Here is a 57,671-nt window from a genome sequence, read left to right on the forward strand (position 1 = left end):
CTTATTGCCAAAGCAATCTGATCATTTAACCCTTCGGCTTTGGCGTAATAATATCCCATAATACCTTGCAGTTCAGGGAATTCTCCCACCATTTCAGTTATTAGGTCACTTTTACACAGTTTAGCTGCTACTTGCAAATCCTGATTTCCTGGCATTAGATAATTACAAATATCATCAATTCTCTCTGTTTTTTGTTTGATACTGCCAAGCTTTGCATGGAAAGTTATCTGCTCAAGCTTTGGCAATTTTGATTCTAAACTATTAGATAAATCCTGCTGATAAAAATATAACGCATCAGATAGTCTAGCAGCTAGTACTTTTTCGTTACCACTTATTATAACATTTTGATCATGTCGCATATTACTAACAAAAAGAAAATAAGAGGCAAAATTACCAGCTTGGTCAAAAGTACTAAAATACTTCTGATGGGTACGCATTGAGCTAACTAGTACTTCACTAGGTAACTGCAAAAATATCTCAGGTATTTTACCCGCCATAACAACTGGCAACTCTACTAGCCCTATTACTTCTTCTAATAATTTCTCATCCTCTTTTATCACTAAATTAAGTGAATTGGCTATTTTTGATAGCTGACTTTTTATTATCTCCTTACGTTCTGCTTGGTCAATAATGACATTACTCTCCCGCAGCTTATTCTGGTATTCAGAAAAACTGTCTATAGTAATCGGTTCAGGACTAAGAAATCTGTGCCCAAAGGTAATATTATTTGCCGTCAAATGTCCATATTTAATGGCTAGTATTTCTCCATCAAATATACATAAAATATTCCTAAGCGGTCTAATCCAACTTATATCATAATTCCCCCAATACATAGATTTTGACCAAATATACTTACTAATTGCTTTAGGAATTATCTCTTGCAATAATACTCGTATATCGGTTTCTATGGTACTCTTTACTATTATATAATATAATTGCCCTTGCACTAATAGCGTAGATAATTTATTTTGCTCAATATTATTTGATCGACAAAACCCTTCTACAGCCTGCTGCGTTGCCGAAACTTTTGGTCCTCTTATGGTAATCTCTTTTGGTAGTATAGATTTTGGTAAATTTGTAATATGTACAGCAATTCTCCTAGAGCCAACATATAGCTGAACATCAGCAACTAGCTCGCTTTCTTGCAAGATTGTCGTAAATATGGTTTTATAGCTTTCCGCTGCATTTTTCTGCATCAAAGCTGGTATCTCTTCGCTAAAAAGTTCTAATAATAACTCACTCATATTAACTCTTCTTTATCTTCTAGTTACACGAATTTGGGATAAGAATTAACTAATTCTTATCCCGAATTGAGGTTAATTCTAACCATTTATTACAGCACATTTTTGCCAAATTACGTATCCTGAGTATGTAAGATGCTCTCTCTGTTACACTAATTACCCCCCGGGCATTTAACAGATTAAAAAGATGACTAGCTTGAATACAATAATCATAAGCTGGCAAAGGTAAATCTGCAGCGATTAATTCATTACATTGTTTCTCACTATCAATAAAATGCTGAGATAATATGGCTATGTCAGCTAATTCTAAATTAAATTTCGAAAATTGTTTTTCAGCGGCAAAATCTACTTCGCCATAGGTTAAAGCCTTTTCTCCAACTTGACCATTCCAGTCAAGATTTTTTACCTCATTGATTCCTTGTATATAAAGTGCCAGACGTTCTAAACCATAGGTAATCTCACCAGCCACTGGACGACAATCAATACCACCAATTTGTTGCATATAAGTAAATTGTGATACTTCCATACCGTCACACCATATTTCCCAACCAAGCCCAGCAGCACCGAGACTAGGAGACTCCCAATCATCTTCAACAAACCTAATATCATGTTTTTGCAAATCTATACCAAGACATTCAAGACTCTTTAAATATAGCTCTTGTATATCATCAGGAGAGGGTTTTAGTATAACCTGAAATTGATAATAATGCTGCATTCTATTAGGATGCAAAGCGTATCTACTATCATGAGGACGCCGAGAAGGTTGAACATAAGCTACAAACCAAGGTTTTTTACCAAGAGTTCGTAGTACAGTAGCAGGGTGAAAAGTACCAGCTCCAACATGAGCGTCATATGGCTGCAAAATTGCACAGCCATAATCTTGCCAGTAATTTTGCAAGGTCAAAATAATTTGTTGAAATGATAATTTTTGCATATTGGTAAATTTGTTTATTTTTTAGACTCCGCTACCTTTGCAGGAATGACATCGTTTTTAGTTCTATAGGTATCATGACTTACGTTGGCTTTTTGATCCACGTTAGCAAAGTCTATACTGGAATAACACCGAGGTTGCTTAAGTTAACAAAACTTGTACAGTTGATAGAAATGGTTAAATCTTACTCCATGTTCCCATTGAATCCTGTTTATAACAATCAATTACCGGTGTTGCAATAGTTAGTTCATTTATTGCTTTAACTATTAGACTTAAATTATCCAAACCATCGTATATTATAATTATTCTTTGAAAATGTGCAACATAGTGTTTGTTATTAAGAATTTCTTGTATATCAAATGGGGCAATGATTATTAGAATGCTAGCTTGATTAGGATTCTCTAACTGATGAGTAATATAGACTGCTTGTTTTTCTGGTAATGGATCAAGCTTACTACCATGCGGAATAAACTGTTTTCTAGAATAAGTCCATATCATCTTATTCAGTGACTCTTGGACTTCAATATCTGGAGTTAAAACTACAATCCTTAAATTACTATGATAAGATTTTTCTACTAAAAGGCAGGTTGTCTTATATAGTAATCCTTCAGCAGTATGGTAAAGACTAAATTGTTGCATGATAATTCTCTTAATATTTAAAACTTGATTATCGAGTGTTACATCAAATTCAGGTTATTAGAAGCCCTCTATCTCTACCTTCCAAATCCTTATAAACTTGCTTAACCGTATAACCATAACTAACAAAAATTTCTGTAACAGCTGCCAATTGATTAAAACCAATCTCTAAGAATAATTTACCATTTTGTTTTAAAAATCCCTTGGCTTCTTTAGCGATTATGTAATATGAAGCTAATCCATTATCTTCAGCAAATAATGCTAAGTGGGGTTCATATTTTAGGGTCTCAGAAGACATATAAACAGTATCATCAAAAGAAATATATGGTGGATTACTTACGATAATATCAAATTTTTGCTTTTCTAGATTATCAAACCAGTTGCTATTAATTATTTTCAATCTATCAATAACTTTATGTTTTATGGCATTTTGACGAGCAATAATAATAGCTTCGTTACTTATATCAGTCGCAGTTACATTGATATTATCATTTAGCATTTCCAATAATAAGCTTACAGCAATACAGCCACTACCAGTACCAAGCTCCAATATTGTTAGCTCGGCATTTGTTTCAATACCCTTTAATTTAACATTTTTTAAAATTGCATCTACAATAATCTCAGTATCTTGCCGAGGAATAAGTACTTTATCATTTATAATAAACTGGTAACTATAAAATTCTTTATATCCTACAATATAGGCTATTGGCTCTAGTAATATACGCCTATTAACCAAATCCTCAAAAATAATTTGCTCTTGTTGCGTCAATTCTTCTTCTGACCTTGCTAATAAATATTCAATAGATTTACCAGTTACATGCTGCATCAATATGCGTGATTCTAGGTTTGCTGATTTAATACCTACTGTTTGTAATTTGCTAGTAGCATAAATTAAGGATTCTTTTATATTCATGCAATTATTTCCATAATATCCGGCGGTAGGGGTGATTCAAATTCTAATAATTTATCACTTACCGGGTGGGAAAAACTTATATACCAAGAATGTAATGCTTGCCTCTTGAAATCCATTAATTTTTTTGGTACTATGCTAAGATTAGAGCTAATTTTCCTGCTATTTTTGCCATAAGTCTGATCCCCTACTACCGAATGTTTTAAATGACTCAACTGCACTCTGATTTGATGAGTTCGCCCAGTAGTAAGTCGACATTCTACCATACTTATAATACCATCAAAAAATATTTCCTCTGTTTTATAATGAGTAACCGCCTCTTTGCCACCAAATTTTAAAACAGTCATTTTTTGCCGTGTCAAACGGCTTCTTCCGATATTATTTCTAATAATTCCTTGTTGTGGATTTATAATACCCCAAACTAATGCTTTATATTTGCGTATAAGATTACGGCTTTCTATCTGACTGGCAAGATGTTGATGGGCAAAATTATTTTTGGCAACAACCATCAAGCCTGATGTATCTTTATCTAAACGATGAACTATACCAGGTCTTTCTAACCCTCCTATGCTAGATAAAGATTTTGCATGGTGTAACAAAGCATTTACCAAAGTATCATGATGGTTTCCACTACCAGGATGTACTGTCATACCAGCTGCTTTATTGATAACCATTAAATCTTCATCTTCATAGAAAATATCAAGTTTAATATCAGCTTCCTGCATTGTTAAAGGCTCAGTATCTTTAAAAATTACTGAAATAAGATCATTCTCCTTGACCTTAAAATCGGAATCAGAAATAATCAAACCATTAACTTGTACTTGCAAGCCATTTATGAGCTTCTGAATTTGGCTTCTAGATGTTTTACTGATAAGGCTTACCAAAGCCTTATCAAGTCTAAACCCATCTAGATTGTTAGGTACGTTATATTCTTCCATCTACTACGAAATATTTTTTAAAATAATAAAATGACTCATTTAACAAAAAAAATCAATCAACTAAAATGGTTGCAAACAATTGGTATAGATTATTATTTTTCAGAATCAACTATTAATCAGCAAAAAATACAGATTAATTCTAATATTAAAGCTAAGCCGATTAGTATTCCACCAGCTCTACCTAGCTCCAACAGTCCTGGTCATTCCCACGTAGGTAAGAAGCCAGAGCTTGTACAAAAACAGGATGACATCATTTCGTTGTCTAGAACTTTAGCTGACTCAGCTCGCAATTTAGAAGAATTAAAAAAACTACTAATGGATTTTGATGGTTGTGGTTTAAAGAAATTAGCTAATAAAACCGTATTTGCTGATGGCAATCCACAAAGTTCTATAATGTTTATTGGGGAAGCACCGGGTAGTAGCGAAGATGCACAAGGGATACCATTTTGCGGGGAAAGTGGTAAGTTACTTGATAATGTATTAGCCTCTATCAATATTTCAAGAGAACATAACGCTTATATTACTAACACTGTATTTTGGCGGCCACCAGCCAACCGCCAACCAACGCAAGAAGAAATAGATATTTGCCGACCTTTCGTTGAGAAGCATATCGCTTTAATAAACCCAAAACTAATTGTTTTAGTGGGAAACGTTGCAGCAACCAGCTTACTTGGCAAAAATGCTGGTATAAGTAAAATTAGACAAGAATATTATTTATATACCAATCAGTATCTTACCAAGCCAATTCAAACCACTTCTATCTTCCATCCTGCCTATTTGCTTAGACAACCAATGCAGAAAAAAACCACTTGGTATGATTTACTAAAAATCCATGAATATATCAATACAAGTGGGATATAGGGTGTTGTCAAACTACCATAGTACCCTACATTTTTATTTCACTACTGTTAAGGGGTCTTCCGAGCGTCATTGCGAGAAGCCGCTGAAAGCGGCGACGCGGCAATCCAAGATACGCGAAGCGTTACTCTAAAAAAACAGCTTCGCTGTTTACCTGGATCGCCACGGCATCTAAAGATGCCTTGCTATGACGATTATAGAAAAATGTAGGGTAATATGTCAAATTAAACGCCCCTAGTTGCTTGTTTCACTCCTTTTCCTACAATGCTATTTTTTATTGCTACACCTAGATTAACAACACTTTTGGCAAGTTCTCCAGTAGCTATCGCATTGTTTAAAGTACCTTTAGCTATAGTACCAACCCCCGCATGACATGCAGATTTTATCACATTCCCTACTGCATTTAAAATTGGATTATTTTTAACTGCATTAGCTGATCCTTCAAATATTTTTTCAACTTTCATTAATTGATCTTTGGCGAAATCTTTTAAGCGACCGGTAAGAGTTAATGAATTATTCAAGCTGTCTAGGGGTTTTTTATGATCTACACTATCAGCAAATGTCCTCAGTTTTTCAAATGAACTCATAAATTTCTCAAAAGCCTCTCCAGCTTTTTCAAATTCTAATTTCTCTACCCCAGAAAGAGCCTTACTAGTAGTACCAGCAAAAAGCCCACGGGCTTGTTCAAGATTCTTTTGTACATCCTCTAGTTGTTTCAAAGCTAGAAAAGTGTTAGGCATTTCTCCTGTATGACTCTTTAGCTCTTCTGCAGACAAACGTTCTTGGGCTTCTTTTGGTTTTTGAGTTACATCTTCCTTATAAGACGGTAGAGAATCCACTTTTGGATTATTATAGTCACTTTTACTCATAATATCCTCTATTTTAATTATACTATTCACCTAGAAGCTATCATAAAAGTAACTGCACCGCAACCACTAAAAATCTAAATCAGCATAACAAGGTGGTGGGGTGAAACCTGGTATTTGGTCATGTAATAAGGAGCGGAAGCTAGGTCTAGATTTTATGATTGCATACCAATGACGAATAGACAGCCATTTGTCCCAATTAATTTCGCCAAAATAATCTAGAACTGATATATGACAGGCAGCAGCTATATCTGCACAACTTAAAGAATTTGAGGCAATAAAGCTACGTAGCTCTAATAAACTGGACATATAGGTTAAATGATGTGACAAATTAGTCTTTGCTGCTCTAAGAAAATCGGTTCTAGGACCAGCTAATTGGCAGAAGGACCTTACTATTTTTTCATCGATAATAATTTTTGTTACTTCACGGTAAAATTTTTCATTAAACCAACTGAGTAATCGACGGATTTCGCATCTAATATCAAATTCTTCGTCCATAAAATTAAAATTTGGATATTTTTCATGAAAATACTCAGTGATCGGATAGATTCCTGCTATAATTAAATTGGATGCCTCTTGTAAGACCGGTATCGTCCCCGCCGGATTTAAAGACAAGAATTCCTGATTTCTCTGCCAGTAATCCTCTTTAACCATAGTAAATTGAACATCTAGCTCTTTTAATAACACCCGAACCTGACGTGACAATGGACAAATAGGATAATGGTATAATTTTCTCATATCCCTTATTTAAACATTAAATCTAAAATGCACCACATCCCCATCCTGCATTTTATATTCCTTGCCCTCTAAACGCATTTTACCCATTTCTTTGGCTTTCACTTCCCCATTAAACTTTATATAATCCTGATAGCTAATAACCTCAGCCCGGATAAAACCTTTCTCAAAATCAGTATGAATAATACCGGCTGCTTGAGGAGCTAGCGTACCATTGCGAAAAGTCCAACCATGTGTTTCTTTTGGACCTACAGTAAAAAAGCTTTTTAGATCTAATAAATTATACATTTCTTTTATAATTTTGCTCAGACCTGTCTCCACAAGCCCTATACTATTTAAGAACTCAATTTTTTCTTCTTTACTTTCCAAAACCGCAATATCTGCTTCAATTTTTGATGAGATGAGAACATGTTTTGCCCCTTCTTCTTCAGCTTTTTTTGCTACAAGATCAGTAAATTTATTGCCAGTAATTGCATCATTTTCCAAAACATTACAAGCATATAAAACCGGCTTAGAAGTCAATAATTGTAATTGATCCAAAGCCTCTTTACTATAAGTCTTGAGCATGCTACGGACTGGTTTACCTATTGCGAGAGTTGCTTGAATCTCTTTTAATAATTCTACTCGCTCTTTTAAAACTTTATCGCCTGTTTTCAAACGTTTCTCAGAATTTGTTAAGCGTTTTTCTACCGATTCAAGATCTGCTAAAATTAATTCTGTTTCTATTATCTCAGCATCATATATTGGATCGATCTTATTATGCACATGAGTAATATCTATATCTTCAAAACAACGTAGTACGTGCAAAATAGCATCAACCTCTCGTATGTGAGATAAGAATTTATTACCCAGCCCCTCCCCTTTACTAGCACCTTTTACCAAACCGGCAATATCGACAACTTCTATATAAGTAGGAATAATTTTAGTAGAATTAGCAATAGCTGCCAACTCATTTAGCCTATCATCCGGTACTGATACTATAGCAGAATTTGGCTCTATAGTACAGAAAGGATAATTAGCCGCTTCTGCTGCAATACTAGAAGTTAAAGCATTAAATAAAGTTGATTTTCCTACATTTGGTAAACCAACAATACCACATCTTAGTGTCATAAATCTTTCCTTAAATAATATACTTCCGAGTCTTTATCATGGCCACTTCTTACAAACTCTAATTTAAAACCTAATTTTTCATAAAATGGTCTGGCCTGCCAATCGGTAATATTTAAAGTCATAAATTTACAATTACGCTCTCGTGCTAGATTTTCTGCCTTGGACATTAGTAAAGTACCGTAATTCTGACCTCGAAAATCTTCAGAAACCCATAATGTACCAACGTATAAACAACCATACATAAGTACACCTTTTACACCAGCAACAAAGTTTTTATTATTATCAAAACACGAGAAGGAAAATGATTGGACAGCATCAAGACCCTTCTTGTTTTTAGCAAGTTCATCTAACCCATCCTGCATTATCTTTGAATATTGTGCATCCATGTTATCTGCATAGACACAAGTTAATTGTTGTTTCATATTTAAACGATGCTCCTTTTAAACTCTTCCATTTCACCTGAAAGCAATAAACGGAAATTATTAATTATTACCTCAATGGAATTAACAATAATTTTATACTCTTCTTTAGAAAAAGCAGATAAGACGTAATCAGATACATCACCATTAGCTACTGGTCTTCCTACCCCGATTCTGATACGGTGATAATCATTTCCTATACACTGATCCAATGATTTTAGACCATTATGTCCACCACTACCACCAGCCAATTTATATTTTATTCTACCAGTTTCTAAATCTATATCATCATGTAAAACGAAAATATTTGGTGGTTTGATATTATAGTAAGAACATATTGCTTGTACTGCTTTACCGGACAGATTCATGTAAGTCAGAGGCTTTGCTAATAGTAACTTATGTCCGTCTATTACCCCTTGAGTCAGTTCAGCCTGAAATTTGGATTTTGTATTCCAAGAAATTTTATAATATTCTGATAAATAATCAATAGCTATGGAGCCAACATTATGGCGAGTATTTTGATACCCTTTGCCTATATTGCCCAAACCTACAACAAGTATATATCCTTTGTCTTCAGATTTAAGCATATTATAATATCATTAGAGAGCGATTTGTATACTCGATGAAAATCAAGAATTGTGTTGTCATTATCAATATCTGTGGTGTTCACATACTATTATGTACACCTAGCACCTCAACCCACAACTGTTGAAAGTTAAAAAATCGTCTATTAGCGAAGCAGTGTTGTAAGGCTTAAACCGTCTATTAGCGAGCGAACGTACGTGAGCGTGGCAATCCCATGAAACTTGTTCATATGGATGCTTCGTCGACCTACGGTCTCCTCGCTAATAGACGATTTTTAACTTTCAACAGTTGTGGGTGATATCCAAGACATAGTACCCTTATAGCTTCAAAAACAACTACTTTGCCGGCTTCACTTCCTCAGTTGCAGCTTCTTCATCTTCTAACTTACTACCCTTACGACCAATTATAGTAGCCATAATAAAATCATTTTTACTAGCTAGCTGGACTCCTTCAGGGAGTTTAATGCTTTTTGCTTTTAAAGACTGACCGATATGCATGTTGGTAACATCAATATTAATATTTTTAGGTATATTATTGACATCACATAAAAGAGTTATAGTTCTTTTTATTATATTGAAGAATCCACCTCTTTTAACTCCCAAAGCTCTTTCTTTACCCTCATAGACTACTGGTACTTCCATTCTTTGGGTTTTTTCCTCTAAATGGACAAAGTCAACATGCCTAACTATGTCAGTGATAGGATGCAATTCTACAGCCTTTGGTAACACTTTATGCGTTTTACTACCCACTTTAATTTGAATAACTGTAGAGATAAAACCGGGTTTTCTATAATGCTTAGTTATCTCTTTTTCCTCGATAGAAACGGCTAATACTTCTTTACCTGCTCCATAAACTATGGCTGGAACCATACCTTTCCTACGTAGATATCTTGCGACTCCCGTACCAAATTTCTCCCGCATTTCTGCTGCAAGTTCTAATAGTTCACTCATCTTTTTCTCCTAAGAGCTTTTAAAACATAGATGATAGTACTAAATGCTAAAAAATTCAAGTATTAATTTGACAAGCAGCTTTAAAGCTGCTTACATAATGCCACAGGGTAATTTCAAAGTTGTAATCAATGCTAAAAAGATGCCATTTCCGCGTAAGCGGAAATCCATAATTATTTAATAGCCTTTCAGGCTATTTTGTATATTTCGCTAGCTATGCGGGAATGACATCTTTTTTGCTTACCCTACATTTTAGTAGAGTTAATAAGGAGGTATTTACATGTCGAAAGATAAAGATCAACAAATAGAAAGCGTGTTATCACAGGAAAAAGGTAAATTACTGGATACAATAAATTCTGTAGGGAATCTTTTAAAGGCTAATGAACAATTAGAAAATAGTAGACATCTACAACAGAAAGTGAAAGATTTAAAGAAAGAATACCCTTCTTTACCTTGGTTTAAAAGGTTTGTACATACTGTTACACAAGTAAAATATCTGTTTATAAAAAATGATGAGGAAATTGCTGAAGAAAAGAGAAGAATCAACAGAGATGTACTCAAAGATGTTGACAATACATTAAGAGATGTAGGTAAAAAAAACTTATCTTTACAGAAAATTATAGATACAGAGTTACAAGCAGGATTTGATAAGATCCTAACCAAAGAACTATCAAAGAAACAACTAGAACGGGTAAAAGGATTAAGAGAATCCTTAGTAAATTTGGGTATATCTCATGAAAAATTTAGCCAAATTGTACCACAAGTTTATAATGCTGATGAAGCAAAGGCACTACACCAAGAAAGAATAAGACTGTTACACGTACAACAAGACCTAGTTAAGTTGGTAAAGGCTAATGATAATATTAAAGAACTTCTTTCAATAAAGAAAGAATTAGCAGAATTGCGGGAAGAATTACCATCAACATGGCTAGACGGCCTTAAAAAAATTACTGCAAAGATCAAGCATGTTTTCGTAAATACTCCAGAACAAATTTTAAAAGACAACATAACCCACAATAATGAAATATTAAAAAGGGTTGATGAGGGATTAGAGATCACTGGTAAAAACATAAAAGATTCAACAGTAGCTAGAACAAATAAGTTACTGGAAAAACTAAAAGAACTTGAAGGTAGAGATATACTAAAACTCAGGTCAGACAAAGTAGAAGCTTTAAGAAATGAGCTTGAAACCACTTTTATATCTGCAGTTACTGCTTCACAGCCATTGTCTATAAGCCAAGATTTGGCTCAATCTCAAACCATGTCATCATCAATACCTGAACGGATAATACCTAGACGCCCAGCACCACCTCCCCCACTTATGCGTACTACGTCGATGCCGAACCCAACTATTCATCAAGCAGCGGAAAACACTATAACAAGATATCTTTCATCCCCTATCCATACATCATTACAGGATTCACAAAATATTCAGCATAGAGAAGAAACTAAACGGGAAGCATACGTACCTGGTAAAGCTAAAGCACCATCTCCTCCATCGTTGCAGAACCAAGAGGGGCAGCAAGTAGCAGGAGCTGCTATACCTCCAGCTCCTCCGTTACCGGGCCAAAATACACTACTGCGTCCAGCACCACCGCCTCCTACACATTCTGTGCCGTTGCAGAACCAAGATGTTCAACAAGCAGTGGGAAGAGATATACCAGTACCACCACCGTTGCCACCTACAGCTAATATACCTCCACCTCCTCCGATAGAAGGTTTACGTGCCACTCAGCAAGCAGCAGGAAATGCTATGGCAGCACCTCCTCCGCCTCCTCCACCAGCACCTCCTCCGCCTCCTCCACCAGCTCCTCCGCCACCGCCTGTAGAACCTACGGCAGGTCAAGCTCAGAAGGCAGCAGCAGTAGTAACACCGAAAGGACAAGGAGAAGATAGGGGAGCATTATTGGATGAAATTAGGACGGGGATACAACTTAAAAAGGTAGCACCCACAACAACCTATCCAGTACCTCCACCGTCTTCGCCATCAGGTTCTGATCATGACAAAGCAACAGTAGCAACACCAAAAGGACAAGGGGAAAGGGGAGACTTATTTGCTGAAATTAGGCAAATTGGAAAGCTTAGAGAAGAAAAAAAACTATCTGAATTAGGGGGAAATAAAGCACTAGAAGAACTAGAGAAAAAACAAAAAATACCAGCTACTCGATCTTCTAGCCCAGTGGAAAATCTCTTTAAGGAAGCTTTGGCAGGGAGATATCAGGCATTTCATGGTGATGAAGATGATGAACCTGAACATGCTGATCTTGTGAAACTTATTACAGAGAATAAGATCGATGCAACTACTCTTAAGAAGCTTGAGAAAGAGGCTGGTGTTAAAAATGTTGATGGGTTAGTTAAACTTATTCAGGAGGAGTTTGATGAGTTTGATGATTATTATGATGAGAAGAAAGAAAAAATACAAAAAAACGTCATCCAGCAGCTAGAGAAGATTAAGGAAAATCTTGATAGAGGAGAATTGGCTGAGTTACCGTCTAACCCTGTTGCTAACGTTGATACGACAAAAGGACAATTCCCACCAAAGTTACAGTCAGCAGCAAAAGCTATTGGAGAAAATCTCCCCATGACTCCAAAAGATGGATACAAAACCCTTCCTCCTACTCCATCCCCCAAACTAGTTGGTATCAAAAAAGAGCCTAGTTCTAGGGAAGTATAGTAATTTATGCGAATTTGGGATAACATCTAGGCTACCTCATGTCTTGTATACTACTCCCGCGAATTCGGGATAAGAATTAGTTAATTCTTATGTTATTGTTACTGATTATGACACATATAACAACTATTGATTATAATTTATGATTAAATTGTTGTTGATTATTTAAATATTTGGTATATTAGTTGATCTAGGATAAAAAAAATAGCTTTATGAAAACTACCTTACCTAGTCGTTCACTAGTGATTAAAGAAAAGCTAGATAATATTGTTAAAGAAATCCTATATGTAGGCAAATCAAAAATAGCAATGATTATCTTATTTGGCTCTTATGCTAGAGGAGATTGGGTAGAGGATATAGAGAAGGTAGGGGATATTAGTTATTATAAGTATCAAAGTGATTTTGATCTTTTGTTGATTTTAAAGAACGGAGAATATGCCGGCTATCCAGCTATAAACCTACAACATAAGATAGAGAACAGGCTAGGTAAAAAATTCTCATTAGATGAAAAACCACTAATTACTCTGATACTTGAACCTATTAAATCTGATACTTGAAGCTATTAAACTGGTAAATAGGCAACTGGAAAAAGGTCAGTATTTCTTTAGTGATATCAAGAAAGAGGGAATTCTTTTATATGATAGTGGTGAATTTATACTATCTGAAGCTAAGGAACTATCATGGCAGGAACGTAGACCAATAGCTGAGAAAGATTACAAATATTGGTTTAAAAAAGCTAAAGACTTTCTATTGCTTGCTCATTTGTGTTTGGATATAGAACAATTGAATAATGCAGCCTTTATGCTTCACCAAGCTACCGAGAGCTTTTATAATGCTATCCTGTTAGTTTTTACTGGTTACAAGGCTAAGTCACATGATATACTAGGACTTGGCGATAGGGCTAGAAGTCATCATTACGATCTCTATAAGATATTTCCACATGAGACTCCTGAGCAAAAATAGTGCTTTACGTTACTACGAAATGCTTATGTTGACGCAAGGTATGATCAAGATTATACAATTAGTAAAGAACAATTACTTTACCTTATTAACCGCGTAGAGGAATTAAAGATAGTGACTGAAAAGATCTGTCTAGAAAGGATTAATAAAATAGAAGTATACTCAAATGATTTGAAGAATTGGATTTGAAAATGAATGGTGAGCATGTGAATCCATGATATTTTCAAAAAACAATTCGTAGGAGCAGAAGAGTATACTGCTCGTAAATGAAGAGTTGGGTAGACAATAGTATAACTTTAAGAAGAGCTAGGCAGTAGCAAAGTCGAGCTGCTAGGCGTACATTAGTACGTGAGCAGCTTCGATCTTTAGACATGACGACGCCAATTCTTGAAGTTCACCGAGTATATAATCAAAAATTAAATTCTAATATGCGTATACCATCAATATTTAAGAAAATATTACTAATTATTCGCCAAAGTAGTCGTATAATTGTTAAATTAGTAATTATAGATCAACTAGTAAAATGGTATTTTATAAATTATCTAAGAGGTAAAGTTGGTCTAACACTAGAAGTAACCAGCTTTTTAGATATGGTTTATATTTGGAATTATGGAATTAGTTTTGGGATACTTCGAAATTATTATCAGTATAGTAATATACTTTTTATAGTTGTTAACTCTGCCCTTATAGCATATTTGTGGTATATCTTATTAAAATGTAAGACAATGCCAAGCTTTGTTGGTTGTAGTTTTTTCATTGGTGGTGCTATTGGTAATTTGATCGACCGTTTTGTTCATGGGGCAGTATTTGATTTTATTTATTTTCACTATAAAGATTTTGGTTTTCCGGTATTTAATCTAGCAGATAGTTTCATTTCATTAGGTGCAATATTCTTATTACATGATTATTATAAGACCAAGAAAATTGTTGAACAACAACAAGATGTTGAATATAATCACGCTCGATTGCAAACTGAAGCGGATAGGATTCGTGAGCTTGATTCTAAGAAAAATATAAATTTATAAAGAGGATTGATATGTACTCAAATGATTTGAAGCATGGGGGAAACAAACAAGTGGGGAGCAAGCACAAGCAGTACAATAAGGTATGTCATTACACGAATTCCCCGATAATATTTGCAGAAACCAATTATTTAAAGCAAAAGAGTATGCGTATAATTTTTTTGTTATTTACTACCTTAGTAACACTGTCTGCCTGCAATAAAAAAGTAAAAGAAACAATAGGTATAGTGACACCTGGCCCTGATGAGTATAGGGTACAACGCAATAAAACCTTAGAAGTTCCCCCTCACTATGAATTGCCTTCTATCGAAAAAAAAGATACAAAGAGCCACAAAATTCATTCTCCAAAAAATCTCAATGATGGAGAGCAAGCTTTAATAGAGGACATGGAAAATTAATGCTATTATTTTAATATTATATAATTTTTTTACTTAGTGGACAAAAATTTTGGTATATACTCGATTAAAATTAACAATTGCCGGGGTCTAAAACAAGGTGGGTGATAATAATAAAAGTGTTGTGTTAAATTTTGGTCCACAACATCCAGCTACCCATGGGGTATTAAGATTAATTTTAGAAATGGATGGTGAGGTTATCAATAAAGCAGACCCGCATATTGGACTGCTGCATCGTGGTACTGAAAAATTAATTGAGCATAAAACATACCTACAAGCTATACCATATTTTGATCGGTTAGATTACGTATCGCCAATGTGCCAAGAACATGCTTTTGCCTTAGCAGTTGAAGGATTGCTTGGCTGCAACGTGCCAAGACGAGCAGGGTTTATTCGAGTGATGTTTTCTGAGCTTACTCGTATCCTTAACCACATACTGAATATAACAACACAAGCCCTAGATGTTGGTGCTACTACCCCCCTATTATGGTTATTTGAGGAACGCGAAAAAATTATGGAATTTTATGAGCGTGTCTCCGGCTCTAGAATGCATGCAAATTATTTTAGACCTGGTGGGGTTGCACAGGACTTACCAAATGGTATACTAGAAGATATAAATATTTTTGTTCAGCAATTCTCAAAAAAACTAGAAGACGTCGAGACTCTGTTAAATGACAATAGAATTTGGAAACAACGCTTAGTAGATATCGGAGTAGTAAGTCAAAAAGAAGCTATGGATTGGGGGTTTTCTGGCCCAATGCTTAGAGGCTCAGGCATCGCATGGGATCTTAGAAAGGCTACTCCGTATGATGTATATGATGAGCTAGATTTTGATATACCAATTGGCAAATCTGGTGATTGTTATGATAGGTATTTGGTTCGTATTGAAGAAATGTACCAATCGCTTAAAATTATACAGCAATGTCTTGAAAAAATGCCAAAGGGTGCTATTAAAACCGATGATCCTAGAATTGCACCACCCTCAAGAGAAAAAATGAAAGAATCAATGGAAGCCATGATTAATCATTTTAAACTTTACACTGAAGGATATGATGTGCCAAAAGGCGAAATATATAAATTTGTTGAAGCACCAAAAGGTGAGTTTGGTGTGTATTTATACTCTGATGGAACAAACAGGCCTTATAGATGCCGGATTAAAGCCCCTGGGTTTGCCCATCTCCAAGGTCTAGATTTCATGTCAAAAGGACATTTGATGGCAGATGTGGTAACTATTATTGCCAGTCTTGATATTGTTTTTGGAGAAATTGATCGATGAATGATGAACCACTAAATTTCAGTTTTAATAATGAGAACTTAAAAAAAGCTCAAAATATCATTAAGAAATATCCTGAAAACAAACAAAAGAGTGCTATTCTGCCATTACTTGACCTTGCACAACGCCAAATGAATGGTTGGTTACCAAGAGGCTGCATAGAGTATGTAGCAAATTTTCTAAATTTACCTTTCATCCGAGCATATGAAGTTGCAACATTTTATACCATGTTTAATCTAAAGCCAGTAGGACGATATCATATACAAATTTGTGGGACTACTCCTTGTTGGCTAAGGGGTAGCGATAAAATTGTAACTATTTGTAAAAAAAAACTTGGTATTAACTTTGGTGAACTAACAAGTGATAAAAAATTTAGCCTTATAGAAGTTGAATGTTTGGGAGCTTGTGTCAATGCACCAGTTGTACAAATTAATGATGATTTCTTTGAGGACTTAGATGAAAAAAAAATGGCTGATTTAATTGATAACCTCACCTGACTTCTGCTGGTAATTTATTCGTGCTACCTCTGCTCCTCACATACATTTGAGTACGCTGTGGGTCAAGATTCCGTGGCTTCTTTAAATTCCTCAGCATAAGCAAGTTTGCCAAAGATATCTAGTGTTGTAGATATTGATGATTTGAAGAATTGGATTTGAAAATATCATGGATTCGCATGCTCATGTACTATATGTATACCTAGCATGCTCACCATTCATTTTCAAATCCAATTCTTCAAATCATTTGAGTATAGCAAAAAAAATAATATCGAAAATTGAAATAATAAATTCTTGAACAATATCACTACTGGTTTAAACTTTCACTCTTTAAAGATAATTATTTATTACAATAGAAATTAAATTATTAACATCTAAACTACTTAGCATAGCATAAGAAATATGATATATAATTAAAGAGGTGTATTTATGCTACGCAAGGTGATTCTGAAGGAACTAATGAAATTGGATGTTTTAGGTACATTACAGCAACTAGTAGAATCAGCCAAATTACATCTTAAACAGGGCGATAAGAATAGCTGTATGACTGAGCTTGATAAACTAGAAGAGTATCTAGAAAATTTTCAAGATATTAGTATGATGCAATCAATGTTTGAAAAACATGCAATAGAACAAGGGCTAGAAAATGATGATATCCTAGAGATTGATAAACATAAACGAGATTTATAGCGGTAGATATATCTATAATAAGTATAATCTCAATTCTTATATCGAATTCAAGGGCAAATATACTCGAAGATTTGAAGAATAGGGACAATAAACAATGGGTGAACAACCAAGTGTAGATAATGAATACGCAAATTCCTCGCAAGTATTTACGAAGCCAATTCTTTAAATCATTCGATCTACATAACAACAATGTTAGTATTTTATTTTAATAATTTACTAACATGTCATGCACTTTTGACAGCTAATATCTCTTTAACCTCAGATGGTTAGCAATATCTCTTTCCCCCTTCTAATTTGTTTATAGAATTGTGATATTGTTACAACCAAGACTTATTATTTCAATTTTCTGCATTATTTTTTCTTGCTATTAATTAACCAAATTATCAATATCTATTAGGGTATATCGTCACGAGACTTTATCCCACATTAGTAATCCCCTTAGACAAAGGCCTGCCATGTATGATTTTGTATTTTTAGCATATCTTGTTGCTATACCACGCCATTCTTTAAATTTTTGAAATGTATTTTCAATAATGTGCCTTAACTTATATAAATCCTTATCTATCTCTCTTTGAATCTTTCTGTTTCTTTTTGATGGTATTACAGGAATTATATTTGCTTGCTCAGCAAATTCTACGATGCTATTTGTGTCATAAGCTTTATCTGCTATAAGGTACTCTGCCTCTATATTTTGGGTTAATTCACAAGCTTGAGTACAATCGTTTCTGGAACCTTCTGTAACAATAATTCTGACCGGCATACCATGCGCATCCACGACCATATGTATCTTTGTATTGAGCCCCCTTTTGTACGGCTAATCGTTTGATTCCCGCCTTTTGCCCCAAGTCCTGCTTTATGAACTTTTACAAATGTTGAATCTATCATTAACCATTCGAAATCAGGAGCATTTATAAAAATATTTAGTACATGCTCCCATACTCCATTATCGCACCATCTACAGAATCTTCTGTGTACATTCTTCCAATTACCATAATCAGGTGGCAAATCTCTCCAAGGAGCTCCTGTCCTAAATATCCACATTACTGCATTTACAAAGGTTCTATTATCTTTTGCAACCCCTCCCCAACAACCTTCCCTGCCAGGCAAATGCCTTTGTATCTTATTCCAAAGTTCATCATTTATATCATGTCTTCTATGTGCTAGCCCCATAACTATTATCCCTATTACTATAATTAGTATAACCAACTTCACAAATTATTCAACTATAATCTCGTGACGACATGCCCTAGTATTAATAAATATATTAAGGTGAATAAATGATAGGATATCAGCAAGAACAAAGAAGCCTAACGAAAGAACAAAAAGAAGCTGTTAGATTACTATCGATTGGGACTTTTTTGGAATATTTTGATCTGATGCTTTATGTTCATATGGCTGTACTGTTAAATGAGTTGTTTTTTCCAAAATCTGATCCTCATACTGCAGCAATTTATTCTGCTTTTGCTTTTTGTTCTACTTATTTATTAAGACCATTTGGGGCTTTGCTATTTGGTTGGATAGGAGATAATATTAGACGTAAGGCGACTGTTATTATTACAACTTTTATGATGGCTTTATCCTGTTTTGTGATGGCTACTCTTCCAACTTATGCTGAAGTTGGACTCATTGCTACTATATTAGTTACAATATGTCGAATTCTTCAAGGCTTATCATCTATGGGAGAATTTATAGGTGCACAATTATATTTAACTGAAATAACAAAACCACCTATCCAATACCCAGTAGTAGTATTAACCTCTGTCTTTTCTATATTAGGTGGTACATTTGCATTAGCTATTGCATCTTTTACAACGTTACATAATTTAAATTGGCGTATAGCATTTTGGGTTCGGAGCAGGGGTAGCTATAATAGGTGTTATAGCCCGAACAACTTTAAAGGAAACTACTGATTTTGCTGACGCAAAAAGACGGGTAAAAAATATTTTAGGTGACTCAAAAAAAGACTTAAAATCTAATCCTATATGGAAAGGAATTGTAGAAAAAAATAGTGAAGTGATGTTCTCGTTCTATTTTAGCTAGCTTTTTAGTTAGTCGCATGTGTTTACTACGAGCGTTTTCTTCTTTTATTTGTTCAGGTGTTTTACTGAATTTCTGCTTTTCTTCCTCAGTAAGTTTCCGACCTGCTTTTGTAGCTTCAAAGATTTCGTGTAAACTTTCATTATCTTTCCTTTGTCTATTAAGAGAATCATCATAAAAAGAATCAAAAGCTTTATAAATGCCTTGAACTTTATGCTCTCTATCAATTTTTTCTTGTTCTTTTGCTAATCTTATGCCCTCATTGAAATCCACAACTTGGATTTGCTCAGTTGTTTCATAATCAAGAGTTTTACTTACTGCAGTTGCTATTAATTCTAGTATTCCAATATCTATCCCTAGCTGACTAGCCATTAAAGCTAAACTACCAGCATCAGCTATAATCAAAGCTAATTGCGTCCTTGAAGTAGCATTACGTACCCTCCCCTCAAGTTTTTCATACTCTTTTTTAATGAAATTCCTCTTAGAAGCATCATTATCTAAATCATTGGTCATTTTATATTTCACTTATATTTCACCATATTAGGGTTTGGTTAACTATTTTATTATTAAAACTAATACTAAATTATTAGTCAAGCATTCTTAAATTGTAACTATTATTAATTTCTAATATTTTTTTATCTATAAAAACAATATCCAATAATTCACTAGCATGGGATATGTGAATGATGGTCAATAACTCTCTGATCTCCGTTGATATTTTAGCAACATCTCCATTATTTATAAGCACTATGAATAGCAGCAACACCTAAAGTAAGATTCTTATAACTAACATCAGTAAAGCCGACATCTTTTAGCATAATTGCAAAACTCTCCTGCTCTGGGAATACATTAATACTTTCCACCAAATATTGATAAGCTGATTCGTTGTTTGCTATAATTTTACCAATCTTAGGAATAATATTAAACGAATAAAACTGGTATAATTGCTTCAGACAATCGTATTCCACTTTAGAAAATTCTAAACATAAAAATTTACCCCCAGGTTTTAGTACTCGATATGCTTCTTTTAGGGCATTGTCAATTTTTGCTACATTCCTAATACCAAATGCTATAGTATAATAATCAAAACTATTATCAGGAAAAGGTAAGCTTTCTGCATCAGCAACGACATACTCTAATCCCTGTAATATATTACTATCAATAGCTTTGTGACGTGCTACCTCCAGCATATCATGATTTATATCACACATTGTCAACTGCACTAATATATTTTTTGCCGATGCTCGCTTTATTATTCTAAAAGCTATGTCACCTGTGCCACTTGCCACATCCAATATATTTGATTTTAAATTGGGAATTTGCCTAACAAATTCATCTTTCCATAAACGATGTATTCCCAAACTCATTAAGTCATTCATTACATCATATTTATTAGCAACACTAGAAAAGATATCTTTAACTAAATCTCTTTTCTGATCAAAGCTCACTTTTGAGAAGCCAAAATTTACTTGCTCAGATTGGTTATCATTATTTTTCATATTACTACTTAGTGCTAAGTTGTTTATATGTTATATTATGATATATAATGAATTATTAATAGTGTTAAAATGTAAAAATGCCAGAACTTCCTGAGGTTGAAACATTAAAACGTTGTCTAGAACAGCGAATAGTAGGGGCTACCATCAATAAACTCGATAAGAAACGAGATGATATACGCTATAAACTAAGTGATCAGTTAGAGTCAAATGTAGAGTCAGCAAGAATTGTAGCTTTAAGACGTAGAGCAAAATATTTGCTAATAGATTTGGATAATTATTATTCCATTATTGTACATCTTGGCATGACTGGTAGGCTGACCCTACAACCTAGTGATTATAAGCTACAAACGCATGATCATGTGGTTATATCTTTGACAACTTGCGAGAAATTAGTTTTTAATGATCCACGACGTTTCGGGATGATTTATAGTATGCTAACAAACCTCGCCCAAGAAAAATTTTTACTAAATTTAGGTGTAGAACCTTTGTCAAATGATATGTCTGATGAGTATCTAAAAACAAAATTATTGAATCGCTCTATTCCGATAAAAAATTTATTAATGGATAATCGGATTATTGTCGGTATTGGTAATATATATGCTTCTGAGAGCCTTTTTATTGCTAAAATACACCCAAGCAGATTGGGTAGTAGTTTGTCAAACAAGGAAATAAGTAATTTGGTATTAGCCATTAAAAATGTTTTAACAAAGGCAATATCAGCAGGAGGTACTACTCTCAAAGATTTTGTTAGCGGTGATAGTAAACCTGGTTACTTCCAACAAGAATTACAGGTTTATGCACGAGAAAATCAAAAATGTCTAAACTGCGAGGGAATAATAAGGAAAATAAAACAATCCGGCAGAACTAGTTTCTATTGTTCTATTTGTCAAGAATGAGAGGTATAGTCAATTCAGGAGTGGATAGCAGGAACGATGGAACGAAGCCTCTAGATAATAGGCAAGCGATCGAAGACGACGTCACTAAATTCTCATCAATTGACTATAATCTAAAAAATCCTGTTTTATTTGCCCGTGAAATTATATAGAATAAACAATAAACTATGGTGTTTATTACCGTAATTATTGGGGTAATTGGTATGTCAAGATATAATGACACTACTAAGCCAAGGAAGTCTACAATTAAAGCTACGATAACTGAATTGATAATCATTTGTACTGGATTACTAGAAATCATCCTAGCAGTCATGGCTGGAATCAGCAAAATACTAGTAACGAGTAATGCCCCAACAATCTTAATAGTCAAGAATACTGATAAAGATAACAGTAACAAAAATGCCAATTCAATCGTTCTTACTTTCACCCCCTTAATTTGTGCAATATCTCTATTAATGACAATTAGAATAATCTGGCTATAGAAATACCAAACGAAAGAAATAACGAATATAAGTATAATTGATAAGGTTAATATATCATTTAAAGAGGCAGATAAAATATCGCCAAATAATAGGTTAGTGATCTTAATCTGTAGTGGGTACATATAACCTACTACTAAGGCTAAAGATAACATAAAACTTGATATTAACATTACCACGCTACTACCACCTGACCTATGTTTTAACGTAAACACCAAGATAGCAAATATAACGGCAACAACTAGTCCTGAATAAACAACAGGCAAATGGACAAGGATACTAATACTTCCAGCAAGTAAACTTGCGTGCGAAAGACCATCACCAAAATAAATATATTTTTTCCATAAGCTTATACAACCAAGAGGAGCAAAAATTAGACTGATTAGAATTATAGTTAATATTATTATAGTCATTTTATACGATTTTTGCTAGATAATTTGAGAATAGCACTTAGTGCTTCATGATTTCTGTGGTATATTATAAGTAGATTTAAATAATTTTATAACCAAGTAAAAGGAATATGTCTACAAAATCTTCTATTAATCAAATAGAACTAGAAAAGTTTAGTAAAATTTCTAGCGGGTGGTGGCAGGAAGATGGAGAGTTTAAAATTCTTCATCAAATAAATCCTATTCGTCTTGGTTACATAATAGATAAGATAAAAGATCATTTTAATATAGATGATGATGTAGTACTACCTTCAAAATTAGATATTTTAGACGTAGGATGTGGTGGGGGATTAATTACCTCTGCTCTCTGTAAACTAAATGGCACAATTACTGGCATAGATGCACTACAAAGTAATATAGATATTGCGATGAAGCATGCTGAAGAAGAAAATTTGAATATACAATATCTTAAATCGACTGCTGAGGAATTAGTATACTCAAATAGCAAACAGTATGATGTGGTACTATGTTTAGAAGTTATGGAACATATAGACAATCTTAGTGATTTTGTAAAAAACCTTGCTAATTTAGTAAAACCAAATGGCATGATTATAATTTCAACAATTAACCGTACTGTAAAAGCTTATATGTTAGCTATTTTGATGGCAGAATACGTGCTTAGTTGGATACCCAAAAAAACCCATGACCATAGTAAATTTCTTAAACCATCTGAAATTTATTCTATGTTTAGTAAAAATAACATAGAACTTAAAGAGCTTAAGGGCTTAACCTATAATATCGTCAATAGAAGTTGGCAGTTGAGTGATGATATAGAGGTAAATTATTTTGCTTATTTAACTAGACCTCTTGCAGAACTCGCTCTAGATTAACTTTCAAGGAAATACTATGACTATAATTACTAGATTCGCCCCCTCCCCTACTGGCTTCTTGCATATTGGTGGGGCAAGGACAGCATTGTTTAATTATTTATTTGCCAAACACCATAATGGCAAATTTTTACTGCGAATTGAGGATACTGATAAAACAAGATCAATCGAAGATGCAGTAAATGCTATATTTTCTGGTTTGAAATGGCTTGGTTTAGACTGGGATGATGAAGTGATTTTTCAGTCTAAAAGAAATGATTTATACAAAAAAGCAGCTCTGAAATTACTAGATGAAGGAAAAGCTTATTATTGTTTTACACCTCAAGAAGAAATAGATCGACAGAGAGATAATGCTATAGCTAATAAACAACATTTTTTATTTCAAAGTCCTTGGCGAGATGCTGACCCTTCTAACTTTCCGAAAGGTTACCAATCCACAGAAGCAGTGATTAGGCTGAAAGCTCCAAGAACTGGCTATACAACTATCCATGATGCTTTACAAGGGGATGTTACCATTGAAAACTCCCACCTAGATGATATGGTGCTGTTACGTAGCGATGGAAGTAGCACCTATATGTTGGCGGTAGTAGTGGACGACCACGATATGCAGATTACCCATATTATCAGGGGGGATGACCATTTAACTAACGCTGCTCGTCAAATCATACTTTATCAAGCCTTTGGTTGGCATGTACCACATATGGTACATATACCGTTAATACATGGTGATGACGGGGCGAAATTATCTAAAAGACATGGAGCTCTTGGAATAAAAGCATACCAAGATATGGGATATTTACCCGAGAGCTTGTGTAATTATTTACTAAGGTTAGGATGGAGTCACAAAGATGACGAGATTATTTCAAGACAACAAGCTATAGAATGGTTTAACCTTGAAGGGCTTGGTAAATCACCTTCTCGTCTTGATTTTGCCAAAATGGATAATTTAAATGCTTATTATCTACGTCAGCTTGATGCTAAGCTATTAACAAAAATGATTTGTGAGAATTTGCAAAAAACTTATAAAATCACCACGGAAGAAACGGAATATATTAAGCAAGCAATGCCAAACTTGAAGATAAGAAGTACAAATTTAGTCGAATTAGCTAAACTAGCCAAGATTTACTTGATTAACGTTCCTATTATATACTCTGAGGAAGCCAAAGAGATAATCAAGAATTGTAATAAAAATTTGCTAGAGCAAGTTATTGAGGAATTAAAGAATTTACAAAATTCTGATAAAGACTCAATTCAAATAAAATTTAAAGAAATAGCCAAGAATAATAATATTAAACTTGCAGATCTCATGCAATCCATTAGATCTCTAATAACAGGCATGACTGCTTCCCCAAGTATTTTTGAAATTATCGCCATAATTGGTAAAGAAAATGCTATTGTTAGGTTGAAATGTACTCAAATGATTTAATAGATTTAAATGATCCTATGAATGGGGACAATAAACAAGGGGTGAGCGGACTAGGTATACATGAAGTACGTGAGTACGCGAAATCTCCGCAAGTATTTACAAAGAAACAATTCTTCAAAGTAGAAGAGTATATATTTCATAACCTAGTTGGAACATATGCTATTACGAGAATTTTAGGCAATTATGGTACAGCTAAAGGAATCGCTTACTTTATAGAAGATAAAGGACATAACTCACCTCATTCACGTATATCATACAGAGAGGAGCTTGATGTTGAATATTATAGTAATACCAATAGGGTAAAAGCTTTTAAGGATTATCTATACTCTCTAGAGCAAAACAGAATTGTTAAATATTTTGTTAATGAAAATAACAATGGTTTATTTTACCAATTACATTTTATCTCTAATATTCCTTTTCAGGATAAAATTTAGGCTAAAGGTACACATCAATGCAACTTGGATATTTATCAAGCTAATTACACATTTTTAAATAAGAATTCTTTTGAACTGAGTTATAAAGTTTTAGGTCCTAACAAAAGTTATACGATAAAAACTAGTTTTACTAAAATATCCTGAACTCAATATAACATTACCATACCTTCAATGTCACCCTAGGGCAGTTTAAAGGTCTCAACTAATGACAGAAAATACTAAATTAGACCTCTTTCGAAACTCTACTTCTGCTGGTGATTTGCACGTCGATGCGGCACTCGAATCCGTAACGGAATTAGAGTACGCTGTGGTTTGAGGTGAAGCGTCTCCTTCAAATCCCTCAGCATAAGCGAGTTTCGAAAAAGGTCTATTATAGAAACAAATAATTGTCATCGCGAGCCACAAAGTGGCGTGGCAATCCAAATAAACAGCTTGCTGTTTATTTTTTGCCACTGCAATTTTTGGATTGCCACGTCGCCGCTTGCAGCGACTCCTCGCAATGACGGTTTAACAACAGCACTTCGCTAATAGACGGTTTTTTATAACTCACAACTGTTGTGCCTTCACGGGAATGGCAGTTCGTAACTACAACTGTAATACTAGTTTCTTCTATTACCAAAGAATCTTAGAAGATGTAAGAACAAATTAATAAAGTCTAAATACAAATTAAAAGCGGCCATTATGGACATTTTTTGTCCTAACTCTCCACCTCCTCCAGACATAAAATACATAGACTTAATTTTTTGAGTATCCCATGCAATAATACCCATAAATATACCAACCCCAATGAGAGACGTTGCAAAATATATAGCTGAGCTTTGTAAAAATATGTTGACTAGTGACACAATGATAAGACCAAATAACCCCATGATAAGAAATGACCCCATTGATGTCAAATCCCTATTGGTACTATACCCATAAAGGCTCATTGCACCAAAAACAGATGCACAAATAAAGAAAGTTCGAGCAATTGACTCTCCTGTATAGATAAATCCGAGGGATGCCAAAGACATACCAGTTAAAGCAGCATAAACCCAAAACAATACTTTAGTAGTATCTAAACTCATCTTGCCAAATCCCATAAAGAAGTACAAAGCAATTCCCACAGGAGAAATCATTACCAATGTTCCCAAACCGGTATAGCCCATGAACTGTCCATTTGCTTCAACTTGAAATAAAAGCCTAGTTAATGGCTCAAATGATATAGTAGCAAAAGCCATTACTCCAGTTAGCACAAGAGCTAAAGCCATATAATTATAGACTTTCAGCATGTATTCTCTCAGTCCGACATCATATGTTTTCTGAGTAGCAGTAAAAGTCTTTGTGTAATCAATCATAAGAAACCCCATGAATCATGTTATTATTTATACTATAATAGTATAAGCTTCATACCTTTTCTTTTCAAGAAGAAAATCATGAAATATTTATTTAAGTTATCATGAAACGCTTATAAAAGCAAAGAAAAGATTAGAGAGGAAATTTTATAATTTAGTTTCCTAGATTAATATTTATTATTCACTAACACTATCAGAATTATCATCATTACCAGCAAGTTTCAACTCATGTATCTTGCCATCCGCCGCATTCATTTCGTCCCAAATAGAAATATTATAAATTTTAGTACTTTCAGCATTATTATTAGTACTTCTATTTTTAGGTAATTTATCTTCATTATCTTCTAAGTCAGCTAGATAACCCTTGTCTATATCATCTTTTATGTTTTTAGTTTTTTTGGGCATACAATATTTATGTCAAATGTAAGATTTATAAAATTAAAAGTAGATATCGATCCTATGATTTTTTATTAAGTTATCTTGTAAAACCACTAGATTGCCTATGTTTTTTGCCTGTATTGGGTGTAGCATTACTTTGAGATGTGGAAGCCATATATGGAGACATAGTTTCTCCCAGCTTTTTTGCCTCTGTTTGCATTTTTGGGTTATCTTTATGTTCTAGTATAGCTTTTTTAGGAGCAACGGACGATAATCTATCTGTTGTTGATACATCTTGACCATGAACAATTGTCCTAATTAGTAGGTCAAGATGTGGGTTATTATCACCTAAAATTGTCATCGTTAGTGGGTCAGAATGATCTCCAGTTATTGTACGCATTTCTGCCCCTTCTTCTAAACTAGGAGTAAGTGTGTCTACGAGATAATCTCGTAGATTTTTTGCCTGCATTCTCTGCTCTAGACTAGGCGAATCTGGAATATCATTAAGCCGTGCATACGCTCCTTTCAGGTCTTCATTACCTGCTGCTGATGTCAAAAGTGATTCTGTTACATTCTGAGCAGCAGCATTCTCTAATGACAGAGCGTCGTCTACTCTTACTGTTGTGTCGAACCATTTCTCATCTAGTGGAGGTAGCTCGCCTTGTTGCACTACTTTTGATTTATTTGCTGATTCATGCTTGACAACAAAGCTGAATATATCAACATTACTAACTTTGGATAGCATTGGCTTTCCGTCTGTATCAAGAGTATTCGGGTCAAATAAGTAAGGTTTCTTAGAGTCTGTCACTAAGTTCTTAAAAAGATCTTTCCACTTGGGATGTGGGACAATACATTCCCAAACTAGTTTATTAAATTCTTTCTGACTTTCTTTATCAAGACCATTGGAATCTCTAATTTTAATTATAGTATCAAATAATTTTTGAGCATGCACTGCTTTCTCATCATTTTGCTCTTTATCCACGAAGTTAATTGAGTGTACGTTTCCGTTCTGTTGTAACACTTTTGCAAAACGTGCAACAGCTTCTTTTGGAATATAATCAGCAGCATCTAAAGAAATATTAGTAGTGTTATTTCGATTAAGAAGAGAGAATGGTAAATATAGCAGACCGTCTGTTCCAAATTCGTTACTATCTAAATTTATATCAATAATAGTAGAATTATTAGCAAGAAGTGTTGCAACTTTTTCAGCTCCTTTATCTCCTAGATTATTATTCGATAGATCAAGATCAGTAACAGTTTCATTATGATCAAAAGCGGATGACAAAGCTCCCATGCCCTCACTTCCAATTTGGTTATTACTTAACTTTAGAATCTTAAGCTTAGTACTATTCTGAATAATGCCTGCAACTACCTTAGCTCCGTTATCTCCCAAATTGTTACTAGATAAATCAAGCTCGGAAATTGGATTTTCTATAATAGCCTCTAAATATCTCTTTGTCCAATTGAACCTTACTATTAGATAAATCAAGAGCATCGACATTCTTTTTTCTTAGCTGTATTATTAATTTTGCTTTTTCTTTAGGATTTGTAAGGTCTATGTTCTTGTAACTAACAGAAACTGGTTTTGGTTTGAATATATTTTTCATAAGGAACTTTAATTAATTAAAATTAACTATGCTTCTTATCACTTTGTCAAGATAAGATAACAAATACGACAAGGATAATTTAGGTTGTGTGAACATTTCTATCTAATGGTCTTATAGATCGTTATTTCCGTTCTCGAATTCGTAACGGAATTTAGTCCAAGGCAATTTAGTTATTTACATGATACAAAGATATTGCTATTTTGTCTACAAAAGTTAAAAAAATATGAACTAATTTTTAGGGATTTAATGCCTCTGTGGTGGAATGGTAGACACGGTAGACTCAAAATCTACAGCTCAAAAGGCGTGCTGGTTCAAGTCCGGTCAGAGGTACCATCTATGATACCATTTCCCAAAACTAAATTAGCACTAGGAGTACGAGTGTCGAGCACCGGAGCGTACATACTAGTACGTGAGGAGCGGAGATCATGAAGTACGACGACGTGATGATTAGTTTTCGGAAATGGTATAACTTCAAGAAGAGCTAGCTGTGCGTACATGAGTAACGGAGCAACTTCGATCTTTAGGTCGCGGAAACCTTAATTCTAGAAGGTCTAGCTGAGTATATATACAGAAACAATATTTAGGCAATGAAGGTTAGTTACATCAAATGAGTACACATAACAATATTAATGATGTTGTAGAAATTACAGCACAAAGTGGTTCATCAATTTTCTCTATGATATCATCCACTGATATTATAGGAAAATCTGTTATGATAATTTTGGTAATTGCTTCAATTTGGGCATGGACAATAATTATAGATAAGATAGTTCATTTAGTTCAAATAAGAAAGAAAATTACAACTTTTGAAGCTACTTTTTGGTCTGGAGCAGTTTTAGATCAGTTATATGAAACTATTAAAAGAACAATGAATAATCCTCTTGCCGCAGTTTTTGTAGCAGCTATGAACGAATGTAAACGCCAAAATCCTAACAACCTCACTGATGCACTTAAAATTAGCCATAAAGAGCGAATAATACAATCTATGTACTTGATAAGGAATCGTGAACTTGAAAGATTAGAGCAAAATTTAGGTTTTTTGGCAACTGTTGCTTCTAGTACACCATTTATAGGGTTATTTGGTACTGTTTGGGGGATTATGCATAGTTTTCAATCTATTGCAGCATCAAAAAATACCTCACTTGCTATCGTAGCTCCTGGCATTGCAGAAGCTCTACTTGCAACAGCAATAGGTCTATTTGCAGCAATTCCGGCAGTGATTTTTTATAACTACCTTTCTTCACAAATAATTAAGATTAATAACAAAATTGATGATTTCATTAATGAGCTTAGTTCTATACTATCAAGAGCCATAGATGAAGGGAAAATGTAATGGCTATACAATTACCAAATTCAAACAATCAAATATCTAGACGTAATTTAGTCAGTGAGATCAACGTTACACCACTCGTTGACGTCATGTTAGTGCTATTGATCATCTTTATGATAACCTCTCCAATGCTAGTGTCCGGTATTAATGTTGATTTACCAGAAACAACTTCTAGCCCACTGTCAGGACAAGATGAACCGTTAGTGATTAGTATTAACAACAAAGGAGAATTATATTTATTGGAATCTAAAATAGAGAGACAAAATTTAGCTACTAAGCTAACTAATATTACAAAAGAAAAGAAAGATATTAGAATTTTTGTAAGAGGCGACAAAAATGTGCCATATGGCGAGGTAGTTAGCGTTGTATCTGAAATCCATGCAGCAGGCTTTTCTAAGGTAGCACTAGTTTCAAATATTAAATATAATGAAAAATAATAATATAAATAATAATATTTTTTCTATTTCTTTTATTTGCTCCGTAGTACTTCATTTACTAATAATATATTTCTTCTTATTTGGTCTTCCATCATTGTTTAAAAAATCTCCTGAAGAACAAGTAATAGTTTTTGAAATGTTACTAATTAATACTAAATCTAATATACCCAATAAAATAAAACAATCTGAAAAAGCTATAGAAAATCAAGATACAAAAAAAGTAGAACAAAGTAAACCTGATGATACAGAAGAGAAGAGACCCTTAGAGAAGCCTCTAGAGAAACTTCTAGAAGAAAAGAAGCCTGTAGAAACAAAGCCTATAGAAAAGAAGAAGCCTGCAGAAGAAAAAAAACCTGTAGAAACAAAGAAGCCACTCGAGAAAAAAAAGAAAATTCCTAATAAAAGTGACTTAGATTCTTTGCTTAAAAATTTAGAACAATCATTTGAAGGGTCGAGTGCAAAATCAAATAAACAAGCTAGGTCCAAAGAAAATAAAGAAACCCAAGAATCAAAAGGTCCTTACGATGACACATTGCCTCTTTCCATCAGTGAAATATCTCTAATTAAACAACAAATAGAGAGAGTATGGAGCAAACCTATTGGGATACAAAACCTTGAGCAGCTACGGGTAACTTTGTATATAGCTTTAAATCAAGATGGCAGTGTCAAAGAAGTAAAAGTCAAAGAAACAATATGCCCAAATATAACAAAAATAGCTTGTGACGCTCTATCTGACAGTGCAATGAGAGCAGTATGGCAAGCAAGTCCTATTAATAATCTAGACCCTCAGCGTTACAAGAGCTGGAAAGAATTTAATTTTCTTTTTGATCCAAGTATGTAAAATATTTGCATAATTATTATATTTTTCAAGATTTATACTTAGTGCTAGTCAAATTTCCTCTATATTAGTATTAATTTTTAGATTTGGGATTAGGATAAAACCAAATAAAGAGTACGGCAAATAATAAAGATAGGTTTAGTAGTAAATTCCATTCTGTCATAGATATATCAAATAATTTAACTGCCGGTTTTGTGCAAGTCGCAATAGGTTGGCTATAAAATATTTCTTTAATATCTTGGATGGATAAGTGCTTTGGAATATGGATTAAAGTTGAACAAAGACTACTTGGTTCAAATACCCCTCTTTCCACTCCACTATGATAGCCTGCTAATATGCAAGCACCTAATAAATTTAGAACGATAAAAAATAAAGTATATTTGCTGATTTTCTTGATAAGAATCGCTACAACTGAAATCTTGATTGTAAATAAATATGGGAATCTTTGATAAATACACAAAGGGCAAGGTGAAAAATGTAATATATATTCGACAAAATAAGCCAAAGATAAGGCAAAGATGCATGTACAAATTAGGGCTATATGTAAAACTCTAAAGCTATCTTTGCGAATAAAATGAACAATAGAAAGAATAGTCATAAGTAAATACTAATTTTTAAGCCGCTATTGTCTAAGAATATTATAAAAAACTCAAGAGATAAATTTATAAATTTACAGAAAACCACGTATATTATACTCAATATGCGAAATTAAACTATATAGAAATGGATATTATAGATGTCAGAATTAGAAATTTTAGAAGATGCTGTTAAGTCAAACGCTTGGCCTTTTTTAGAAGCAAAAAAAATATTAGATCAACTGGATAGCAAAACTCCAGCTAAAGGTTATGTATTATTTGAAACTGGTTATGGACCGTCAGGGATACCACATATAGGTACATTTGCAGAAGTTGCTAGATCTATAATGGTGCAAGAAGCATTTAAACAACTATCCAATATCCCAACTAAGATTATCTGTTTTTCTGATGACATGGATGGTTTGCGTAAAGTCCCAAATAATATCCCAAATCCTGATATGGTGGCATCACATATTGGCAAGCCTTTAACATCTATTCCTGATCCTTTTGGCGAATGTGAAAGTTATGGACATTATATGAACGCTAAGCTTCGCTCATTTTTAGATAGATTTGGCTTCAAATATGAATTTTTTAGTAGTACAGAATGTTATAAATCCGGTTTATTTGATCAGATGATGCTTAAAGTCATAGACAAATATGATGAAATAATGGCTCTAATGTTACCAACTTTTCGAGAAGAACGACAGGCAACTTATTCACCTTTTATGCCAATTTGTCCAAAAACCGGTATTGTACTACAAGTACCTATTGCAAAGATCGATCGCTTAGCCGCTACTATTACCTATAAAGACGATGAAGGGAAGTTTGTGGAAGTTCCTGTGACAAAGGGATATTGTAAGCTGCAATGGAAACCTGATTTGGGTATGCGGTGGGCTGCCCTGCAAGTGGATTATGAAATGTATGGTAAGGAGCATATGCCTAATGCTAGGTTATATTCTGAGATTTGTCGAATTTTAGAGGGGATTCCACCAGTACAATTTTTTTATGAATTATTTCTTAATGAAAGCGGAGAGAAAATCTCTAAATCTACAGGCAATGGCATTACTGTTGATCAATGGCTGCAATATGCACCGGTGGAAAGTATGTCGTTATTTATGTACCAAAATCCAACAAGAGCCAAACGTTTACATTTTGATGTGATACCTAAAAATGTTGATGAATATATTACTTTCAATAAAAAATATCACTTAGAAACAGATCAAGTAAAGCGTTTTGCCAATCCAGTACACCATATTCATCATGGGAATGTGCCTATTATTGAAACTTTTGGTATTAGTTTTAGCTTATTGCTTAACCTAGCATCGGTTTGCAATCCTGAAGATAAATCGGTACTTTGGGGATTTATCAGTAAGTACGCCCCGAGTGCAACGAAACAAAATGCCCCGTACCTTGATCATTTGACAGATTTTGCCACTCGTTATTATAATGACTTTATTAAAACTAATAAGTGCTATTTAGTTCCTAATGATCAGCAAAAAATTATCTTACAAGAAATTATCGCTATGTTAAATGTTTTGCCGGGAGATATTACTTCCGAGCAAATCCAAGAAAAAATTTATGATATTGGTAATAAGCATGGTTATAATAATTTAAGAGATTATTTTAAAGAATTATATCAAATATTACTTGGGCAAACTGAAGGACCAAGGCTTGGGTCTTTTATTAAGCTTTTTGGTATTAAGGACTCTATAAATTTAATTCAACAGAAACTAGTTTAATCTTAAGTGTCGATGTAAGACTCGATAATCAAGTTTTTTAGAATTATTAAAAGATACGTCTATTAGCGAGGAGTCGCGAAAAGCGTCGTCGTAGCAATCTTTTGAAGTAATACTTGTCCCTACTTCACAACAAAATTGCCGCGTTGGCGATTCCATCGCCTCCTCGCTAATAGACGTATAAAGAAGCTGTATTTACTAACTTTCAACAGTTGTGGGATGATATTGTTTTGACGCTAGTACTACAACTGTAGTAGTATAAAAGATAAATTTTATAAATTGATATCAATTTGCAACTTAATTTTGTTTTTATAATCTTTCTCAAAACATTTTGCCATAAAATATGCTAATATTGCAAAGAACATAAGATATATGATTGGCAATAATTGAAAATTTAGGTATCTCATTAATATTAAACAAACAGAATTAGCACTGCCAGACATCAACATTGACCCAATATTATGACCAAGACTTACTGCACGATAACGATCATTGACAGCAAAAGCTTTTGTCATTATACCATGCGAAAGAGCATTGAAAGGAGCAACAAAACATGCTAGCATTAAACAAGAACCCAAAGCTAAATTAACCATCTGATAGTTAACGGATATAATAAATAATAGACTAGATACAATAGTACCAAATAAGCTAAACTTAAATACTAACATTTGACTAAGCCGATCTGCTAACAAGCCAGCAATAGGCATAGGAATGGCAAAACATATGGTTATTAAAACTGAAAATGTACTAATAATGAAACTAGTTTGCGGTAGGATCATAGGCAAATATTGTTTCATAAACATAACGGATATTTGATAAGTCGCACCAAATCCACCAGCAAGAAACACTGCCATCAAAATAACTCGCCACTGCTTCTTAATTAAAATAGCTAAGCTTTGCGTCTTCGTTTTACTGTCTTGATTCTTTTTAAATTCCGGTGTTTCATCAAATGTTCGGCGAAAATATAAAACGATTAAAGCTAAAGGTAAACTAAAGAAAAAAGGAATACGCCAACTCCAATCTGGAAAAATATGGGCATTAAAAAAATTGGTTGCTCCATTCCCTAGTAATAAACCTACAACCCCAGTACAACGAGTTATTGCTGAAGCTGTATATCGGTATTTCTCCCCTAAATGTTCGATAACATAAATAGCCGCTCCATCATATTCTCCACCTATAAAAAAACCTTGCATAAAGCGACAAAAAGTCAAAATTATTGTACCCCACACACCAATAGATGAGTATTCTGGCAGGAAGCCTATAACCATCGTAGGTATTCCAATACCTATGATGGTTATACTTAATGCAGCTTTACGCCCATACAAGTCTCCGATACGCCCAAAAATCAGTGATCCCATAGGTTTTGATAAATATGCTATCGCATAAATAGCAAAAACATTTATTAGATTAGTTAGATAATCAGTATTTGGAAAGAATTTTGCTGCCATAATACCAGCAGAGAAACCATACAAACCATAATCATAATATTCAACTATTGTACCTAGAAATGCTCCGATAATTTTATTTCTTGTTTTTTTTTTCACTATATACGGCTCATAATTTAGTACTTTGTTTAAGAGCCTTCAGTTAACAATTTATTTCTAACTGAAGGTGCTAAGTTAATATTAAGCTCTTTTAAAGCTTTTTCATCAATATAATCAGGAGCATTCATCAATAAATCTTCCGCTTGCTGATTTAGTGGGAAAGCTATTACCTCTCTAACATTAGTTGAATCAGTTAATAACATAACCATCCTATCTATTCCAGGGGCTATCCCGCCATGTGGAGGGGCTCCAAATTTAAAAGCCCTGATCATACCACCAAACTTTTTATCAACAACTTCCGGGGAGTATCCGGCAATCTCAAAAGCTTTATACATTATTTCCGGTTTATGATTTCTAATTGCTCCACTAGATAACTCAATACCATTACAAACAATATCATATTGATATGCTTTGATGGCTAGTAAATCATCTACTGTTTTGGCTGATTCTAGCACTCCCATTCCACCTTGTGGCATAGAAAACGGATTATGGCTAAAATCTATTTTCTTGGTTTGCTCATTTAATTCATAAAATGGGAAATCTGTTATCCAACAAAACTCAAAACAATCTTTTTTAAGTAAGTCTAATTCTTCCCCTAATTTAGTTCGTAGCTTGCCAGCAAGTTTAGATGCTTTATCAGCTTTATCACTAGAGAAGAAGACAGCATCACCATTTTGTAGATTCGCTAAAGACTTTAAATTCAATAATTGCTCATCTGTTAGAAATTTAACAATAGGTCCTTTAGCTTGTCCATTTTCTAGAAACTGGATATAACCAAGCCCGCTTGCTCCCTCGGAAGTTGCAAATTCTGCCATTTTGTCAAAGAAACTTCTAGGTAAAGCAGAAGCTTTAGGAGCTGGCACAGCTCTAACAACAGAGCCATTTTTTATATTTTCTTTAAAAATAGCAAAGTTAGAATTTCTAAATAATTCTGTAACATCTGCAATGATCAGAGGGTTTCTAAGATCTGGCTTATCAGAACCATATTTTAGCATTGCTTGTTCATATGGAATTTGTACAAAAGGTGTATTTGATACTTCTTTATCAGAAAATTTGCTGAATATCTCATACATTACCGGCTCAATGGTATTAAATACCTCTTCCTGCGTAACAAAAGACATCTCTACATCTAACTGATAAAACTCACCTGGTGACCTATCAGCCCTAGCATCTTCATCTCTAAAACAAGGGGCTATTTGAAAATAACGATCAAATCCTGACACCATAAGCAATTGTTTAAATTGCTGCGGTGCTTGTGGTAATGCATAAAATTTACCAGGATGTAATCTGCTTGGAACTAAGAAGTCCCTAGCTCCTTCTGGTGAACTAGCCGTTAGAATCGGTGTTTGAAACTCCGTAAACCCTTTTTGCGTCATCAGATGCCGCACGTGAGCAATAACTTGCGATCTTAACATAATGTTATTATGTAATTTCTCGCGTCTAAGATATAAGAAGCGATATTTTAATCTAGTGTCTTCAGGGGCAGGTTGATCAGAATTGACTAACAATGGTAAATTTTCAGCATTAGACTCAACTATAAACTCACTTGCCAATATTTCAATTTTACCAGTCATTAACGAGTCGTTTATTGTTTCATCACTCCTTGCTATCACTTTACCTACAACAGTTATAACTGATTCATACCTTAACCGACTAGCATCATCCATTAAACTTGGATTTTGATCAGTAAATACCAACTGGCTTATACCAAAATGATCCCTAAGATCAATAAAGACTAAATTACCGTGATCCCTTCTTCTATGTACCCAGCCGGATAATTTTACCCTTTGCCCAGCATCCTTTAATCGCAATTCATTACAATTATGCGTCCTGTATTTATGCATTCTATATCTCTTAAAATGAAAGGATTATATAAAAATATCTCCATTAAGCAATAAGCTTCTTCATCCTTGCAAGCTAAATTTCTCTTAAAACTTGTAGAACAATATATCATGAAATTTGAATACACTAATACCATTTATGAAATAATTTTATAAAGATTAAAAAGAAACTTTGTGTTTTGTACCTAAATAATTAAGTTGTTTGGTTGAAGAAGTTCTAATACAAACATTACCTGGTATTTCTCCAAGAAACCTAGAAGGAGAGGATCTTATTATTTCATAAAACATAAAACGACTTTCTGCATAAGTAATATACAGGTCTTTCTTAGCTCTAGTAATACCCACATAGGCGATTCTCCTCTCTTCTTCTAAACCTTTTTCCCCCTCTCTTAGTGATCGCTGATGTGGAAACACCCCCTCTTCCCAACCTGGTAGAAAAACTAGATCAAATTCAAGACCTTTAGCAGCATGAAGAGTCATAATGCTAACAGAACCACCAAAATTTGATTCTAATTCCTCATTTTCCATTACCAAACTAGAATGTTCTATAAAGTCTTGAATATTATCGAATTCCACGATTGCTCTAAGCATTTCATTAATATTTTCAATTCTGCCAGTTGCTTCATCTGTTTTTTCTTCTTGTAGCATCTCAAGATAACCTGATTCTTCTAGTAAAGACTTAGTGACATTAATAGCTGGGTCATTTCTATATCGTAAACTCCAATTATCGATATTACTAATAAATTTGTTTAGACTATCTTTGACTTTATTTTTAAAAATTTCTGCTTGTAACATCTGACGAATGGCAGCAATAATAGGTATATTATGTTCAACCGCATAATCTTTTATTTGTTTTAATGTGGTATTACCAATTGCTCTCCTTGGAACATTTATTATGCGTTCAAGAGCAAGATTGTCACTATGATTTAAAGTGATACGTATATAGGCAAGTAAGTCACGTATCTCCATTCGTTCATAAAACTTAAGACCACCTATAATTTTGTATGGTAATGCATTACTAATAAACACTTCTTCAAATGCTCTAGTTTGGAAACCTGCTCTAACTAATATCGCAACTAATCCTGCATTATACTTTCCTTCTGTAACTAACTTGCTAATTTCAGATACAACGAATCTTGCTTCTTCTTTATCATTCCAACAAGATATAATTTTAATTTTTTCTCCATCATTTTTATCAGTCCATAATGTTTTACCGTGACGATTCTTATTATGGTTAATTACACTTGATGCAGCTAATAAAATTTTTGAACTAGATCTATAATTTTGTTCTAATTTTATTATTGTAGCATTTGGAAAATCCTTTTCAAAACGTAATATATTACCAACTTCTGCACCCCGCCAACTATATATAGATTGATCATCATCACCAACACAGCAGATATTTTTTGAGCTACTTGCCAGCATCCTCGCCCAAAGATACTGAACAGCATTAGTGTCTTGATACTCATCAATCAGAATATATTTATATTGTTCCTGATAATACTTTAATATTATAGGGTTTTTTATAAACAATTCATTATTGTAAAGTAGTAAATCCCCGAAATCTACTACATTAGATGCTAGTAAATTTTGCTGATATTCGTCATAGACAAATTGAGCCACTTTATGAATTGGTAGCTTAATATCAGATTCAGAAAGTTTATATGGCAATAATCCCTGATCTTTCCAACATGAAATAATAATATGTAAAAGTTTGGGAACATATTTTTTGGTATCTATATTTTTCTGCTTAACTATATCTTTAACCAATTTAAGTTGATCATCAGGGCTAATAATAGTAAACCTACTATTCAAGCTAAAATTCAAATGTTCTGCTTGCTGACGCAAAATTCTTGCTGCTATAGAATGAAATGTACCTATATTTAGCCCATAACAATCAATCATTTTGTTGATTCGATCTTGCATTTCTCTAGCAGCTTTATTAGTAAAAGTAACTGCTAGAATATTTTGAGGTAGAGTTAACCCTTGCTGGATTATGTTGGCTATTCTAGTTGTTAACACTTTAGTTTTACCAGTCCCTGCTCCAGCAAGTACAAGAATAGGACCATGTACATGGGACACTGCTAGCAGTTGTTGAGGATTTAATGAGTTTAGGAAACTTTGTTGTGTCATGATTTAGTACTACAATTGTAGATTAGTGGAGTTATAGTCAGATAGTTTGATATTTTGTTTATAATGATGTCAGAAACATCAAAAACTTATTATGCTAATTCTCAATTTTTAAAAATTTCCATAAGCTACACTTAAGATTCATTAGCTACAAGAGTTAATTTTTGGATGTCTTCTATACTCAAACCAGTAGACTCAGCAATGACGTCAATTGATAATCCAGCTTTAAGTAAGTTTTTAGCTATAACAATTTTCTCTCTAGCTTCTCCTCTAGCTTCAGCAGCTTGCAATTCATCTCTATCGTTATAAAGTTTTTTTTGGTAATAGGAGTAGTTTGCCCTCTCTTCTTTGATCATTTTGAGAATGTTAAGCTTATCCGCTACTTGGCTCATATAAGGCGAATAATAGTTTGGTGGTACTTTATCATATTTCATGACATGTAGCCAGTCATCAATCTCTTTCTCTAAACGATCATTAAACAAAGGCACTGATATATAAAAATACTCTGGTAGGATGTCAGTAGCATCAAAAACCTCAAAAGTCTCCATGTTCTTAATATGCACATTTAATCTTTCATTAGTTTCTATCTCATGAATAATAGTTTTACCATGGTAAATAGCTCCATTACCATTTCCTATAGGAAAATAGAGTAGGGATATATGAAATATCTTTATTATTTGGGTATAATCTTCTCTTTGAGCAAGGTTATCAACGATGAGTCTTGAGGTGTTAAAGCAGGCCTTATGAATAAAAGAATCCTTAACATTACGCTCGATTTCAATAATGTATTTATGGTGATCTTCGTTTTCTACAATTACATCAGCTAGACTTCTTTTGCTTTTACTATCTTCTTTGTTACTCTCGGTCTCAAGTAAGGCTACTATTTTAACGTCCTTATAACCCTTGGTCTTAAGAATATCTGAGATAAAACCTTCTACTATAGCATAATCGCCTTTATCTTTCAGAAGGTACTTAATAGCATAGTCAAAGGAAATTAACGGTTTATCGTTACTCATAATAATTATTTATGTTATTAGTAGTACTCAGTTATACTCAAATGATCCTACGAATTGGATTTGAAAATGAATGGTGAGCATGCTAGGCTATGATATTTTCAAAAAACAATTCGTAGGAGCAGAAGAGTTATTAATATTAAAGCTAATATAGCATAAAATCAATAGTACTACTAGCTTCATTATTAAATTAACCAATGTGGTTGAAGTTAAGCATAGTTAATTCATATGATTATCTTTTATAACTGTCAGCAAAGAGTTTTTTAAAACAAGAGCTTTTTCATTATATTTTTTAATGAAGTCAGGTAGCTTAGAACAGATTATATCAATATTTTGTCGAACCTTTTCTACGGCATTAAATATAGTTAACGGACAGTCAACACGGTTAACCGTTAACATATCACGTAAAAATTCATCATCATAAACATCCGCTGTAGGACCGACTAAACAAGGTACTCCTAAACCTAGGCTTTCTAAAACTATCATAGGGGAACATTCCGAATTAGTAATGTATAAAGTTAAATTAGTATTTGCCATCAATTTTATTAATTCTTTATGTGGTAAATTCTCAGGAAAGACTTTAAGTTCTACATCTTCCATCATCCAAGAAGCATATTTATTGTTATCAAAAGAGAAATTAGTATAACAACAAACTCGATCTTTAAACATACTTATCGCCGCAAATTGAGGGTAGAGATTCTTAATCCATATGTTTGATGTGCTCCATATACCAATTGTAAATTTACCAGTTTCTCGGGAAATTATCTTTTTTTCTAGCAGCAATGGTATGAAGTTTTGTAATAGATAAGATTGTACACCATTGGCTATAAGAAATTGTTCTAGACCATTTTTCAGAGTGATAATGGATTTAATTTTATGCTGCTTATATAAATTCAACCATCTATAAAAAGTTTGGCAATGACCAATACCTACCCATTGGGCAGGAGAACCATGCCATAAATAGTAGATATTTAAACAATTATCCCCTTTCATTTCATGTAGCTTCTCTACTAATTGAATATGAACATCAAGCCCTCCAGATATAATTAAGTTTTTAATACCTGTTTTTATAAGTAATTTTGCTATTTGAGTAATAACTTTGTCAGGTAAATACGAGTTAATATAACTTATCAAAACGTTGAGTTTTCCCATAGGAAAAGGAATTGTTTTATCAAATAATCCTTTAGTGGAATTAGCAACTCCAGGAAAAATGCTAGGATAAATTACATAAATATCATCCATATCTTTTTGCCCTAGAGGCAGCGGTTCTAGATTTCCGCCGTTGCTGGAATGACATCGATCTTGATTTTGTCCTTGATATTTGATTATAAAATTTTTAAAATTATCATAGTCATTTTTTGAAAAAAAAGAATAGAATATAGTAATTATTCGTCTAACAGACAACTTAACCCAAGAATATTTTAGAAGAAATCGTGCTATTTTCTTAAGAAAGGGTAAGGAAAGGAGTCTTGAGAGTAGTCTATACGTTACAAAGGAAGAATCTTTATTATTAACAAGCTCTATATTTCTTAAAATTTGTTGTTTTGTTTGTAATATCTGTTTTTTGGCATGATTGTTTACTGAGTCTTCTACAAATGAATACCATAAGTTTTGCATTTGAGTTTTATTTGCAAAGATTTCTTGATAAGACAGACAGTTTTGTTGTTTAATCTTTGCTAATAGTTCCCTCTCAACATTTAATTTTTTTATTGCATTTATAAATCCTGTATGATTCCGGTTAATTATAAATTCATGTTGCACCTCAGGTAACACCTCCCTAGCAATACCTACATCTGTAGTGATAATTGCACAACCAAATGCCATAGCTTCAATAATGGTTAGCGGCGTTCCTTCTTGCACAGATGCTATTAGCAAAATGTCTGTTCTTTTTAAAATTTCCCAAATTTCTTGTTTAGAACGTATTCGCTCATTTTTATCCACTATACATCTTTTGATATGAATTCCATCTTTATCAATCTGTTCTAGTGCCGGTATAATTACTGTTTTTAGACCTTTATAATCAGGAGTACTACTATACCAACTTCCCCAAGAACTATTACCAATCCATGTTACAACTAAACTTGCATGATCTTCATCATGACTTGATTCCGCATCATGAATTAGTACATTATCATAAATTACTTGCCAAGGCTTTGGATAATCTATGATATTTGCATAAATATCATATAATCTTTTAGAAGTAGTGTAGTAGTTATCAATAAATTGGAAAGTTGGTAAATTTTTTAATATTTCACTTTCAATAAATAGATGATCAGGTATGCTAGTGGTAATGGTAGTATTTACTAATATTTCTCCTGAAGCCTTACTATTACTAGAATTATCTGCTATGCTTCTTAGTAATTCTATCAGATAGCCACGATAGAAAAAATGTATTAATTTAATAGAAGTATATTGGTTTAATTTGATTAAAAAATCCTTATATGTTTTGTAATCACAGCTGTAAATAATATGACAATCATATTGGTTGCTTAGCAAAGATTGAACATATTGAGCGACGTTATCAAAAGCCCATCCCCTAATATCAGATACTAAAATCAGGGTTTCTTTTGAATTCATAAATTTACACTAAATAGCTCTAATAATCCAGCTTCTAACTCATATACTGGCATATAATTTAAAAGTTGCTGAGCCAATTCTGTGCTGCCAACAGAAATATTTATACTCCCGGTCTGAGTTGGTAGATATTTTATTCCTTTGACAATAGCAATCTTATTAATTAGTTGAATAAGTTCATTTATAGAGTAGGTACGTCCCGTACAAACATTTAGTATAGGGGCTGAGGTACTCGCAATAGACAAGGCTCTAACACACATATTGGTAACATCTGAAACATGTATAAAATCACGACTTTGATTACCATCACCAAAAACAACCAGCTCCTTACCCTCTTCTACTTTCTGTTTAAATATTGATATTACACCAGAGTAATCAGAACCTCTAAGTTGCCCTTTACCATAAACATTAAAAAGGCGTAAACCACAGGTTTTAAGAGATTTAAGCTCACCAAAAACCTTAGCTTGCAGCTCACAGGCTAATTTATCCACTGCATAAGGAGAAAGCGGGTTTACCTTACCATCCTCTTGTAAAGGAAAGTCACTTACTGTGCCATAAACGGCAGCAGATGATGCATATACAACGGGTATATTCTGTTTACTTGCCTGAAGAAATATATTAATAGTTCCTGTTAAATTCACTTGATGATTGTGATACCAATTATCAATTGATTCCTGTACATTTGCTATCGCTGCAAGATGGAAGCAACCATCAATATTTCTAAATAGTTTTTCTAAAATATCTTGATCTAAGATATTCCCTTGAACAAATTCAACATTTTTATTAAACGAATTATTGAAATTACCTGTTGAAAGATCATCTAATATTACAACCTGATTACCTTCTTTTACTAGTAAGTTAACAAGATGTGAGCCGATGAAGCCAGCACCTCCAGTAACTAAATAATTTGACATATGCTATTAGTGCAATTAATTTTTATGATATAATTAAGTGGGTATTTGCTCTATAGGTATATTTATAGAATTATTATTAAGAAAAGCAAATGAAAAAAATTATCATTTTCACAAATACAGATTGGCACTTTTATGCCCATCTTCTACCAATTGCTTTAACTGCTAAAATGCAAGGCTATGAAGTTAAAGTGTTAACAAATATTAGTGAATTCAAAGATAAGATAGAACAGCATGGTTTACAAGTAATTCCAATTTCAATAAAGCGTGGAAGTATCAACCCTTTTACTGATTTACTATTATTAATCAAGTTAATTAGCATATTAAATAAAGAGAAACCGGATATATTGCATAATTTTACTATAAAACCAATTTTTTATGGGAGTATAACTGCCTTCTTATGCAGTATATGCTCAAAACAGAAGAGCTTACCGCAAGTTATTAACACTTTTGTTGGTATGGGTTTAATTTTTATAAGTAGCAATTTTTTGCTAAGATTAGTTAGAAGCATTATAGTTAGAATAATATCCATAATAGGATATTATAGAAGTATGTTATTTGTCGTACAAAACGATGATGATTTAGCCTTACTGGTAAAATTAGCTATAGCACCCAAAAATTTAATTATTAAACAATGCAGCGTTGGTATAGAAACTGAAAAGTTTCCTTTTCTTCTAGAACCACTAGGTAGTAAAATAGTGGTGGCATTGGTAGCTAGAATGATTATTGATAAAGGTATATATGAATTTATATATGCTGCAAAAATATTAAAACAAAAAGGTATAAATGCTGAGTTTTGGTTAGTTGGCGAAGCTGACAAAGATAATAAGCAATCAATAGCACAATCAATATTAGAAGACTATCAAAATCTAGGATATATCAAATATCTTGGTTATCAGAAAAATATAGAAGAAATATGGAAAAAAGCACATATTGCAGTATTACCTTCCTACCGTGAAGGGTTAAGCCGTAGTCTTTTAGAGGCTGGGGCATATGGTAGAGCCATTATTACTACTGATGCCCCAGGTGGTAGAGAATTAATACAAGACCAAATAAACGGATTATTAGTTAAACCGCAAAATACAGAAGATTTAGCAAGAGCTATGGAGCTATTAATCACTATGCCTCTACTTAGAAAACACCTAGGTAAAAAAATTCGACAAGATATTTTAGAAAAATATGATTGCCAATTAATATCCGAGAAGATGGTTAATTTCTACGACTACCCCGAATAAGTATTTATAGTAAAACCTGTAATATTAGGTGACAAGAATATAACAATAATTTCTTAAAGGTTAATGATATTTTTTCTATTTATATCACCTAATTCAATAGGTTTAACTATATACCAAACTTACGTCACTACGAAAAGCCTATTTCTTAGCATTACCCACAAATATTTTGTCAGTAAGAGTACCACCATCATTGCGAGGAGCTGCGACGCAGCAGTGACGAAGCAATCAAGAGATTAGACATAGGCAAGCCAATCTATTGCCTTGATCCCAAATTAGTAATGACTATTTAACCTCAGTTCGATATAAGAATTAATAATTCTTATATCGATACTTGCTTTATTATAAGGAAAAATGCACTCTTGAAGCGGCTGACGCGAGTGCATTTTAACTTTTTTCATCATTCAATATGTGATTTTAATAATTAAAATCACATATTGAATGGAGTATTATATTTTAACAATCAGGTGGGCAGCCGCTTCAAACCTGATTGTTTCTATATATAATACTGAATTCGATGTAACTTGTTACATCGAATTCAGGTTATTTAACTTGATTATAAAGCATTTGTGCTCTTGCGTAGTTAATTGGTTTATTTCTTGGAATTTCTAAAAAATATTCTAGTTGCCATGCTTGAGTTTTTTTAGCTTGCTTGTTTATAACAATGTCCCAAGGTGGATATACCCTTATTGCTCTCTTACCACCTTGGTTATTATGCGAGACTATATCATATTTATACAAAACAGATTGTAGAAATATAAATTGACCAAACTTATCTCCTTTACGCGTTGTTACAATAAAAAGATCAATTGAATCTGCAATATCATATGGCTGAATTGATCCATTCCCAATTCTCTTCCATAGTGTTACAAATTGACCAATTTTTGTAGGAGTAATCTTAGCAACACGAAATCTAACATTCATAGAATTTAACTTGAACATGTAGACTCCATATGCAATACTTTCACTTTCCATTACTGGTTCAGAACATATAAACTGACATGGATTATATATTAGATCTCTCGATGTAATAAGTTCCGAGTGGATTAAATCATTAGTACTCCAAGGTTTGCTGGTAGGATTACAAATAAGATTATTCACCATAGTACCACAGATTTGTTAAAAGTTGAGAATAGCTTTTGAATTATCCCGAATTGGGATAATTAGCACCCCTTTGTTCATAAATATCCAGCTATTCAACGAGATGATATAAGGTCTAATGAACAAAGAGTCATTACAACGAATATTATACATAAAAGTAACCAAAAATAGATTGCTTCGTAGTGCTTCGCTACTTCTTCGATAATAGACGTGGTAATTTGTATAATTATTCCCATAATTAATTTCCATATTTATGGTCATCCCCCCTTAGCCTGCCCTACTCCCTTTCCTCCACTACTAATCCGAAATGCCTCACTTTTATTTTTACCTAGAAAATCTTTAAAATCTTCTTTTGTAAACTTAAACTCAGTAATATTCTTTGCTGGACTTTTACTTGTATCAAATCTCTGATCTTGTTTTTTATCAATAGCTAATAATTCTACAAAATCATTTTTAATTTTACTCGGTGTTGTTGGATTATTTAAGGTCTTAATCAGTGATTCTATAGACTTGGTATCATTTCTAAGTTCATTACTGCGTGCAGTTGCTGCAACTATTACATACTCTTTTAATACAGCCTTGTTATCTTTCCCCTTCCAGCGTTCTTCCGTACAAAAAGATAACAATGTGTCAGCTTTTTCTTGATGATTTCGCATAACATCACGATCTTGCCAAGAGTTCTTTTTTTTAGTTTCTTCCGGTGGGGGTGGGGCTATATGATCTAATAGCTTATTAAAAAAAGTTTTATTCAAATTTTCATTATCATAAACTTCATAAACATTTAGGAGAAATTTTTGTTGTTCAAATGCTTTATCTACCCCTTTACCAAGTTCAAAATTATCTAAATACTCCAAAGTCTGAAAAAGACCTTTAATATGTAAGTACCTTGCATATTTTTCAGCATCATCAAAGCTGAGAGTAGATATACCTTGAGTATTTAATGCAACCGTATTTAATGCATTCTCACGTAAATCATCAAAAGTCTTTTCATTAGTTTTTGTGTATATAAAATTTCCACCAACTTTAGCTAGCATTTTATATACTACATCAAGTAAAAATTTCACTAGGACATTTGGACCTTCAAAATTCTTGGCACTATATATAGCAATATTTGCTGAATCATCCATACCACTACCGAAGGCAAGAGCTAAAACCCTACCTTGCTTTTTTGCTAGGGTAACATTCTCAAAACCATCCAACTCTTCCGTAACATCGACTTTACTGTTATTTTCAGGGAAATAGTCCATAGGAGTGTTGTCTCTATACCCCCCATCGACATACTCGACACCATCAATTTTTACAGGTTGAAAAACTAAAGGAAGAGAAGCGGAAGCATGGCAAGCTCTAGCAATTGGAACATAAGGAGTATTTTCAGCACTAAAAATTTGCAAAGTACTATCATCTCGCCTTACTGCAGTAATTAATAAGTCTTTAAATTGCACTGGATCAAGAAGTCTTAAAAGAGCTAAATCCTTAAAAAGGAGTTCACCACCCTTTTGACATTTGTCTGTTAATTCAATGAATTCTTTCCCGTTAGATTCTATTATAGCTTGAATTTTCATGGATTGTTTTTTAAAATTTTGTTCCTGAAAATCTAAACCTTGAATATTTTCATTTATATCAGCAATCTGCTGACTATTATTATCATCTTGTTGTTTTAATGTTTCAATCGTATTTAAAAGATATTGCCTTTTTTTGTCTAACTCTCTCAGTTCTTCTAAAATCCTTTCATGTCTCGCTGTAGCAAGTTCCACAAAATTTTTGCCCTTTAAAAAATTATAAGCACCTTTTCTTATAGTCTTATCTACAAGCTCGTATAATGGAGTGCCATCTTTACTAAGCGGCACCGGACCAATTGAAAATCCTTGAGTCCCAAGTAAATCTTTGAAGTTTGTATTTTTTGAAATAGCTTCATATTCTTTAGGTGGTATACCAAATGCTGTCACTGTAGCAGCTATTGCCCCTGCCGATGATCCTGCAACTGCTTCTACCCCTTCAATTACTTTAGATTCATTCAAACCCTCATAAACACCAGAATATCCAGCCCCCTTAGCTCCACCACCACTAAAAACCACATATTTAAAAGGACTTTGCTGCCTTTCTTGCATTTCTTTTTGTAATTTACTCATAATCTTTACTCAATTATTATAAGATTCTTATATAATTTTACCTTCTAGTATAGTCTTTCCGCTTAGTAAATTTAGCAGAAGACAAGAATACTCCAGTTCCTATACCTAACAATACTGAAACAGTGAAAATACTGGCAATCATAAAATGCCCCAACACAGCCAAAACTACAGTAGTAATACAGACCATTATCATGAATATAATGCTACTTATTCTACCTTTTTTTGTTACGCTTTCATAAACCTCAATACTTTTAATATCCATCTGATGTCTATGTACTTGCTCTTTTTCTGCCATGGCAATTAGCTTTGTCAATGTTCCTGGATAAATATTTTCATATTCTGCCATTAAATCTACAGGTGGCAAAACATGTGCAAACTTCTTACTATAGAAGCTATTATCAGACTCCTTAGGATTACTAACTTTTAAATATCCTTTGTTCAACCTATTGTTATTAGCAAAAAAACTTTTACTATCTTTCATATTCTTTTCTTATTTCTTGAAATGTTGAATTAATATCTTTTTCTACTCTAATAAAGTATTCAAGTAAATCTGTCTCTGGCTTTTTTCTTACTGTCGTTTGAGATATTTTAAATACACTAAAAAAGCCTATTAGGAAATGTCTTACAAATTCTTTATTCATTTATTCTCATATTAAATTATAAGATTAGCAAGTATGCAAGTTTAAGTATACTAGGTCATAGCAATCCTACATTTTTTATGTCACTACTGTTAAGAGTCCTTCCGAGCGTCTATTAGCGAGGAGTCACGCAAAAGCAGCAACGCGGCAATCTAGGATACGCGAAGCGTTACTCTAAAAAAACAGCTTCGCTGTTTACCTAGATCGCCACGGCATCTAAAGAGCCTTGCTATGACGATTATAGAAAAATGTAAGATACTATGATACTAGGTTCACAGCACCTAGAGTGATTATAACAAAGCTTTAAGAAAAATGGGAGAAATAATCTTTAGTTTTGATAAAAATTATTTTTTTAACCTCAGTTAATGTAATAAATTATATAGTAGGCTCAAGTAATCATTGCCATTAGGGGGGATGTCCACAACTGTTGAAAGTTTATACAAATAGCTATACTACAGCGTCATTGCGAGCGTAAGCGAAGCAATCTATAGATAAATGATGTTACTGGATTGCTTCGTCGGCCTTACAGCCTCCTCGCTAATAGCCCTAGGCTATTCTCCCTATAACTTTTATGTTATACGTAAGGTGAATTACTCATTAAATTGCTCTTTAATAATTCGATTTTCAAGGCTATTTTTTTTATCAAATAGTAACTTTATCTTCTTGTTTTTTACAGATTTAATTAATACTGACTTAATATTATCAAACTCTTGAAAATCTGCAGCTGCATTTACTGGTCTTTTATTACTTTCTAAGATTTCAAACTTTATAGTAGTAGAAAATGGTAGTAATGCACCATGCCAGCGTCTTGGACGGAAAGGACAAATTGGTGTGAGGCATAATACGTTTGACTCAAGTGGCAAAATAGGACCTCCAGCAGATAAATTGTATGCACTACTGCCAGCTGGGGTTGCAACCATTGCCCCATCGGCTACTAATTCACTCATACGCTCAACTTGATCAACTTCGATCTTGAATTTAGCAGCTTGGTTGGTTTTACGAAATATTGATACTTCATTAATAGCTAGGGCAGTATAGGTTTTATTGTCTATGCTTTCTGCTTGCATTTTTAAAGGGTATAAATGAGAAATTATAGATTCTTGTAAATTATCCATTAACTTTTCAACAATAACTGGATTCATTAAAAACCCAATGTTACCAGAATTAATTCCATAAAAAGAAACATCAAGATGCATATAACGGTGTATCGCATGTAGTAATTCTCCGTCCCCTCCAACTACAACAATTATTTCTGCTTCTTCTACCTTACAAAACTTATAAACTAGTTCAAGCTGTCTAACTAGTCTTAATGATTTTGTCGAACTATTATAAACAATCGCAATTTTATTTAAATTAATTTTAGTTTTTGCCAACATAAATATAATAGATGATTAATTATTAGTGTAACAACACATGAAGCCAGTACATCACTTAAAAAATGTCCTCCCATTAATATACGACTTAGTCCAACTAATGTACTAAAAATCAATGTGATACTATAAATTCTTGAGAAAAATATCAAAGGAGCAACATAAGAAAAACTAGTTAAGCTATACGCCATAGCTGCATGGCCTGATGAAAATGAGCAATTATGTAAACATTCATTAGAGATTGAGAAGGCTCTAGTAAAATTTTTTGTACCATTAAACTCTTTAATCTGCAGCGGACGAGCCCTACCAAAATTTTCTTTAAATATATAATTTACTAGTAGTCCAGGACCTATTGCTGTAGATAAAATTATATAAAAACCCCCTGAAATAATAAGCCTATTAAAAGTTTTGTACTTAACAATTAAGTAAAATAGGTATAGTAATATTACTATAGTCAGTATAGTAGTTAATATTGGAATAACTTCAAATAATAATTGTACAATATTATTGTTACGATAGATAAATCCATTATTGCTGTCGTAGAATAATTTTGAGAAATCTATATCCAAATTAGGAAATAGTATAGTTAATAATAAAACTATACCAAAGGTGAATATACTAGTATAAACTAAATTAGTATTAATCATAGACTAAAAGCCAAAAATAAGTTATAAAAGTATACTTAAATCCTACATCATATAGAAGTTAATATGTCATTCAACATTAAAAACCATAAAAATGATTTACTATTTTTACCACTTGGTGGTGCAAATGAAATAGGCATAAATGTCAATCTATATCATTATCAAGGAAAATGGTTGATGGTTGACTGCGGTAGCGGTTTTGCCGATGATTATTTACCAGGTGTTGACATGATAATTGCTGATATTAGCTTTATTGAACGCTATAAAAAAGATATAGTAGCTTTAGTTCTAACTCACGCACATGAAGACCATTTGGGAGCAATCCAATATTTGTGGAGTAGCCTAGAATGTCCAATATATGCCACTACCTTTACAGCAAATTTTCTAAAACTTAGATTAGCAGAATATGATTTTGCTAAAACTATAAAAATTCATGAAGTAAAGCCTTCGGCAAAAATAAATCTTGATCCATTCCAACTAGAGATGATACCGCTAACCCACTCAGCTCCAGAAATGCAGGCAATTATGATACGTACAGAAGCTGGCAATATTCTCCATACAGGAGACTGGAAATTTGATAATGATCCGGTACTTGGTAAGAAAGCTGATGAAGCTCTACTAAAATCTTATGGTGATGAAGGGGTTCTAGCTTTAGTCTGTGACTCAACTAATGTATTTAATGAAGGAACTTCTGGTTCAGAAGGAGAAGTGCGTAAAAGTTTAGTAGATATTATAGCAGGTTGCTCTCAGATGGTTGTGGTAACAACTTTTGTCTCAAATTTGGCTCGTCTTGAGACTCTAATTCACGCAGGTCAGATGGCAAAAAGAAAAGTTGTCCTATCGGGAAGAAGTTTGCATAGAATTTTGCTTGCAGCACAGGAAAGTGGTTATATGAAAGATATTGCCCCTTTGATCGATGAACGAGATATAGCAAGATTTAAAAGGCAAGAACTTTTAGTTATTGCTACTGGTTGCCAAGGTGAGCCTCTAGCAGCTACTGCAAAAATGGCAAATAATAGTCACCATAGTATAAAGTTAGCTCCTAAAGATACAATTATATTTTCTTCAAAAATTATTCCTGGCAATGAAAAGAAAATTTTCCGTATGTTTAATATTTTTGTGAGGTCAGGAATTGAAGTGGTAACTGAACGAGATCACTTTGTACATGTTTCTGGGCATCCATCAATTGACGAACTCAAACACATGTACTCTCTAATTAGACCTCAGATTTGTGTACCAGTGCATGGTGAGCCGGTACATATACATGAACACGCGAAATTAGCTCGTAAAAATGGTATAAAACATGCTGTTGAAGTCGAAAATGGTAGCTTAGTATTACTTGATCCTCATAATCCTCGTATTTTATCCAAGGTAACAACAGGTTATTTGGCTGTTGACGGCAATTATCTTTTACCAGCAGAATCATCAATTTTTAGAACTCGTAGACGTATGCGTGATTCTGGTATAGTAGTGGCAAGTTTGGTAATAAATAAAAATGGTAGCCTTAGTTGCAGCCCTATTTTATCTATGCCGGGTCTTCTTGACTCTGACGATGATGTACAGCTAATTAATATGATTAAAGATGATATTGCTGAAACGATAGAAATTCAGAGAAAATCAAAAGGTAGCATTCTCAATGAACAGATTGAGAATGCTGTAAGGTCAGCTATTCGTAAGACATTGAAACATGAGATAAATAAATCACCCATTATCATAGTCAATGTGGAAAAAGCTTATTGAAAACTAGTTTATTGAATGCAAGTTAACTAAGGAGATATTATATTATGAAATCATATAGTTTTACATCTGATGATGCTGCACAAAATATAGATAAAGACTTACAATATATAGCAGAGTCCTTTGATCCTAAATATGATAAAGATTATCAAGAAAATCCTAAGTCTCGTGAAAAACAGGTTAACAAGGATATAGAGCGTGGTGTCTTTTATCTTGAAACCCTAGATGGACAGCTATTAGACTTACTAGCTAAGTGTAAGTTAGGTAAAGATCAGGACTATAAGGTAACTTATCAAGATATGCATGATATATTAACAAATGATTATCATTTATCAAAAACACAAACAGAATATATTTTAGCTGCAAATCACCAAGGGGGTATGGCTGGTGGTATAGTTGGATTCTCTAAGTTGCAACTAAAAGCATTTGATAACTATGGATATGATCCTAGAAGTGAATGGCTAAGAAATGGTAGTATGTCCAAGATCACTATAGATAAAGATCATAACGTATCATATATCGGCGGACAAAATATCATGTTTGATTGTAGTATGGATGCTTTCTTGCCAAATAGTGACCTTAGGAAGATGATGGGTACGGAATTTAATAGCCAAGATTCTATGGCTGTAAATATTACCGCTACGTTAGGAAAAGTAGGAGATTCTGAATTAACACCGCAAGTAGTAATTGATGTAGCTGGCACTGGTAAGATTGCTGATCGATTTATTAGCGATATACAAGCAATCCAAACAAATTGTGAGCAAAAATCCCCTCAAGCAATTATTGATAATAATAAGGCTTTATCGAAAGAATTATTAACTGTTCCTCTTAATGAAGAGCAATATAAAACAGATATGAAAGAAAGAGTTGCAAAAATCATATCAGATGAAGGGGTGAAGCCGGAAACAATAAGTACATTTAAAAAAGCAAATGGTGCTACAGAGGCTTTAGCTGACGTATTGATAGAGCAAATTGATCAAGCAATCGCAACTCAAAAAGATAAAAAAACAGGGAAATTAAGCTCACAATCTATTAATAACATTGCTAAAAAAGCTGCGGAACAGTTAAATAAGTTTATCGATAATCCAAATAAATATACAGTAAAGAAATTTACTAAGCAATTAGTAAATGATCAAGCTGCATCATCGAATACGATAATACCAAGGAAAAATTTTATTAAAAGAATTTGTGAATATTTAAAAGACAAATTGCATGGATATTCTGATGACAAGAGCAAACTACCATTGGCTGAACAATTGAAGAATGAGGCAAAATTTGTCGGACAAAAAGCAAAATTACATATGTCATCTAAAGCACCAACGTCACCACCTCCACATAATGAAAAAACAGAAGGTAAAGGAAGAGGTTAGGAAAATTTTTAATAGACTTCTTGCAGCAGTAGAATTATGTAAGAAGTCTAATCTTCGCATCAGCTGGTCTAATATATAACGGTTCTATGGAGTTAGAGAAATTGTGCTTCCTTATTTTATCGGCTATATATTTACATATATGCAGTGCCTTAACTCTAGTAAAACGAGGTAAGATTGTTAAATTTTTTATATCCCTAATCTTGTCGTATATCATCTCTACCCCACTACCTGCACAGACATTAATAGCAGCATTTTCTGTATTTAATAATTCCACAGCTTGGTCATAATTTATCAGTGACGGAATAGAAGCTTGTTCATCTTGATCAAAAACTTGGCTATATAATTGTCCTCTATATGCATTGAGAAAAATAAAAATTTTATTATAATTTTTTACTTGCCTGCTAGCCATCCACCAGGAAAACTCAAAATTAGATATAGTAGTGCCTATTATATCTATACTTAGCAAAATGCCTTTTGCCACTGATAACCCTATTCTAATGCCTGTAAAACTACCTGGACCGTTTGTAACGGTTAAATAATCTAGGTCAGGATAAGAAAGCTTTGCTATTTTCAGTGCTTCCTCAATCATTGGCACTATAGTTTCAGCTTGCATAGAAGACCTTAATTCCTCAATATAGGCTAGAATAACCTGATCTTCAGAGATTGCAACAGATGCACTATTATTTGCCGTATCAAATGCTAAAATTTTCATTTATAATATATACTGCTATGATTTCAAGAGTTGGGTAGACGATAGTATAACTTCAAGAAGAGCTAGTCAGTAGCAAAGTCGAGCTGCTAGGCGTACATGAGTAACGGAGCAGCACAGATCTTTGACACGACGACGCCAATTCTTGAAGTTCACCAAGTATACTCAATATTTCAAGTTTTGTAAGTATACTCAATTATAATGACAATGAAAATAAATAGAACAATTTTTAGACTGTACGACATTCGTGGCAGCAGTCTAATAGATATTAATCCAACTATTGCTTATAAAATTGGCTTTTGTTTTACCAAAATGCATATATCAAAGCAAGGGAATGAAATATTTATAGGACGTGATGGTAGGTTAAGCTCCCCTGCCCTTTACCATGCGTTGGTTAATGGCATTATTTCAGCTAAGGGGAAGGTTACCTCAATAGGTATTGTACCCTCCCCTGTTTTATATTTTGCTGATAAAATATTTAAGCCACAAGCTAGCATAATGATAACAGGATCCCATAACCACAAAGATGATAATGGCTTTAAGTTGTTATCACAAGGAAAGTCTTTTTTCGACCAACAAATACAAGATTTACTGAATAATATTCTAAGTCAAGATTGGTCCACCAATCTTATTATACCAAAAAAATTTCTAGCACTAAGTAATATACGCAATTTAAATGTTACCGATAAATATCTAGATAGGATTTTGCAAGGAATAACTATAGAACCTCAAATAAAAATCGCATGGGATCCTGCCAATGGTGCGGCTGGAAATATTATTGACTTATTAGCATTAAGATTACCTAACAAAAATGTCGTTATAAATTCGCAAATTGATGGTAATTTTCCTAATCACCACCCAGATCCAACTATTCCCAAGAATCTAGAACAACTAATAGAGATAGTTAAGACTCAGGATTGCGATATTGGTATTGCATTCGATGGGGATGGAGATCGTATAGGCATTATAAGTAAGAAAGGACGAATAATTTTAGGCGACCAAATCCTTGCTATATTGGCAAAAGATGTAATTGAGCAAAATCCAAATGCAACTATTATAATGGATATCAAATCAAGCAGTAGCATATTTAATCAGATTAAGTCATATGGCGGAAATGTGATAACGTGCAAAACAGGTCATTCCTTTATCAAAGATAAGATGCAAAAAACTAAGGCGTTACTTGGCGGTGAAACTAGTGGTCATATATTTTTTGCTGATAAATATTATGGATATGATGATGCAATTTATGCCGCCTTACGGTTTGTTGATTTATTATCAAGGTCAAAAAAAACTTTGGATGATATGATATATGAGTTCCCTAAATGTTATAGTACCCCTGAAATTAAGATTTCTGTACCAGATAACCTTAAATTTGATATTATTCAGCAAATAAAAGAGGATTTAAACAGCAGAAATATCACTTTCAACGATATTGATGGTATAAGGGTTGACTCACATAATATGCCCAATGAATCTCAATGGTATGCATGGTGGTTACTAAGAGCTTCAAATACTGAAGCTAAAATTATTGCTAAATATGAATCAGATAGTTTGGAAAAACTAAATAGTCTAAAACTAGAGCTTTCATCTTTACTAGCCAAACATGGTTTGAAACTATAGCTAACCCGAAAAGATTTTAGCTATATACCCCAATTTGGGATAAGAATTGACAAACTCTTATCCCAAATTCGCGTTAACCACATATTTTAGTTACTCAATAACACTATGCACTTTATACTTTACACAAGTTGTCTTGATAAATACGATAAAGGTTTATAATTGTTTGCTCATAATCAATAAGTTCTTGTATAGTCCAATTAAAATTGGTAAAGATGTCGTACGCTTTATTTAGCTCAGTATTAATAGCAGCCACATTCAACATGCCACTAGGCAGTAACTCTCTTATCTTTGCTGCCTGTATCTTTTTATATTCATTGTGATTTGCTGTACCAAATTCTGCTATATCATGCATCTCATTGGTTCGTACCTGCATTTCCACATCACGTCTAGGGTTGCCGACACTCGTAACAATATGCAAGGAACGATAACCATTATCTTTAGGATAATCAATATAATTCTTTTTCTCTGTTGTTTTAACAGAATAGATGCCACAGATAATATCTAACACTTTATAACAATATTCTAGCTTATCAACTATAAATCTAAAAGCAACTAGATCCGTTAATTCGTTAGTCTTTAGTATCATCTTATTTAAGGCAGAACAAGGGTCTTTTAATCTATAATATGTTGTTGCTGCTATATCATGTTCACTTAGCTTAGTACTAATAATATCGGCTATTTTATGTAAATCGTTAGTATCTTGAAATTGCATATTTGATATTCTAGTTAAGTTGTCGTGAATTTGTTTTTAAAATAATGTTATGGAGTCTTTGATGCTAACAAATAAAAATAAGCTTGTCAATTGATAGAAAGTTATTTATTGAATAAGTATATAGGCAATTATACTTACTAAGAATATACTACTCGTAAATTCAGAGTTGATAAACGAAGATCAAAATTATGATAGTATCAGGAGTCGAAGGATCGAGGTGCTAGGCGTACATTTAGTACGTGGCTACCTACCGATCCACAGCTATCGAAAGTTTACAAACAACTATACCACAGCGTCATTGCGAGCGTAAGCGAAGCAATCTATAGATAAATGATATTACTGGATTGCCACGTCGCCGCTTTGCAGCTCCTCGCAATGACATTTATGCATTAGACCTCTTTCGAAACTAGCTTGTGCTGAGGGATTTGAAGGAGAC

The 57,671-nt window shown here is 33.3% G+C and carries 56 protein-coding genes, 1 tRNA gene and 1 pseudogene (1 of these 58 only partly in view); 23 read left to right on the forward strand and 35 right to left on the reverse strand.

The features are described 5' to 3' along the window. The 5 genes from glyS to AAHM86_RS00355 form a co-directional block, all read right to left on the reverse strand. On the reverse strand, positions 1 to 1,244 hold the 5' portion of the coding sequence (glyS, locus tag AAHM86_RS00335) for a glycine--tRNA ligase subunit beta (protein ID WP_342267861.1). 919 nt of this gene lie to the left of the window's left edge; only the first 1,244 of its 2,163 coding nucleotides appear in the window; the start codon lies at positions 1,242 to 1,244; its stop codon lies off the left edge, out of view. A gap of 49 nt (positions 1,245 to 1,293) precedes the next feature. After that, a complete protein-coding gene (locus AAHM86_RS00340) occupies positions 1,294 to 2,175 on the reverse strand; it encodes a glycine--tRNA ligase subunit alpha (RefSeq protein ID WP_342267862.1) in 882 nt (293 codons plus the stop codon). Positions 2,176 to 2,349: 174 nt separating this feature from the next. After that, the gene (locus AAHM86_RS00345; protein ID WP_342267863.1) at positions 2,350 to 2,811 is read right to left on the reverse strand and encodes a DNA polymerase III subunit chi; all 462 of its coding nucleotides are present in this window, start codon (positions 2,809 to 2,811) and stop codon (positions 2,350 to 2,352) included. A 49-nt stretch (positions 2,812 to 2,860) separates the two neighbouring features. Next, positions 2,861 to 3,721: a peptide chain release factor N(5)-glutamine methyltransferase gene (gene prmC / locus AAHM86_RS00350; protein ID WP_342267864.1), complete on the reverse strand. Its 861-nt coding sequence runs from the start codon at positions 3,719 to 3,721 to the stop codon at positions 2,861 to 2,863. Next, the gene (locus AAHM86_RS00355) at positions 3,718 to 4,656 is read right to left on the reverse strand and encodes an RluA family pseudouridine synthase (protein ID WP_342267865.1); all 939 of its coding nucleotides are present in this window, start codon (positions 4,654 to 4,656) and stop codon (positions 3,718 to 3,720) included. Before AAHM86_RS00355 ends, prmC begins: the two co-directional genes overlap by 4 nt. Before the next feature lie 30 nt (positions 4,657 to 4,686). Here AAHM86_RS00355 and AAHM86_RS00360 point away from each other — a divergent pair, with 30 nt between their 5' ends. Further along, positions 4,687 to 5,517, forward strand: coding sequence for a uracil-DNA glycosylase family protein (locus tag AAHM86_RS00360; protein WP_342267866.1), 831 nt, complete (start codon positions 4,687 to 4,689; stop codon positions 5,515 to 5,517). Positions 5,518 to 5,738: 221 nt separating this feature from the next. Here the strand turns inward: AAHM86_RS00360 and AAHM86_RS00365 are convergent, their stop codons facing one another. The 6 genes from AAHM86_RS00365 to AAHM86_RS00390 all read right to left on the reverse strand — a co-directional run bounded on the left by AAHM86_RS00365 (position 5,739) and on the right by AAHM86_RS00390 (position 10,179). After that, positions 5,739 to 6,383, reverse strand: a complete 645-nt coding sequence (locus tag AAHM86_RS00365) for a hypothetical protein (protein ID WP_342267867.1) — start codon at positions 6,381 to 6,383, stop codon at positions 5,739 to 5,741. 66 nt (positions 6,384 to 6,449) lie between these two features. After that, the gene (locus AAHM86_RS00370; RefSeq protein ID WP_342267868.1) at positions 6,450 to 7,118 is read right to left on the reverse strand and encodes a glutathione S-transferase family protein; all 669 of its coding nucleotides are present in this window, start codon (positions 7,116 to 7,118) and stop codon (positions 6,450 to 6,452) included. A gap of 9 nt (positions 7,119 to 7,127) precedes the next feature. After that, on the reverse strand, positions 7,128 to 8,225 hold the full coding sequence (ychF, locus tag AAHM86_RS00375; RefSeq protein WP_342267869.1) for a redox-regulated ATPase YchF: 1,098 nt from the start codon (positions 8,223 to 8,225) through the stop codon (positions 7,128 to 7,130). Beyond that, positions 8,222 to 8,647 (reverse strand): GNAT family N-acetyltransferase, encoded by a 426-nt coding sequence (locus AAHM86_RS00380; RefSeq protein ID WP_342267870.1) that lies wholly within the window; start codon positions 8,645 to 8,647, stop codon positions 8,222 to 8,224. The genes ychF and AAHM86_RS00380 overlap by 4 nt, the downstream gene beginning before the upstream one ends. Positions 8,648 to 8,649: 2 nt before the next feature. Next, positions 8,650 to 9,231, reverse strand: coding sequence for an aminoacyl-tRNA hydrolase (pth, locus tag AAHM86_RS00385; RefSeq protein ID WP_342267871.1), 582 nt, complete (start codon positions 9,229 to 9,231; stop codon positions 8,650 to 8,652). Positions 9,232 to 9,564: 333 nt separating this feature from the next. Next, positions 9,565 to 10,179, reverse strand: a complete 615-nt coding sequence (locus AAHM86_RS00390; protein WP_342267872.1) for a 50S ribosomal protein L25/general stress protein Ctc — start codon at positions 10,177 to 10,179, stop codon at positions 9,565 to 9,567. A 277-nt stretch (positions 10,180 to 10,456) separates the two neighbouring features. Here AAHM86_RS00390 and AAHM86_RS00395 point away from each other — a divergent pair, with 277 nt between their 5' ends. The 8 genes from AAHM86_RS00395 to AAHM86_RS00430 all read left to right on the forward strand — a co-directional run bounded on the left by AAHM86_RS00395 (position 10,457) and on the right by AAHM86_RS00430 (position 17,681). After that, a complete protein-coding gene (locus tag AAHM86_RS00395) occupies positions 10,457 to 12,850 on the forward strand; it encodes a WH2 domain-containing protein (protein ID WP_342267873.1) in 2,394 nt (797 codons plus the stop codon). Between the two features lie 209 nt (positions 12,851 to 13,059). Then, positions 13,060 to 13,404 carry a nucleotidyltransferase domain-containing protein gene (locus AAHM86_RS00400; protein WP_342267874.1) on the forward strand — a complete coding sequence of 115 codons (345 nt, stop codon included), beginning with the start codon at positions 13,060 to 13,062 and terminating at the stop codon, positions 13,402 to 13,404. After that, positions 13,379 to 13,810, forward strand: a complete 432-nt coding sequence (locus tag AAHM86_RS00405; protein WP_342267875.1) for a HEPN domain-containing protein — start codon at positions 13,379 to 13,381, stop codon at positions 13,808 to 13,810. Before AAHM86_RS00400 ends, AAHM86_RS00405 begins: the two co-directional genes overlap by 26 nt. Positions 13,811 to 14,241: 431 nt before the next feature. Then, positions 14,242 to 14,832, forward strand: a complete 591-nt coding sequence (gene lspA, locus AAHM86_RS00410; protein ID WP_342260460.1) for a signal peptidase II — start codon at positions 14,242 to 14,244, stop codon at positions 14,830 to 14,832. Positions 14,833 to 14,975: 143 nt separating this feature from the next. Next, on the forward strand, positions 14,976 to 15,227 hold the full coding sequence (locus tag AAHM86_RS00415) for a DUF3035 domain-containing protein (RefSeq protein WP_341748480.1): 252 nt from the start codon (positions 14,976 to 14,978) through the stop codon (positions 15,225 to 15,227). A 97-nt stretch (positions 15,228 to 15,324) separates the two neighbouring features. After that, positions 15,325 to 16,500 carry an NADH dehydrogenase (quinone) subunit D gene (nuoD, locus tag AAHM86_RS00420; RefSeq protein WP_341747507.1) on the forward strand — a complete coding sequence of 392 codons (1,176 nt, stop codon included), beginning with the start codon at positions 15,325 to 15,327 and terminating at the stop codon, positions 16,498 to 16,500. Then, the gene (gene nuoE, locus AAHM86_RS00425) at positions 16,497 to 16,994 is read left to right on the forward strand and encodes an NADH-quinone oxidoreductase subunit NuoE (RefSeq protein ID WP_342267876.1); all 498 of its coding nucleotides are present in this window, start codon (positions 16,497 to 16,499) and stop codon (positions 16,992 to 16,994) included. Before nuoD ends, nuoE begins: the two co-directional genes overlap by 4 nt. A 456-nt stretch (positions 16,995 to 17,450) precedes the next feature. Next, positions 17,451 to 17,681, forward strand: coding sequence for a hypothetical protein (locus AAHM86_RS00430; protein WP_341747505.1), 231 nt, complete (start codon positions 17,451 to 17,453; stop codon positions 17,679 to 17,681). A gap of 406 nt (positions 17,682 to 18,087) precedes the next feature. Here AAHM86_RS00430 and AAHM86_RS00435 read toward each other — a convergent pair. Further along, positions 18,088 to 18,851 (reverse strand): IS5 family transposase gene (locus tag AAHM86_RS00435; protein WP_342268322.1). Its coding sequence is split into 2 segments (ribosomal slippage): positions 18,088 to 18,494 and positions 18,494 to 18,851, totalling 765 coding nucleotides; the frame shifts between segments, so codons are not numbered across the junction. Between the two features lie 107 nt (positions 18,852 to 18,958). On the opposite strand from AAHM86_RS00435, the gene AAHM86_RS00440 reads away from it, so the two are divergent. Next, positions 18,959 to 19,591, forward strand: a complete 633-nt coding sequence (locus tag AAHM86_RS00440; protein WP_410521553.1) for an MFS transporter — start codon at positions 18,959 to 18,961, stop codon at positions 19,589 to 19,591. Between the two features lie 55 nt (positions 19,592 to 19,646). Here AAHM86_RS00440 and AAHM86_RS00445 read toward each other — a convergent pair whose 3' ends face one another. Further along, positions 19,647 to 20,231 (reverse strand): hypothetical protein, encoded by a 585-nt coding sequence (locus tag AAHM86_RS00445; RefSeq protein WP_342267877.1) that lies wholly within the window; start codon positions 20,229 to 20,231, stop codon positions 19,647 to 19,649. A gap of 221 nt (positions 20,232 to 20,452) precedes the next feature. Continuing rightward, the gene (gene ubiE, locus AAHM86_RS00450) at positions 20,453 to 21,217 is read right to left on the reverse strand and encodes a bifunctional demethylmenaquinone methyltransferase/2-methoxy-6-polyprenyl-1,4-benzoquinol methylase UbiE (RefSeq protein ID WP_342267878.1); all 765 of its coding nucleotides are present in this window, start codon (positions 21,215 to 21,217) and stop codon (positions 20,453 to 20,455) included. Positions 21,218 to 21,294: 77 nt separating this feature from the next. Here ubiE and mutM point away from each other — a divergent pair, with 77 nt between their 5' ends. Next, positions 21,295 to 22,113: a bifunctional DNA-formamidopyrimidine glycosylase/DNA-(apurinic or apyrimidinic site) lyase gene (gene mutM / locus AAHM86_RS00455; protein WP_342267879.1), complete on the forward strand. Its 819-nt coding sequence runs from the start codon at positions 21,295 to 21,297 to the stop codon at positions 22,111 to 22,113. Between the two features lie 103 nt (positions 22,114 to 22,216). Here mutM and AAHM86_RS00460 read toward each other — a convergent pair whose 3' ends face one another. Continuing rightward, entirely contained in the window at positions 22,217 to 23,002 is a 786-nt protein-coding gene (locus AAHM86_RS00460; protein ID WP_341747497.1) for a metal ABC transporter permease, read from the reverse strand. A 107-nt stretch (positions 23,003 to 23,109) separates the two neighbouring features. On the opposite strand from AAHM86_RS00460, the gene ubiG reads away from it, so the two are divergent. From ubiG to AAHM86_RS00475, 3 genes and pseudogenes are all read left to right on the forward strand, one after another. Then, positions 23,110 to 23,868, forward strand: coding sequence for a bifunctional 2-polyprenyl-6-hydroxyphenol methylase/3-demethylubiquinol 3-O-methyltransferase UbiG (gene ubiG, locus AAHM86_RS00465; RefSeq protein WP_342267880.1), 759 nt, complete (start codon positions 23,110 to 23,112; stop codon positions 23,866 to 23,868). Between the two features lie 16 nt (positions 23,869 to 23,884). After that, the gene (gene gltX / locus AAHM86_RS00470; protein WP_342267881.1) at positions 23,885 to 25,291 is read left to right on the forward strand and encodes a glutamate--tRNA ligase; all 1,407 of its coding nucleotides are present in this window, start codon (positions 23,885 to 23,887) and stop codon (positions 25,289 to 25,291) included. Positions 25,292 to 25,308: 17 nt separating this feature from the next. Beyond that, positions 25,309 to 25,869: pseudogene (locus AAHM86_RS00475) on the forward strand (DUF6314 family protein). Between the two features lie 54 nt (positions 25,870 to 25,923). Here the strand turns inward: AAHM86_RS00475 and AAHM86_RS00480 are convergent. The 5 genes from AAHM86_RS00480 to AAHM86_RS00500 all read right to left on the reverse strand — a co-directional run bounded on the left by AAHM86_RS00480 (position 25,924) and on the right by AAHM86_RS00500 (position 29,044). Then, positions 25,924 to 26,178: a palindromic element RPE1 domain-containing protein gene (locus tag AAHM86_RS00480; RefSeq protein ID WP_342267882.1), complete on the reverse strand. Its 255-nt coding sequence runs from the start codon at positions 26,176 to 26,178 to the stop codon at positions 25,924 to 25,926. Between the two features lie 146 nt (positions 26,179 to 26,324). Beyond that, positions 26,325 to 27,062, reverse strand: a complete 738-nt coding sequence (locus AAHM86_RS00485) for a Bax inhibitor-1/YccA family protein (protein WP_342267883.1) — start codon at positions 27,060 to 27,062, stop codon at positions 26,325 to 26,327. 174 nt (positions 27,063 to 27,236) lie between these two features. After that, positions 27,237 to 27,464 (reverse strand): hypothetical protein, encoded by a 228-nt coding sequence (locus tag AAHM86_RS00490; protein WP_341747492.1) that lies wholly within the window; start codon positions 27,462 to 27,464, stop codon positions 27,237 to 27,239. A 70-nt stretch (positions 27,465 to 27,534) separates the two neighbouring features. Further along, positions 27,535 to 28,938: a hypothetical protein gene (locus AAHM86_RS00495; protein WP_410521554.1), complete on the reverse strand. Its 1,404-nt coding sequence runs from the start codon at positions 28,936 to 28,938 to the stop codon at positions 27,535 to 27,537. Beyond that, a complete protein-coding gene (locus tag AAHM86_RS00500; RefSeq protein ID WP_342267885.1) occupies positions 28,847 to 29,044 on the reverse strand; it encodes a hypothetical protein in 198 nt (65 codons plus the stop codon). Before AAHM86_RS00500 ends, AAHM86_RS00495 begins: the two co-directional genes overlap by 92 nt. Positions 29,045 to 29,292: 248 nt before the next feature. On the opposite strand from AAHM86_RS00500, the gene AAHM86_RS00505 reads away from it, so the two are divergent. The 4 genes from AAHM86_RS00505 (at position 29,293) to AAHM86_RS00520 (ending at position 31,652) form a co-directional block, all read left to right on the forward strand. Beyond that, positions 29,293 to 29,377 (forward strand) — tRNA-Leu (locus AAHM86_RS00505). 274 nt (positions 29,378 to 29,651) lie between these two features. Continuing rightward, positions 29,652 to 30,377 carry a protein TolQ gene (gene tolQ / locus AAHM86_RS00510; RefSeq protein WP_342267886.1) on the forward strand — a complete coding sequence of 242 codons (726 nt, stop codon included), beginning with the start codon at positions 29,652 to 29,654 and terminating at the stop codon, positions 30,375 to 30,377. Beyond that, positions 30,377 to 30,811 (forward strand): protein TolR, encoded by a 435-nt coding sequence (gene tolR, locus AAHM86_RS00515; protein WP_342267887.1) that lies wholly within the window; start codon positions 30,377 to 30,379, stop codon positions 30,809 to 30,811. Before tolQ ends, tolR begins: the two co-directional genes overlap by 1 nt. Next, positions 30,801 to 31,652, forward strand: coding sequence for a cell envelope integrity protein TolA (locus AAHM86_RS00520; RefSeq protein WP_342267888.1), 852 nt, complete (start codon positions 30,801 to 30,803; stop codon positions 31,650 to 31,652). The genes tolR and AAHM86_RS00520 overlap by 11 nt, the downstream gene beginning before the upstream one ends. Before the next feature lie 70 nt (positions 31,653 to 31,722). On the opposite strand, the gene AAHM86_RS00525 is transcribed toward AAHM86_RS00520, so the two are convergent. Further along, positions 31,723 to 32,247: a disulfide bond formation protein B gene (locus tag AAHM86_RS00525; protein WP_342267889.1), complete on the reverse strand. Its 525-nt coding sequence runs from the start codon at positions 32,245 to 32,247 to the stop codon at positions 31,723 to 31,725. A 138-nt stretch (positions 32,248 to 32,385) separates the two neighbouring features. On the opposite strand from AAHM86_RS00525, the gene AAHM86_RS00530 reads away from it, so the two are divergent. Beyond that, a complete protein-coding gene (locus AAHM86_RS00530; protein ID WP_342267890.1) occupies positions 32,386 to 33,963 on the forward strand; it encodes a lysine--tRNA ligase in 1,578 nt (525 codons plus the stop codon). A gap of 269 nt (positions 33,964 to 34,232) precedes the next feature. On the opposite strand, the gene AAHM86_RS00535 is transcribed toward AAHM86_RS00530, so the two are convergent. The 6 genes from AAHM86_RS00535 to AAHM86_RS00560 form a co-directional block, all read right to left on the reverse strand. Beyond that, positions 34,233 to 35,507 carry an MFS transporter gene (locus AAHM86_RS00535; protein ID WP_342268323.1) on the reverse strand — a complete coding sequence of 425 codons (1,275 nt, stop codon included), beginning with the start codon at positions 35,505 to 35,507 and terminating at the stop codon, positions 34,233 to 34,235. Between the two features lie 26 nt (positions 35,508 to 35,533). After that, a complete protein-coding gene (gene aspS, locus AAHM86_RS00540; RefSeq protein WP_342267891.1) occupies positions 35,534 to 37,348 on the reverse strand; it encodes an aspartate--tRNA ligase in 1,815 nt (604 codons plus the stop codon). A gap of 156 nt (positions 37,349 to 37,504) precedes the next feature. Beyond that, complete coding sequence (locus AAHM86_RS00545; protein WP_342267892.1) at positions 37,505 to 39,478, reverse strand: UvrD-helicase domain-containing protein; 1,974 nt, start codon at positions 39,476 to 39,478, stop codon at positions 37,505 to 37,507. Between the two features lie 131 nt (positions 39,479 to 39,609). Continuing rightward, on the reverse strand, positions 39,610 to 40,491 hold the full coding sequence (locus tag AAHM86_RS00550) for an Rpn family recombination-promoting nuclease/putative transposase (protein WP_342267893.1): 882 nt from the start codon (positions 40,489 to 40,491) through the stop codon (positions 39,610 to 39,612). Between the two features lie 216 nt (positions 40,492 to 40,707). Continuing rightward, positions 40,708 to 43,065 carry a glycosyltransferase gene (locus AAHM86_RS00555; protein WP_342267894.1) on the reverse strand — a complete coding sequence of 786 codons (2,358 nt, stop codon included), beginning with the start codon at positions 43,063 to 43,065 and terminating at the stop codon, positions 40,708 to 40,710. Next, positions 43,062 to 43,976, reverse strand: a complete 915-nt coding sequence (locus AAHM86_RS00560) for an NAD-dependent epimerase/dehydratase family protein (protein WP_342267895.1) — start codon at positions 43,974 to 43,976, stop codon at positions 43,062 to 43,064. The genes AAHM86_RS00555 and AAHM86_RS00560 overlap by 4 nt, the downstream gene beginning before the upstream one ends. An 89-nt stretch (positions 43,977 to 44,065) precedes the next feature. On the opposite strand from AAHM86_RS00560, the gene AAHM86_RS00565 reads away from it, so the two are divergent. Beyond that, complete coding sequence (locus AAHM86_RS00565; RefSeq protein WP_342267896.1) at positions 44,066 to 45,208, forward strand: glycosyltransferase family 4 protein; 1,143 nt, start codon at positions 44,066 to 44,068, stop codon at positions 45,206 to 45,208. A gap of 540 nt (positions 45,209 to 45,748) precedes the next feature. Here AAHM86_RS00565 and AAHM86_RS00570 read toward each other — a convergent pair. From AAHM86_RS00570 to AAHM86_RS00595, 6 genes are all read right to left on the reverse strand, one after another. Continuing rightward, complete coding sequence (locus AAHM86_RS00570) at positions 45,749 to 46,309, reverse strand: MepB family protein (RefSeq protein ID WP_342267897.1); 561 nt, start codon at positions 46,307 to 46,309, stop codon at positions 45,749 to 45,751. 254 nt (positions 46,310 to 46,563) lie between these two features. Beyond that, positions 46,564 to 48,435: a patatin-like phospholipase family protein gene (locus AAHM86_RS00575; protein WP_342267898.1), complete on the reverse strand. Its 1,872-nt coding sequence runs from the start codon at positions 48,433 to 48,435 to the stop codon at positions 46,564 to 46,566. A gap of 37 nt (positions 48,436 to 48,472) precedes the next feature. Beyond that, positions 48,473 to 48,916 (reverse strand): DUF2335 domain-containing protein, encoded by a 444-nt coding sequence (locus tag AAHM86_RS00580; protein ID WP_375331075.1) that lies wholly within the window; start codon positions 48,914 to 48,916, stop codon positions 48,473 to 48,475. Further along, positions 48,906 to 49,076 carry a hypothetical protein gene (locus AAHM86_RS00585; RefSeq protein ID WP_341747583.1) on the reverse strand — a complete coding sequence of 57 codons (171 nt, stop codon included), beginning with the start codon at positions 49,074 to 49,076 and terminating at the stop codon, positions 48,906 to 48,908. The genes AAHM86_RS00580 and AAHM86_RS00585 overlap by 11 nt, the downstream gene beginning before the upstream one ends. Positions 49,077 to 49,663: 587 nt before the next feature. Then, complete coding sequence (locus tag AAHM86_RS00590) at positions 49,664 to 50,431, reverse strand: NAD kinase (RefSeq protein ID WP_342268324.1); 768 nt, start codon at positions 50,429 to 50,431, stop codon at positions 49,664 to 49,666. Beyond that, entirely contained in the window at positions 50,422 to 51,090 is a 669-nt protein-coding gene (locus AAHM86_RS00595) for a phosphatase PAP2 family protein (RefSeq protein ID WP_342267899.1), read from the reverse strand. The genes AAHM86_RS00590 and AAHM86_RS00595 overlap by 10 nt, the downstream gene beginning before the upstream one ends. A 63-nt stretch (positions 51,091 to 51,153) precedes the next feature. Here AAHM86_RS00595 and AAHM86_RS00600 point away from each other — a divergent pair, with 63 nt between their 5' ends. Together AAHM86_RS00600 and AAHM86_RS00605 are read left to right on the forward strand one after the other, a co-directional pair. Continuing rightward, on the forward strand, positions 51,154 to 52,827 hold the full coding sequence (locus AAHM86_RS00600; RefSeq protein ID WP_342267900.1) for a ribonuclease J: 1,674 nt from the start codon (positions 51,154 to 51,156) through the stop codon (positions 52,825 to 52,827). A gap of 44 nt (positions 52,828 to 52,871) precedes the next feature. Further along, a complete protein-coding gene (locus AAHM86_RS00605) occupies positions 52,872 to 54,194 on the forward strand; it encodes a hypothetical protein (protein ID WP_342267901.1) in 1,323 nt (440 codons plus the stop codon). A 34-nt stretch (positions 54,195 to 54,228) separates the two neighbouring features. Here AAHM86_RS00605 and tsaB read toward each other — a convergent pair whose 3' ends face one another. Further along, positions 54,229 to 54,906 carry a tRNA (adenosine(37)-N6)-threonylcarbamoyltransferase complex dimerization subunit type 1 TsaB gene (gene tsaB / locus AAHM86_RS00610; protein WP_342267902.1) on the reverse strand — a complete coding sequence of 226 codons (678 nt, stop codon included), beginning with the start codon at positions 54,904 to 54,906 and terminating at the stop codon, positions 54,229 to 54,231. 204 nt (positions 54,907 to 55,110) lie between these two features. On the opposite strand from tsaB, the gene AAHM86_RS00615 reads away from it, so the two are divergent. Further along, a complete protein-coding gene (locus tag AAHM86_RS00615) occupies positions 55,111 to 56,523 on the forward strand; it encodes a phosphomannomutase/phosphoglucomutase (protein WP_342267903.1) in 1,413 nt (470 codons plus the stop codon). A gap of 112 nt (positions 56,524 to 56,635) precedes the next feature. On the opposite strand, the gene AAHM86_RS00620 is transcribed toward AAHM86_RS00615, so the two are convergent. Further along, positions 56,636 to 57,235 carry a RelA/SpoT domain-containing protein gene (locus AAHM86_RS00620; RefSeq protein WP_341747589.1) on the reverse strand — a complete coding sequence of 200 codons (600 nt, stop codon included), beginning with the start codon at positions 57,233 to 57,235 and terminating at the stop codon, positions 56,636 to 56,638. Positions 57,236 to 57,671 lie beyond the last annotated feature (436 nt).

It is taken from the genome of Candidatus Tisiphia endosymbiont of Empis tessellata, assembly GCF_964031035.1.
GTDB lineage: Bacteria > Pseudomonadota > Alphaproteobacteria > Rickettsiales > Rickettsiaceae > Tisiphia.

What these genes read in the sequence shown, in the direction of transcription:
- AAHM86_RS00345 (WP_342267863.1), bottom strand. Translation starts at nt 2,811, where the DNA reads ATGCAACAATTTAGTCTTTACCATACTGCTGAAGGATTACTATATAAG.
- aspS (WP_342267891.1), bottom strand. Translation starts at nt 37,348, where the DNA reads ATGCATAAATACAGGACGCATAATTGTAATGAATTGCGATTAAAGGAT.
- AAHM86_RS00530 (WP_342267890.1), top strand. Translation starts at nt 32,386, where the DNA reads ATGTCAGAATTAGAAATTTTAGAAGATGCTGTTAAGTCAAACGCTTGG.
- mutM (WP_342267879.1), top strand. Translation starts at nt 21,295, where the DNA reads ATGCCAGAACTTCCTGAGGTTGAAACATTAAAACGTTGTCTAGAACAG.
- AAHM86_RS00555 (WP_342267894.1), bottom strand. Translation starts at nt 43,065, where the DNA reads ATGAATTCAAAAGAAACCCTGATTTTAGTATCTGATATTAGGGGATGG.
- AAHM86_RS00360 (WP_342267866.1), top strand. Translation starts at nt 4,687, where the DNA reads ATGACTCATTTAACAAAAAAAATCAATCAACTAAAATGGTTGCAAACA.
- tolR (WP_342267887.1), top strand. Translation starts at nt 30,377, where the DNA reads ATGGCTATACAATTACCAAATTCAAACAATCAAATATCTAGACGTAAT.
- AAHM86_RS00365 (WP_342267867.1), bottom strand. Translation starts at nt 6,383, where the DNA reads ATGAGTAAAAGTGACTATAATAATCCAAAAGTGGATTCTCTACCGTCT.
- AAHM86_RS00370 (WP_342267868.1), bottom strand. Translation starts at nt 7,118, where the DNA reads ATGAGAAAATTATACCATTATCCTATTTGTCCATTGTCACGTCAGGTT.
- AAHM86_RS00550 (WP_342267893.1), bottom strand. Translation starts at nt 40,491, where the DNA reads ATGAGTAACGATAAACCGTTAATTTCCTTTGACTATGCTATTAAGTAC.
- AAHM86_RS00390 (WP_342267872.1), bottom strand. Translation starts at nt 10,179, where the DNA reads ATGAGTGAACTATTAGAACTTGCAGCAGAAATGCGGGAGAAATTTGGT.
- AAHM86_RS00445 (WP_342267877.1), bottom strand. Translation starts at nt 20,231, where the DNA reads ATGACCAATGATTTAGATAATGATGCTTCTAAGAGGAATTTCATTAAA.
- AAHM86_RS00495 (WP_410521554.1), bottom strand. Translation starts at nt 28,938, where the DNA reads ATGTCGATGCTCTTGATTTATCTAATAGTAAGGTTCAATTGGACAAAG.
- AAHM86_RS00615 (WP_342267903.1), top strand. Translation starts at nt 55,111, where the DNA reads ATGAAAATAAATAGAACAATTTTTAGACTGTACGACATTCGTGGCAGC.
- AAHM86_RS00415 (WP_341748480.1), top strand. Translation starts at nt 14,976, where the DNA reads ATGCGTATAATTTTTTTGTTATTTACTACCTTAGTAACACTGTCTGCC.
- AAHM86_RS00440 (WP_410521553.1), top strand. Translation starts at nt 18,959, where the DNA reads ATGATAGGATATCAGCAAGAACAAAGAAGCCTAACGAAAGAACAAAAA.
- AAHM86_RS00500 (WP_342267885.1), bottom strand. Translation starts at nt 29,044, where the DNA reads ATGAAAAATATATTCAAACCAAAACCAGTTTCTGTTAGTTACAAGAAC.
- AAHM86_RS00395 (WP_342267873.1), top strand. Translation starts at nt 10,457, where the DNA reads ATGTCGAAAGATAAAGATCAACAAATAGAAAGCGTGTTATCACAGGAA.
- AAHM86_RS00485 (WP_342267883.1), bottom strand. Translation starts at nt 27,062, where the DNA reads ATGATTGATTACACAAAGACTTTTACTGCTACTCAGAAAACATATGAT.
- AAHM86_RS00460 (WP_341747497.1), bottom strand. Translation starts at nt 23,002, where the DNA reads ATGACTATAATAATATTAACTATAATTCTAATCAGTCTAATTTTTGCT.
- AAHM86_RS00430 (WP_341747505.1), top strand. Translation starts at nt 17,451, where the DNA reads ATGAAATTGGATGTTTTAGGTACATTACAGCAACTAGTAGAATCAGCC.
- nuoE (WP_342267876.1), top strand. Translation starts at nt 16,497, where the DNA reads ATGAATGATGAACCACTAAATTTCAGTTTTAATAATGAGAACTTAAAA.
- AAHM86_RS00575 (WP_342267898.1), bottom strand. Translation starts at nt 48,435, where the DNA reads ATGAGTAAATTACAAAAAGAAATGCAAGAAAGGCAGCAAAGTCCTTTT.
- prmC (WP_342267864.1), bottom strand. Translation starts at nt 3,721, where the DNA reads ATGAATATAAAAGAATCCTTAATTTATGCTACTAGCAAATTACAAACA.
- AAHM86_RS00520 (WP_342267888.1), top strand. Translation starts at nt 30,801, where the DNA reads ATGAAAAATAATAATATAAATAATAATATTTTTTCTATTTCTTTTATT.
- AAHM86_RS00595 (WP_342267899.1), bottom strand. Translation starts at nt 51,090, where the DNA reads ATGATTAATACTAATTTAGTTTATACTAGTATATTCACCTTTGGTATA.
- AAHM86_RS00580 (WP_375331075.1), bottom strand. Translation starts at nt 48,916, where the DNA reads ATGAAAGATAGTAAAAGTTTTTTTGCTAATAACAATAGGTTGAACAAA.
- ubiG (WP_342267880.1), top strand. Translation starts at nt 23,110, where the DNA reads ATGTCTACAAAATCTTCTATTAATCAAATAGAACTAGAAAAGTTTAGT.
- AAHM86_RS00490 (WP_341747492.1), bottom strand. Translation starts at nt 27,464, where the DNA reads ATGCCCAAAAAAACTAAAAACATAAAAGATGATATAGACAAGGGTTAT.
- ubiE (WP_342267878.1), bottom strand. Translation starts at nt 21,217, where the DNA reads ATGAAAAATAATGATAACCAATCTGAGCAAGTAAATTTTGGCTTCTCA.
- AAHM86_RS00560 (WP_342267895.1), bottom strand. Translation starts at nt 43,976, where the DNA reads ATGTCAAATTATTTAGTTACTGGAGGTGCTGGCTTCATCGGCTCACAT.
- AAHM86_RS00545 (WP_342267892.1), bottom strand. Translation starts at nt 39,478, where the DNA reads ATGACACAACAAAGTTTCCTAAACTCATTAAATCCTCAACAACTGCTA.
- tsaB (WP_342267902.1), bottom strand. Translation starts at nt 54,906, where the DNA reads ATGAAAATTTTAGCATTTGATACGGCAAATAATAGTGCATCTGTTGCA.
- AAHM86_RS00525 (WP_342267889.1), bottom strand. Translation starts at nt 32,247, where the DNA reads ATGACTATTCTTTCTATTGTTCATTTTATTCGCAAAGATAGCTTTAGA.
- AAHM86_RS00585 (WP_341747583.1), bottom strand. Translation starts at nt 49,076, where the DNA reads ATGAATAAAGAATTTGTAAGACATTTCCTAATAGGCTTTTTTAGTGTA.
- AAHM86_RS00605 (WP_342267901.1), top strand. Translation starts at nt 52,872, where the DNA reads ATGAAATCATATAGTTTTACATCTGATGATGCTGCACAAAATATAGAT.
- ychF (WP_342267869.1), bottom strand. Translation starts at nt 8,225, where the DNA reads ATGACACTAAGATGTGGTATTGTTGGTTTACCAAATGTAGGAAAATCA.
- AAHM86_RS00380 (WP_342267870.1), bottom strand. Translation starts at nt 8,647, where the DNA reads ATGAAACAACAATTAACTTGTGTCTATGCAGATAACATGGATGCACAA.
- pth (WP_342267871.1), bottom strand. Translation starts at nt 9,231, where the DNA reads ATGCTTAAATCTGAAGACAAAGGATATATACTTGTTGTAGGTTTGGGC.
- AAHM86_RS00340 (WP_342267862.1), bottom strand. Translation starts at nt 2,175, where the DNA reads ATGCAAAAATTATCATTTCAACAAATTATTTTGACCTTGCAAAATTAC.
- tolQ (WP_342267886.1), top strand. Translation starts at nt 29,652, where the DNA reads ATGAGTACACATAACAATATTAATGATGTTGTAGAAATTACAGCACAA.
- AAHM86_RS00620 (WP_341747589.1), bottom strand. Translation starts at nt 57,235, where the DNA reads ATGCAATTTCAAGATACTAACGATTTACATAAAATAGCCGATATTATT.
- AAHM86_RS00355 (WP_342267865.1), bottom strand. Translation starts at nt 4,656, where the DNA reads ATGGAAGAATATAACGTACCTAACAATCTAGATGGGTTTAGACTTGAT.
- gltX (WP_342267881.1), top strand. Translation starts at nt 23,885, where the DNA reads ATGACTATAATTACTAGATTCGCCCCCTCCCCTACTGGCTTCTTGCAT.
- AAHM86_RS00565 (WP_342267896.1), top strand. Translation starts at nt 44,066, where the DNA reads ATGAAAAAAATTATCATTTTCACAAATACAGATTGGCACTTTTATGCC.
- AAHM86_RS00400 (WP_342267874.1), top strand. Translation starts at nt 13,060, where the DNA reads ATGAAAACTACCTTACCTAGTCGTTCACTAGTGATTAAAGAAAAGCTA.
- AAHM86_RS00570 (WP_342267897.1), bottom strand. Translation starts at nt 46,309, where the DNA reads ATGGTGAATAATCTTATTTGTAATCCTACCAGCAAACCTTGGAGTACT.
- AAHM86_RS00600 (WP_342267900.1), top strand. Translation starts at nt 51,154, where the DNA reads ATGTCATTCAACATTAAAAACCATAAAAATGATTTACTATTTTTACCA.